At 46.0% G+C, this 57671-nt stretch carries 43 protein-coding genes (1 of these 43 running past the window's edge); 13 read left to right on the top strand and 30 right to left on the bottom strand.

The features are described from left to right. Window positions 1–28: 28 nt before the first annotated feature. The 7 genes from AC4QZR_RS07660 to AC4QZR_RS07630 form a co-directional block, all read right to left on the bottom strand. Window positions 29–1399, bottom strand: coding sequence for an amidohydrolase family protein (locus tag AC4QZR_RS07660; RefSeq protein WP_494480369.1), 1371 nt, complete (start codon window positions 1397–1399; stop codon window positions 29–31). Window positions 1400–1581: 182 nt separating this feature from the next. Then, window positions 1582–2277: an ABC transporter ATP-binding protein gene (locus AC4QZR_RS07655; RefSeq protein ID WP_494480388.1), complete on the bottom strand. Its 696-nt coding sequence runs from the start codon at window positions 2275–2277 to the stop codon at window positions 1582–1584. 58 nt (window positions 2278–2335) lie between these two features. Then, the gene (locus tag AC4QZR_RS07650; RefSeq protein ID WP_494480368.1) at window positions 2336–3811 is read right to left on the bottom strand and encodes a DUF5687 family protein; all 1476 of its coding nucleotides are present in this window, start codon (window positions 3809–3811) and stop codon (window positions 2336–2338) included. An 80-nt stretch (window positions 3812–3891) separates the two neighbouring features. Then, entirely contained in the window at window positions 3892–5394 is a 1503-nt protein-coding gene (locus tag AC4QZR_RS07645) for a protein kinase domain-containing protein (protein ID WP_494480367.1), read from the bottom strand. A gap of 197 nt (window positions 5395–5591) precedes the next feature. After that, entirely contained in the window at window positions 5592–8258 is a 2667-nt protein-coding gene (locus AC4QZR_RS07640; RefSeq protein WP_494480366.1) for an InlB B-repeat-containing protein, read from the bottom strand. Between the two features lie 1126 nt (window positions 8259–9384). After that, window positions 9385–10587 carry a T9SS type A sorting domain-containing protein gene (locus AC4QZR_RS07635; RefSeq protein ID WP_494480365.1) on the bottom strand — a complete coding sequence of 401 codons (1203 nt, stop codon included), beginning with the start codon at window positions 10585–10587 and terminating at the stop codon, window positions 9385–9387. 534 nt (window positions 10588–11121) lie between these two features. Beyond that, window positions 11122–12207, bottom strand: a complete 1086-nt coding sequence (locus AC4QZR_RS07630) for a glycosyltransferase (protein ID WP_494480364.1) — start codon at window positions 12205–12207, stop codon at window positions 11122–11124. A gap of 1074 nt (window positions 12208–13281) precedes the next feature. On the opposite strand from AC4QZR_RS07630, the gene AC4QZR_RS07625 reads away from it, so the two are divergent. From AC4QZR_RS07625 to AC4QZR_RS07615, 3 genes are all read left to right on the top strand, one after another. Then, window positions 13282–14565 (top strand): polysaccharide lyase family 20 protein, encoded by a 1284-nt coding sequence (locus AC4QZR_RS07625; RefSeq protein WP_494480363.1) that lies wholly within the window; start codon window positions 13282–13284, stop codon window positions 14563–14565. Between the two features lie 483 nt (window positions 14566–15048). Then, window positions 15049–15846, top strand: coding sequence for a polysaccharide lyase family 20 protein (locus tag AC4QZR_RS07620; RefSeq protein ID WP_494480362.1), 798 nt, complete (start codon window positions 15049–15051; stop codon window positions 15844–15846). A 650-nt stretch (window positions 15847–16496) separates the two neighbouring features. Further along, window positions 16497–17879, top strand: coding sequence for an undecaprenyl-phosphate glucose phosphotransferase (locus AC4QZR_RS07615; protein ID WP_494480361.1), 1383 nt, complete (start codon window positions 16497–16499; stop codon window positions 17877–17879). Window positions 17880–18097: 218 nt separating this feature from the next. Here AC4QZR_RS07615 and AC4QZR_RS07610 read toward each other — a convergent pair whose 3' ends face one another. The 15 genes from AC4QZR_RS07610 to AC4QZR_RS07540 all read right to left on the bottom strand — a co-directional run bounded on the left by AC4QZR_RS07610 (window position 18098) and on the right by AC4QZR_RS07540 (window position 37152). Next, window positions 18098–19405 (bottom strand): nucleotide sugar dehydrogenase, encoded by a 1308-nt coding sequence (locus AC4QZR_RS07610; protein WP_494480360.1) that lies wholly within the window; start codon window positions 19403–19405, stop codon window positions 18098–18100. 4 nt (window positions 19406–19409) lie between these two features. Then, on the bottom strand, window positions 19410–20429 hold the full coding sequence (locus AC4QZR_RS07605; RefSeq protein ID WP_494480359.1) for a DUF354 domain-containing protein: 1020 nt from the start codon (window positions 20427–20429) through the stop codon (window positions 19410–19412). Between the two features lie 124 nt (window positions 20430–20553). Further along, window positions 20554–21726 (bottom strand): glycosyltransferase, encoded by a 1173-nt coding sequence (locus AC4QZR_RS07600; protein ID WP_494480358.1) that lies wholly within the window; start codon window positions 21724–21726, stop codon window positions 20554–20556. A 41-nt stretch (window positions 21727–21767) separates the two neighbouring features. Next, window positions 21768–22517 (bottom strand): class I SAM-dependent methyltransferase, encoded by a 750-nt coding sequence (locus AC4QZR_RS07595; protein WP_494480357.1) that lies wholly within the window; start codon window positions 22515–22517, stop codon window positions 21768–21770. A gap of 124 nt (window positions 22518–22641) precedes the next feature. After that, window positions 22642–23811 carry a glycosyltransferase family 4 protein gene (locus AC4QZR_RS07590; RefSeq protein ID WP_494480356.1) on the bottom strand — a complete coding sequence of 390 codons (1170 nt, stop codon included), beginning with the start codon at window positions 23809–23811 and terminating at the stop codon, window positions 22642–22644. Window positions 23812–23878: 67 nt separating this feature from the next. After that, window positions 23879–25135: an O-antigen ligase family protein gene (locus tag AC4QZR_RS07585; protein WP_494480355.1), complete on the bottom strand. Its 1257-nt coding sequence runs from the start codon at window positions 25133–25135 to the stop codon at window positions 23879–23881. 54 nt (window positions 25136–25189) lie between these two features. Then, the gene (locus AC4QZR_RS07580; protein ID WP_494480354.1) at window positions 25190–26155 is read right to left on the bottom strand and encodes a glycosyltransferase family 2 protein; all 966 of its coding nucleotides are present in this window, start codon (window positions 26153–26155) and stop codon (window positions 25190–25192) included. Continuing rightward, window positions 26142–26924: a hypothetical protein gene (locus AC4QZR_RS07575; RefSeq protein ID WP_494480353.1), complete on the bottom strand. Its 783-nt coding sequence runs from the start codon at window positions 26922–26924 to the stop codon at window positions 26142–26144. The genes AC4QZR_RS07580 and AC4QZR_RS07575 overlap by 14 nt, the downstream gene beginning before the upstream one ends. Before the next feature lie 5 nt (window positions 26925–26929). After that, a complete protein-coding gene (locus AC4QZR_RS07570) occupies window positions 26930–28369 on the bottom strand; it encodes a lipopolysaccharide biosynthesis protein (protein WP_494480352.1) in 1440 nt (479 codons plus the stop codon). Between the two features lie 5 nt (window positions 28370–28374). Continuing rightward, window positions 28375–29616, bottom strand: coding sequence for a nucleoside/nucleotide kinase family protein (locus AC4QZR_RS07565; RefSeq protein ID WP_494480351.1), 1242 nt, complete (start codon window positions 29614–29616; stop codon window positions 28375–28377). A 108-nt stretch (window positions 29617–29724) separates the two neighbouring features. Further along, the gene (locus AC4QZR_RS07560; RefSeq protein ID WP_494480350.1) at window positions 29725–30795 is read right to left on the bottom strand and encodes an NAD-dependent epimerase; all 1071 of its coding nucleotides are present in this window, start codon (window positions 30793–30795) and stop codon (window positions 29725–29727) included. A 36-nt stretch (window positions 30796–30831) separates the two neighbouring features. Next, window positions 30832–31332, bottom strand: a complete 501-nt coding sequence (locus AC4QZR_RS07555; RefSeq protein WP_494480349.1) for a UpxY family transcription antiterminator — start codon at window positions 31330–31332, stop codon at window positions 30832–30834. A 196-nt stretch (window positions 31333–31528) separates the two neighbouring features. Continuing rightward, window positions 31529–33850 (bottom strand): GumC family protein, encoded by a 2322-nt coding sequence (locus AC4QZR_RS07550; protein WP_494480348.1) that lies wholly within the window; start codon window positions 33848–33850, stop codon window positions 31529–31531. A gap of 12 nt (window positions 33851–33862) precedes the next feature. Further along, complete coding sequence (locus AC4QZR_RS07545; protein ID WP_494480347.1) at window positions 33863–34651, bottom strand: polysaccharide biosynthesis/export family protein; 789 nt, start codon at window positions 34649–34651, stop codon at window positions 33863–33865. Between the two features lie 950 nt (window positions 34652–35601). After that, a complete protein-coding gene (locus tag AC4QZR_RS07540) occupies window positions 35602–37152 on the bottom strand; it encodes an N-acyl-D-amino-acid deacylase family protein (protein WP_494480346.1) in 1551 nt (516 codons plus the stop codon). 302 nt (window positions 37153–37454) lie between these two features. Between AC4QZR_RS07540 and AC4QZR_RS07535 the strand changes: the two genes are divergently transcribed. The 3 genes from AC4QZR_RS07535 (at window position 37455) to AC4QZR_RS07525 (ending at window position 41020) form a co-directional block, all read left to right on the top strand. Further along, the gene (locus tag AC4QZR_RS07535) at window positions 37455–38027 is read left to right on the top strand and encodes a YMGG-like glycine zipper-containing protein (protein WP_494480345.1); all 573 of its coding nucleotides are present in this window, start codon (window positions 37455–37457) and stop codon (window positions 38025–38027) included. A 109-nt stretch (window positions 38028–38136) separates the two neighbouring features. Continuing rightward, window positions 38137–38598 (top strand): YybH family protein, encoded by a 462-nt coding sequence (locus AC4QZR_RS07530; RefSeq protein WP_494480344.1) that lies wholly within the window; start codon window positions 38137–38139, stop codon window positions 38596–38598. Between the two features lie 337 nt (window positions 38599–38935). Next, on the top strand, window positions 38936–41020 hold the full coding sequence (locus AC4QZR_RS07525) for a T9SS type A sorting domain-containing protein (RefSeq protein WP_494480343.1): 2085 nt from the start codon (window positions 38936–38938) through the stop codon (window positions 41018–41020). A gap of 142 nt (window positions 41021–41162) precedes the next feature. Here AC4QZR_RS07525 and AC4QZR_RS07520 read toward each other — a convergent pair whose 3' ends face one another. The 5 genes from AC4QZR_RS07520 to AC4QZR_RS07500 form a co-directional block, all read right to left on the bottom strand. After that, window positions 41163–42395, bottom strand: a complete 1233-nt coding sequence (locus tag AC4QZR_RS07520; RefSeq protein ID WP_494480342.1) for a nucleoside recognition domain-containing protein — start codon at window positions 42393–42395, stop codon at window positions 41163–41165. 92 nt (window positions 42396–42487) lie between these two features. Then, on the bottom strand, window positions 42488–43936 hold the full coding sequence (locus tag AC4QZR_RS07515; protein WP_494480341.1) for a M14 family metallopeptidase: 1449 nt from the start codon (window positions 43934–43936) through the stop codon (window positions 42488–42490). Window positions 43937–44034: 98 nt separating this feature from the next. After that, window positions 44035–44469 carry a hypothetical protein gene (locus tag AC4QZR_RS07510; RefSeq protein ID WP_494480340.1) on the bottom strand — a complete coding sequence of 145 codons (435 nt, stop codon included), beginning with the start codon at window positions 44467–44469 and terminating at the stop codon, window positions 44035–44037. 151 nt (window positions 44470–44620) lie between these two features. Beyond that, a complete protein-coding gene (locus AC4QZR_RS07505; RefSeq protein WP_494480339.1) occupies window positions 44621–45187 on the bottom strand; it encodes an SAM-dependent methyltransferase in 567 nt (188 codons plus the stop codon). A gap of 171 nt (window positions 45188–45358) precedes the next feature. Beyond that, complete coding sequence (locus AC4QZR_RS07500; RefSeq protein ID WP_494480338.1) at window positions 45359–46771, bottom strand: APC family permease; 1413 nt, start codon at window positions 46769–46771, stop codon at window positions 45359–45361. An 87-nt stretch (window positions 46772–46858) separates the two neighbouring features. Between AC4QZR_RS07500 and AC4QZR_RS07495 the strand changes: the two genes are divergently transcribed. The 4 genes from AC4QZR_RS07495 to AC4QZR_RS07480 all read left to right on the top strand — a co-directional run bounded on the left by AC4QZR_RS07495 (window position 46859) and on the right by AC4QZR_RS07480 (window position 52343). Next, window positions 46859–48514 carry a trypsin-like peptidase domain-containing protein gene (locus AC4QZR_RS07495; protein WP_494480337.1) on the top strand — a complete coding sequence of 552 codons (1656 nt, stop codon included), beginning with the start codon at window positions 46859–46861 and terminating at the stop codon, window positions 48512–48514. 9 nt (window positions 48515–48523) lie between these two features. Further along, window positions 48524–49270, top strand: coding sequence for a DUF72 domain-containing protein (locus AC4QZR_RS07490; protein ID WP_494480336.1), 747 nt, complete (start codon window positions 48524–48526; stop codon window positions 49268–49270). Window positions 49271–49428: 158 nt separating this feature from the next. After that, window positions 49429–51858 (top strand): TonB-dependent receptor, encoded by a 2430-nt coding sequence (locus tag AC4QZR_RS07485; protein ID WP_494480335.1) that lies wholly within the window; start codon window positions 49429–49431, stop codon window positions 51856–51858. Between the two features lie 86 nt (window positions 51859–51944). Next, on the top strand, window positions 51945–52343 hold the full coding sequence (locus tag AC4QZR_RS07480) for a DUF983 domain-containing protein (RefSeq protein ID WP_253403460.1): 399 nt from the start codon (window positions 51945–51947) through the stop codon (window positions 52341–52343). A 108-nt stretch (window positions 52344–52451) separates the two neighbouring features. On the opposite strand, the gene AC4QZR_RS07475 is transcribed toward AC4QZR_RS07480, so the two are convergent. Both AC4QZR_RS07475 and AC4QZR_RS07470 read right to left on the bottom strand, forming a co-directional pair. Next, window positions 52452–53333 carry a DUF3078 domain-containing protein gene (locus tag AC4QZR_RS07475; RefSeq protein WP_494480334.1) on the bottom strand — a complete coding sequence of 294 codons (882 nt, stop codon included), beginning with the start codon at window positions 53331–53333 and terminating at the stop codon, window positions 52452–52454. 176 nt (window positions 53334–53509) lie between these two features. Beyond that, window positions 53510–54208, bottom strand: a complete 699-nt coding sequence (locus AC4QZR_RS07470) for a protein-L-isoaspartate(D-aspartate) O-methyltransferase (RefSeq protein ID WP_494480333.1) — start codon at window positions 54206–54208, stop codon at window positions 53510–53512. Between the two features lie 167 nt (window positions 54209–54375). Here AC4QZR_RS07470 and AC4QZR_RS07465 point away from each other — a divergent pair, with 167 nt between their 5' ends. The 3 genes from AC4QZR_RS07465 to AC4QZR_RS07455 all read left to right on the top strand — a co-directional run bounded on the left by AC4QZR_RS07465 (window position 54376) and on the right by AC4QZR_RS07455 (window position 57055). Then, window positions 54376–55581, top strand: coding sequence for a serine hydrolase domain-containing protein (locus tag AC4QZR_RS07465; protein ID WP_494480332.1), 1206 nt, complete (start codon window positions 54376–54378; stop codon window positions 55579–55581). 18 nt (window positions 55582–55599) lie between these two features. Then, window positions 55600–55989 (top strand): DUF2255 family protein, encoded by a 390-nt coding sequence (locus AC4QZR_RS07460; protein ID WP_494480331.1) that lies wholly within the window; start codon window positions 55600–55602, stop codon window positions 55987–55989. A 529-nt stretch (window positions 55990–56518) separates the two neighbouring features. After that, window positions 56519–57055, top strand: a complete 537-nt coding sequence (locus AC4QZR_RS07455) for a hypothetical protein (protein WP_494480330.1) — start codon at window positions 56519–56521, stop codon at window positions 57053–57055. 103 nt (window positions 57056–57158) lie between these two features. On the opposite strand, the gene AC4QZR_RS07450 is transcribed toward AC4QZR_RS07455, so the two are convergent. After that, a protein-coding gene (locus tag AC4QZR_RS07450; protein WP_494480329.1) for a sensor histidine kinase crosses the window boundary here: on the bottom strand, window positions 57159–57671 show its 3' end. 840 nt of this gene lie beyond the right edge of the window; the window shows 513 of its 1353 coding nt (coding positions 841–1353); its start codon lies beyond the right edge, outside the window; the stop codon is at window positions 57159–57161.

The raw sequence follows: 57671 nt of genomic DNA, 5'->3' as shown, positions 1-57671 counted from the left end.
ATGAGGCATTTGGTTATAAAGCCTTCGTTTATTTTGCTTTCTCCAGTTTCTTCAGCTCCAATTTGATGTAGGCTTCTGGCAGATAGGTATGGCCGATCACTATACCTGCTATACGCTGTGTTTGGGAAATATCGTTGAGCGGATTGCCGTGGAGCAGCAACAGATCCGCCGCGGCCCCCACTTTCAACACGCCAATATCATCACGTTTGAAGTATTTGCCCACATTGACAGTTCCTGTACGGAGGGCCTCGTACGGGCTCAGACCTGCTGCCACCAGGTATGCGAGTTCCTGATGTGTGGAGATGCCGGGCACGTTGAACACCTGCGGGGCGTCGCAGCCAAGCAACAGTCCCACTCTGTTGTCGTTGCAGGCTTTGATCAGTTTCCGGCGGAGGTCCACATACCTGTTCATGGCCTCGGCGTCATAGCGCGGATCGTCCATCAGTTTTTGCTTGGCGGCAATCCAGTTCTGGACCGTTTTAGGGTTCATGTACCTCATTTCGGGTTTGCTGCCTAAGGTTTCAGGTGACTCAGCCGGTGACATCCAGCGCTCGGCAAGCGCCTGCGTGGGCACTACCCAGATGTTCTTTTCGCGTAAAGCGGTCATCAGCTTAGGTATACGGGTGGTATCTGCCTGGTCTGCAATGTACATGGCAAAGAGTCCGACCTCCTGCTCAGGTATAGCCTCCAGTCCCGGCACCAGACTTTCGATGAAACCATCCATATGGTCGATGGATGCGTAGCCCGCCTCAATGGCGCGCCAGATGCCAACCTCGTAAGATACGTGGCCGGCAAAGGGCATCCCGATCTGGTTGGCAGTGCTGGCGATGGCGGCAAAGGTTTCAGTAGTGAGTCCCGGGTGCAGTTTCAGGAAATCGTAGCCCGCCTGCTTTTGCTGCCTGACCATTGTGGCACCTGCCTCTGGGGTTTTAACGCTGTTACCGTTTAACGATGGGCCGGAGGTATAGAACCGGGGACCAACCAACTCACCTGATTGCAGTTTGCTGCGCAACTCCAGGTGGCGCGGGTGTCCGAGCATGCCCCGAAACGTGGTGATACCGTGTAGCGTGAACAACTGCAGCACTTCTTTCATCGGTTCCAAGTCATCGACAGGAGGGACGTGCGCGTGCATTTCGGCCAGACCGGGCATCAGGTATTTCCCTTTGCCATCCACAATCAGCGCATTCTTGCTGTACTTAACCTTTCCAGCCCCGCCTATGGCCGTTATCTTGCCGTCTTTCACGACAACCGTCTGGTTCTCGATCACCTGCTCTTTGTCCATCGGGATGAGATTAACCGAGCGAAATACCACCTCCCGATCGCGGAAGTCAACAGGCTGCTGCGCCAGGGCAGGGTAAAGGCTCAGGTATAGAAAAAGAAGGATAAGGTATGCTTTCATGGGAGAGGATCGCTTAGGTATACCTGGTTAGTTAAACTAAAACTTAACTGCGTTATACTACTGTAAGCTTAAACGTAAAGTTTTCTATTAGGTCGTTCAGCTGCCAGATTAGCTTGTGTTAAAAAGTAAAAGCCACCAGAAACTAAACTGGTGGCTTTTATACCTGAGGTGATGGGGTATAGCTATACCGTGAAATAGGCCTCTAATGCCTGTAGTGTGTCTTCGGTCGTTTGCATATCCTGCACGATCTGGCCTTTCTCCAGAATAACAATGCGCTCGCATACCTCGGTGACGTGGTTGAGGTCGTGACTGGAGATAAGCATGGTCATGCCGTGGCGCTCGTGCAGGCTGCGCAGCAGGTTTTTGAGCCTGATCTGGGAGCTGGGGTCCAGGTTGGCAAAGGGCTCGTCCAGGATCAGGAGCTCGGGGTGGGAAAGTGCGGCAGCAGCTATACCTACCTTTTTCTGGTTGCCCTTCGAAAAGTCGCGGATGTACTTGCGCTGCTGTAGTATCTCGCCGTTAAAAAAATCGACAAAGGGCTGCAGACGCTCCTGTATGTCGCCATTGGACAGGCCGTGCAGGTCGCCGATAAATTTAAAGTACTCTTCTGGCGTCAGGTAGTCTATCAGAAAACCTTCGTCGAGGTGCGAACCGGTATAGTATTTCCAGGCATCGGTGTGTGCCACTGGTATACCCTTCGAGGTAACTACGCCGTCAGTAGGGCGCACCAGGTCCAGCAGCATCCGAAACAGGGTAGTCTTGCCTGCCCCGTTGTTTCCCACTAAACCAATGGTCTCGCCGGGCGCCACGTGCAACCCCTGTATGTTCACGACTGTGGTGTTGCTGTATGCTTTTACAAGATCTTTTACTTCAATCATCATATTCATTTCTTTTCAGGTATAGCTGATGTTTTTCGTCTTCAGGTAGTTGGGTTGATTAGTGCTGTCTGTAACCGGCAGCCAGGGTATACTTTCTGTCTTCGAATCGTTTGGCCATCATTCGAAGCAGCTGGCGATGGAAAACGATTCCCAACGCACCAGTAAAGGCAAGAGCGAAAATGCCCCACTGCGGTATGTCCATAAAAGAGAAAGGCAGGAAGATAGCAACCGGTCCCAGCACCATCGGCAGCATCATCACAAACTTAGAGGCTCCCACACCTTGCCAGTTAAAGGCAGAACCATTGCTCAGGTCGAGCCGCTCTTTGTTAAGCGCCGCAAAGTATAGCACGACAATTGAGTTCACGCCGATGTTGAACACGCAACTAGCCAGGTTGATGAGGAGTACTTTCGTGCCGAACAATGCATAAGGGAGTGTGAGAACGGTCACCAGCAGAATAGAAGGCACAAACATGAGGTACTTTGCTTTCACATATTGGTAAGTCGAAATTGGTCTGGTGAGCAGGGCGTCGTAATGAGCGCTTTGCCAGGCCGGCACAAACTGGCCGTAGTTGAACATTGGGGCGCCTGTCACGAAAATACCTACAAAGATGAGCATGCCCCAGCCTTCCAAATATACCTTGTTAGTATAGAAAATAAGACCGTAAAATAGAAGGAAGGCCGATATCATTACCATGGACTTCGGTCGTTTGTGGCGCCAGATCAGCTTCAATTCCAGGGCGATCAGCTTTCCGGTATCCCCAAATTTGTTCAGAAAAGCCATGTCGTTCCCTTCTACTGTGGTGACTCTCTTGACGTAGATCTCCTCCGGATAAAGGTGCTGCATCAGAAACCGGTAGTTAAGCAGGTATACCCCCACCAGTCCCAGCAAAGGCACAAGTACGAGCCATGGTTGCTGCAGCAAGGCACCAAATGCCACCGTCGAAACCTGCCGCAGTGAGAGCACCTGCAGGTAGTCGAGCAGCATGAGGCCACCGACTACCAGTGCAAGCAGTAGCGTTATTTTCGGGTTGGAGGTTAGCTGCCGCTTGAAGTAGATAAGAATGAAATTGTTGATGAACGTGAGCAGCAGGAGGGAGGCCAGCCAGACCAGCGCTATACCTACGCCGTGCGCTGGCACTACCGCACGCAGCATAAATGGCACAAATACCAGCAGCAAGAGCAGATTAAACACGCTGGGTATAGAGCGCAGCAGCACAAAGTGCACAAGCTTGTTCCGCTTTACAGGCAGGTGCAGGAAAGGCTGAATGGCCAGCACCGGTAAGTCTTGCAGCATAAAGCGCGACACGAGGTCTATTAAAAAATAAAAGAGCAGGAAGCTGTTAAAAGAGGCAACAGGATCTTGGTCCGGGTAAACATCGGCAAGTATTTTATCGCTAAAAAACCCGAGCCCAATAAAGATGAGCGCAAAATAGATGATGAAGAACCCGAGTATAAACTTCACTACCAGGCTTTTCTCATAAGCCGGCGACCGGCGGGCCTGCTTCCATTGCAGGTTGAGGAGAGTTCCAAACATAATCCACAGAATATATTGCTTTTTAAATATTGAAAATTATCTTTAAAAAGCCAAAAACTGTGGATTATTAAAACATTAAATTATTGAACAGCAATAATGCTCACGTTGATCTCATCTATTGCGCCCTTTTCCTCTGGGTCGTAGATGATCTTGTCAATGACAATACTATTGCCCTCTTCTGTGCTTAAGAGAATGTCAATAAACTCACTGACACCGAAGCTTCCCAATGGAGCGTCGTGCATGCGGGCATAAATGATGGCATCCGGAGAGAAGTATTTTTTGATGGAAGTTCGCCATCGGTCACGTACCTCCAGCGGTATTTCCTGGTTAAGCAAGCCGTTCAGGTAACCCTCCAGACTAGTTGGCTGAGGGTAAGCGGGCTGTACCGGGCGTGACGGAGCGGGTTTGGAAGCCGGAGAAACTTGTGCTTTCGGCGTACCAGCCTGAGCCGGATTAGTTTTTGGCGGCTGGCTGGGCTGCTTTTTGGTTGGCGTGTCCGGTTTCACCGCTTCCGTTGTGTTGTCGGTTGCTATTGGTGTACTATCAGCTACAGTCGAATCAGGAATGGAGGGTATAACTGGTAGATTGGTGCTTACATCGGTATCTGTAGCCAGTTCCTTACCGGGTTTATTCCATACTAGAAAATAATACGCGGCGCCAAGCGCAACTATCAGCAGCAGGAAAAGAATGGTAGGCCATAGCCAAGTCCTTCTTTTGTATACGATCGACTCTGCCGTTACATTTCCAAAAGTGCCGTAAGATTTCCATTTGCCGTATTCCAGATAATAGTTGGCCTCTTCAACGAGCACCTGTGCCGTGGGTCTTTTCTCAGGATCTGGATGCAGGCAGGCACGCACCAGGTTGCTTAGTATACGGGAATATGGATCAGGAACAATTGGAATCTCTGCCCCCTGGCTTAGGCTCAAACCACCGTTTCCCAGCCAAGGCGTTTCGCCGGTGCACAACTCGTACAGGCTCACGCCAAGTGCAAATATATCACTCGCAGCTGAGTGCTTCGGGTGGGACCCAAACAGTTCCGGTGCGGCATAGGCAGTGCTCTGAGCCAGCGGCGTGCCAGTAGCACGGTGCAGGAGTGTGCGCAGCTGGCTGCTAAAGGCCGGTACAGCCAAAAGGTAATTTCCCTGAGCATCTAGTATAATATTGGACAGGTTGATCTGTCGGTGTGGCAAAGGGGGCTGTCTGGTGTGCAGGTATTCCAAGGCACTGCCCACCTGGGAAATCAGTCGGGTAATTTCCCTCTCTGGTAGCGGTGCAACCTGCGACAAGGTATGCTGTGTCTGCAGCGGTGCGATATCAAAAGGAATACCTTGGTGTACGCCGAAATGCGAAGGTATAAGCAGATGGGGATGTTGTAATAAAGCCCGCTCTTCTTGTTCCCGTTGCAGCAGTTCCAGGCTATGGTGATCGAGCCGGATATGAGGTGCGTACAGCCTCAGTGTTACCGGAGCCCCTTCTGCCGTCCAGTCTTCAGCCTTCCAGACCTCTTCAACTCCCCCCGAACTTAGTTGTTCTTTCAGTAAGTAATGCGCCGCAAAAATGCCGTTTGTTTCCGGTATGCTCATAGAACCCATGTATTCACATGGGGTAATACGGGAATGAGGGGATTAGGTGGTAGAATGAAAGGGAGATGAGAATTTAAACAGACGAAATCAACTCAATAGCGATAGAAAAAAAGCGTGAATCATTTATTAAATACCTCTATAATAATAACGTGAGGGCAGTTGTACAGCTGCCCTCACGCCTTATGTGTTTACAATAATTACTTATCTAGTATAAGCTTGAGTGTTTTTGTAGTGCTGTTACTTTGCAATTTTATAAAATATAACCCTTTAGGAAGATGGGTGCCATCTACTTCAAGCCTGTTTAATTCACCTGCAACAGAGCTTACTTCTCGTAAGCGGCCCAACAGCATCCCCTTGGCGTCAAATAAATCGACGGAATAATCTCCTCCTTCTTGGAGTGTGAAGTTAAGCGTTGTTTTCTGAGTGAATGGATTTGGATATGCCCTCAACACATCAGTCTGAAGCTCGACCTTCGCTAGGCTAAGCGAAGAACTTTCTGCAAAGCTTGAAGATATAATTTGAAATGTTATTATGAGCGGCTCGCCCGGTGTTCCGGAGGCCTTGCTGCCGGTGTAAGGGGTTGCCTTCAAGGTGTAGGTGCCGGCGGGCGGCGGCCCCCAGGTGCCGTAGTAGTAGTTGCCCGATCCGTTGTCGCCCTGCAGGGCGTAGGGGGGGGCGTTGTCAGTATAGGTGCGGGACTGGGTACCGCTCAGCTCGAGCTTGACGCTGCCCACCGCCCCAGGCGAGGTGTTGGCCCGGATGTTGAGCTTGGTGCTTGAGAGCTCAGAGAGCACGATCACTGCCCCGTCCGCGAGTTGGAAGTGGTCCTGCTCGTTGCTGGCGTTGACGAGCGTGAAGCTGACCACCTGCTGCTGGCTGGTGGTGGCCGTGAAGGTGGCCGTCACCGATTTGCTGCGGTCCATGGTCAGGGTGAGCGGGTTCGCGGTGCCCGAGGCGTCGCCCGACCAGCCGGCGAACTGGAAGCCCGCCTGCGGGCTGGCCGTCAGCGTGACGGTGCTGCCGGGCGCGTAGCTCGCCTGGTCCGGGCTCCTCGTCACTGTGCCCCCGCCCACCGTGCCCGTGCTCAGGCTGTACTGAGTAGTCGGCGTGCCCCCGTCCTTGGTTACTGTAAAGGTGATTGTCATTGGGGTGCCCGGTGTTCCGGAGGCCTTGCTGCCGGTGTAAGGGGTTGCCTTCAAGGTGTAGGTGCCGGCGGGCGGCGGCCCCCAGGTGCCGTAGTAGTAGTTGCCCGATCCGTTGTCGCCCTGCAGGGCGTAGGGGGGGGCGTTGTCAGTATAGGTGCGGGACTGGGTACCGCTCAGCTCGAGCTTGACGCTGCCCACCGCCCCAGGCGAGGTGTTGGCCCGGATGTTGAGCTTGGTGCTTGAGAGCTCAGAGAGCACGATCACTGCCCCGTCCGCGAGTTGGAAGTGGTCCTGCTCGTTGCTGGCGTTGACGAGCGTGAAGCTGACCACCTGCTGCTGGCTGGTGGTGGCCGTGAAGGTGGCCGTCACCGATTTGCTGCGGTCCATGGTCAGGGTGAGCGGGTTCGCGGTGCCCGAGGCGTCGCCCGACCAGCCGGCGAACTGGAAGCCCGCCTGCGGGCTGGCCGTCAGCGTGACGGTGCTGCCGGGCGCGTAGCTCGCCTGGTCCGGGCTCCTCGTCACTGTGCCCCCGCTCGAAGACGAAACGGCTAAGGTATACTGACTTGGTGAGGTTGTGCCATCAGTTGCTAACACCCCAACCACATGTGTGCCACTGGAAGCCAGTACGACAACGTCGCTACTATAATTATCCTTACTGCTCGTTGGATTGTTGTAGCTCCCTTTAAGTAGAGTAAGCTGCGAACCAAAGCTGATGTTCAATGCTGCAGACTCCTTATAAAGTATATCACCACCACTATCACTGGCAATATAAATCACTTTTATTCGGTTAAGTTGCTCATTAAGAATGACGATAGGCCTTGTTCCGCTTTCTGATACACCATATAGATTATCCCAACTGCCGGAAGGCCGACGTACAAGCAGCGCGATCTGGGGGTAACCCCTGGTTCCATATTCAGTTTTAATGGCACAGTATAACGTGCCGTCACCAGCAACAGCCATGTTTATATGGTCATCAGCCATTCCATTGCCTACATTGAGAGAAGACTGGGAAGCAGGCACTTCATCCGATGCCCAATCAGCGGGATCTGCTCCGTCATCATGGGTTTTAAATCCGAAGCGTCTGGTATTTTGGTTTGACCAGAATACTCCAATTTTTCCAGGTAGCGTTATCACTGCACAGATGTCGTCATCGGTTACTCCTGTAGCTATTGTAACGGGAGCACTCCAATTTGAATAAGGCGGATCACTCCAGCGTACATTAATGTCGCTCACGCCGGCTGATGCCAGCCACATTCTGCCTCTGCTGTCTATATCTATTGTTGAGGTTTCCACACCCTTGTCGAGCGTAAGCCCTACTGTGGAGGTTCTCCTGGACCAAAGCTTGTAGGTGCCTAGAGAAGCATCGTACTCGACAGAGGCCATTTGAGAGGAGGCTCCCTGGTATAAAAGTATGTGCGTAATGTTGCCAGCAACTTTACAATCGGCTTTGGATGTTGTTCGCGATGAGAGCTTAAGTACATTTGTCCAATTAGCGCCATCAAGTCTCCAAAGAAAAGTGCCTCCGGAGTTTGGAAACACAGCCCACCACTTTCCGTCGTACTGCCACGGTTTTGATTGGGGCTTTTCGCCGGTTGTAGTAGAAGTAGGCTCTGAGTTAAGATTGGTTATAGAAGAGAATCCGGCGCCCACTTGCTGTGCGGACAAATTAGAAGCTACTACTAAGCAACTTATAATGAATAAGGTATATTTTTTAATCATAAGTTCGATTCGTTAGGTGGGATAGTTAGCGATCATAAATTCATTTTAGTCTACTTGAATGCAGATTATAGGGATTTGATTATTTGCACTTATTTATTTTTAGTTATAATTAATGTTATAACTTAGTATAAGATTATGCTTGTGATATGTTGGGTGGGAGGTGCCGAAATTTGGCTAATAGCATTTAATATAATGTAGACGGGTTTTAAAATAAAGGTGAGTAGCAGCCCGTGAGGCTAAGGTTTATAACTCTTTGCCAAGCGAATGTATAGAATACTTATAATTGTATCTTATTATAAAGCTTTACAGATAGGTTGGCGACATCTTGTCTTGAGTAGCAATAGCTTTAAATAGAATAACAGAACTTCATGTCTCGGGACTGCGACAAGCAATTCGAGAATACTTACTAGATGACCAACTGCCGCCCTCAGACCAGGCGGCTGGTGCTTCGGATGTTGATTAGCAACTCCGACACACCCGACAGTGAGCAGGTGACGGCCATGTACCGACAGACAATGCGTCGGTAGCTGGGTCAGAAGGCTGGCAGCCTGCAGGTCAATTTCTGGCAACAGTGCTGTAGGCAGGTTCAAATTGACAAAATGCCTCCATCAGGAAAAGAGTGAATATGGCGCACGCGGTGGTTCTTCAATGCTTATGCACCAGAAACAAATGAGGCGCTGGCCTGGAACTGAGGTTTACACCAGGAACATTGAATGGGCGAGCCTTTGTATGAGAACAAGAAACAGAAGAATCGTTAGGAAAATGACATGTTTCCCTAGAGAAGAGCAAGGGTATTACAATGCTATGAAGCTAGTATTCTATTTCATAAACCATCATATACTGTAAAACTTGTACAGGCTAAATCTGTATTTGTAAATATGTTGCCTATGAAATAATAATGTAGGAGTGAAATAATAATGTAGGAGGTTGGCTTCTTAGTTAAGGGCCATTTTCTTGTCCTATAGTAACACTATGTGCCTTGCAACCAAACATCGTTCATTCTGGTCTAGTCGAAACATACCTGTTTTATTTGGCGAGCCGTTACTAATTGCAAGCAAATTTTCGAAATCCAAGCAGATCTTTACAAATAAAGTTAAATCCTGATTAGCTGATGAGATTGATGCCATTACCTTTCAAGTACCAATTTTAATGACCTAGTGACTCCAGGTGCTTGCAATTTGATTAGGTAAAGTCCTCGGGGCAGCCAATTGCCACCAATTTGAATTGTATTAAGCTCATAGGCCACTGCTTTACCTTGATCGATTATAGCTATATGGGAGCCCTTCGTATCATACATTGTAATTTCATATTCTCCTCCCCTTGTAAGAGTGAAATGTAAAGTTGTTTTTTCTGAGAATGGGTTAGGGTAAGCACCAAAGGTTCTACCTATATCATCTGCACATGCAATATGTAATGAACCCCTATTATTTGAAAGGAGTACACCAGTTACATGCGTTTCGTTTGAAGCTAAAATTACGATATCTGTATTGTAATTCTCTTTACTACTCGAGACGTCATTATATGTACCGTCCAATAAAGTGATTTTTGGCCCGAATAAGATATTATCAATCCTAGACTCATTATACAGAATATTTCCACCACCCTCTATTGAGGTATAAAATACCTTAATATTACCGAGCTCTTCATTAAGGATAACCATAGGCCTGGTTCCTGTTTCAGAAATTCCGTGTAGGTCATCCCAAGCTCCAGATGGGCGTCGTACTAGCAATGCAATTTTTGGGTGATTTTTCTTGTCGTAGTTAGTTTTAACAGCACAGTACAAGGTGCCGTCTTTAGCAATTGCCACGTTAATGTGGTCATCCGCCATTCCAGCCCCTATGTTAAGGGCTGATTGGGAGGCAGGCACCTCATCTTCTGACCATTTAGTGGGTTCGTCCCCGTCAGCATGGGTCTTGAAGCCGAACTCCCTCGTGTTTTGATTTGACCAGAAAACACCTATTTTGCCAGGCATGGCGATTACACAGCCAATATCATCGGCGTCGATGCCCGTTGCAAGCGTAATTGGCGAGCTCCACTTAGAATAGGGATAATCACTCCACCAAACATTTATTTTATTTACATCATTGAGCTCAGTTGAAGCCAGCCACATCCTGCCCTTACTGTCAATATCGATCGTTGCAGTCCCTCGCAACCTTTGTATAGGTGATGAAGAGGTTCTTTTAGACCAAGGTGTATAAGTGTTTAAATCTGGGTCGTATTCCACTGATACCAGTTCGGAAGTTGTACCGCCCCTGAATAAAAATATATGCACAACATCATCAACTACTTTGCAATCAGCTTTGCCACTAGTTCTGGTTGATATTGTCAAAGCTTTAGTCCAACTAGTGCCATCCAAGCGCCATACATGAGTTCCAGTTGAGTCAGGTAGCACAGTCCAGTAGGTGCAAGCATATTTCCATACTTTGGATTGTGGTTTCTCTTCAGTATTACTCGATACCCTTACCGGAGTAAGATTGGCTATGGAAGTAAAACCTTGGGTGCCCTGGGCTACTGAATTTAGCGTTATAATACAGCAAAAAATAAGGGTAAATGTTCTTAGCATATTGTAGAGAACTAATGAGGGTCGGATAACAAAATGTGAAAGCATTAAACTATACCTCTTTTACTTGGGAGATCATGTATAAAATACACCAACCCATTTGAAGGTAAACGAAGAATTACTGCATGCTAACCCTATTGAGAAGTTGTGGATACAGTTAAATTTAAACTTGTAAACATTATATATTGTTATATATGTAAAATCCATAAAATTGTTACATAATTTATGTAAATTTTATAAAAACGTACTTTCAGAGTTAAAATGAGTGATAAGCTTTAAAGTAAAACTATGAGGATATAGGAATTATAGAATTGAGCTTACAGAAGCGCTATCTGGCCTGCTATTTTTAATTGGCCTTTTATTTATTTCTTTATGGGAGGTAATCTGTATGTGTTTTTCAAACTCCAAAATTTTTATAAAATTCTTTTTCATCGCTCCATACTTTTTAAAGCTGAGGATTTTAGCTTTTAAGGCAATTAGCTTTATAGTAACCAATTTTGCCTGATCTGACTCGGCAGGAGTATTGATTTTTTGTAGAAGTAACGGGAATAGCCTTTGAACATGCACTATAAAGATTTTAAAAATCTGAAAATTAAAAGACGCCATATTCCTACTTCCCTTATTTACACGCACCCGGTAGGGAATTAATGCGTCGAAGCTCTGCGCCCCTTCCGTAAAGAAGCGTTCACAGTAATCCCAGGTAATCCGGTTTTTAGGAATATAGTGTTTGAATTTTAGACCCTCATCATACCAAATGTCATAACCGGCTAGAGCTATTGCATAGCAGAGTTCAATATCCCCTCCTGCGCTGAGATGATTACCCAATCGGTCGGTAAGCATTGGTTCAAAACCAGCTTTGTGTATCTTTTGGTAAGCTGTTTTTCGTAATACGAAACCAGCTCCATAGACTACATTGTGCTTCACTTGGCCTGATGTTTCAGCTTGTGGGCCATTTGCAAACGAACCATGCCCTATTGCCCATAATGGCGTATCAGGTCCATATTCAAGTATGCCGTTGCCACCCAGTACCCCAATAAATGGATTTTGGACCATCAAATCGTAGGCCAAATTAATGTATTCAGGGCATAACCAATTGTCATCATCGCAAAAGAGAACAAAGTCATATAAGGACTCTTCCATTGCCATTTGGCGAGCATAAGTTAGCCCAAGTCTTGGTTGATGGAAAAGAGAAAAGCGAGTACGGCTTCGGTGCTTTCCCCACTCATTGATTGCTACATTAGCCGTATTGTCAGACGAAGCATTATCTATGACAATAAATTCCCAATTTATATTAGGACGCACGTGCTGGCAAGCTATATGGCGTATTGTCTCAGGGAGGAGTGCAGCTCCATTATAAGTACATACCACAACTGATATACCTTGTCTCATCTTCTTATTAAAATCCTTTTTTATATAATTGAAATTTCTGGATGTGAAACCTTGGACTTTTATTCATGCTAAGAAACTGTTTAAACTGTACATTGGCCATTTGCCAGCTCTTTAGTTTCAACCCTAGCTTCCTTAAGAATTTTACAGATATGCTAGCGGGGATAAATTATAGTAAGCAGAAAGGAGTTATCATCCTTAAGTAGCTCCCAAGTTTCCTCTGTTAAGAGTTATACGTAATATGAAGAATTTCAATAAAAAATTTTATGATTTTGTGATATATTTTGGGAAGTCACTTGAGGGACTTCCCAAAATATATAAAAAGTATCTGATATTAAAATAATCTAGCCAACTTATAAGCATAACAGGTTCAGCCATTTAGCTAGATCTTCTTGTAAATTATGCTTTTAGGAATCTATTATTTCTTTGGGGATTATCTTTGTACCCAGAGTACTGATTTTCAAAAGAAATATAAGCTTGGATATTAGAATGCTGCTTCTAAAGTAGGGACCATGCCGTTTATAGCATGCTTCCAATTTAAGTTTATATTGCTGGATCAGTAATTATGGTTTATATAGTTCTAAATATATATAATAAAAAAGTGAACTGGGGCAGGGGTTGTATGTGCTTTTGAGATAGTAAAAATACAAATGATTCGCTTAGCTGACCTTAGCCATTCTAGGGAGTTAACCCTTGAAAAACAACTACAAATTAAGCGGTTACTATTTTAAATATGAAATAATAAAGAAATATGTAGTAAGAGGTAGCTCTAGCTTTTATTTCTGATCAGAAGTCTCTTACATTTGTGGAGGTCATGCAGCTAAAATGTGCAATTGTATCACAATGTTAATGTATGCTGATTAGCTACCGTAGAATGTTAAACTTTAAACAAAATAGACTCATATGAAAATACTTTTAGGCTGTTTATTAATTAGATAAAGTCCTATTGCAATGAGTTGTTTTCTAAGATAATATAAAGATAAAAGAAATTGCAGTAGGGAGAGTTTAATAAGTTAGTACAATTTAATCTAGAATCAACTTTAGTAAAATTAAAATTTCAACTTTAGCCAAAACAAAATGAATTTTAAATTTCGTAACCTACTCTTGCCTGTAATGGCAGGAGCAATAGCCTTTTCATGCGATAAAAATGAATTAGAAGAAATCTCGCCAGATGCGACAATGAGCGCTGAGATAACGCAGAATGCTACTTCTAATAACTTGCTTTTCAATGAGACATTCGAAGGTGGATCTATTTGGTCCGGTGTGCACCAGCAGTTCGGGCCGAGCCACGCTTTCACCGTTGCCGGCAGCCCTGTCGCCGCCGGCTCCAAGTCGGGCCGCTTCGAGCTGCGCGACTCTGACCCGATCCAGAGCGGGGGTACGCGCTCCGAGGTGCTCTTCCCCGTGCAGTCGAACCTGAACAGGTGGTACGGCTTCTCGGTTTTCTTCCCTTCAGCCGACTACGTCAAGGATTCCTACACCGAAGCAATAAACCAGTGGCACCAAGGCGGGGGCATGAGCCCCTCAATCGCTCTGGAGATCAGAGATGATCGCTACCTGCTGGTGCTCCAGTCCAAGGCCACGGGCACGGGCAAGAGCGAGAAGATCGACCTGGGCCCGGTGGGTAAGAACGCCTGGAACCAGTTCGCCTTTCACATCAAGCATTCCTCTAGTTCAGATGGCCTAATCGAGGTGTGGCTCAACGGCAAGAAGATCCTCAACCGGGTTGGGGCCAACATGTACCCACTCTCCTCGGCCCGCTCGCCGCAGTGGAAGCTGGGCATCTACAAGTGGAAGTGGAACGACAACCTGACCACCGACACCAAGAAGCGCGTGCTCTACTTTGACAACGTCAAGATGGGTAATGAAAAAGCTACCTTGGCAGATATCACCTCCGGATCTACCTCTACTGTACCAACTCCGGTTGAAACAGTAACTGAACCAACTGAGCCAGTTGCAACAGCACCCGCACCAGAACCAACTACAACGGTTCCATCGACCGGTACTTCTGACAGTGCTATCAGCTATACTTTAGTTGATGCTTCTTCTGAAAAAGATGTGATGACTGTTACCAATGGTGCTACACTTGACCTGACTTCGCGTGGTGTGCGTAAGTTTAACATCCGTGCCAATACGGCTTCAGGTGTAAGCAGTGTGTTGTTCGAGTTAACTGGTGCACAGACGCGTACTAAAGTAGATAACCAATTCCCATTCGCAGTACAAGGTGACGACGGCAGTGGCAACTACTACTTCGGTAAGTGGGAACTTCCAGCTGCAGCAGGCAGCTATAACCTGAAAGTAACTCCAAGCTCAGGTGGAGTAGCTAGTGCGGCATCAACGCTAAGCTTTACCATCAAGTAAGAATAATTAATGCATAATCACTAAGGTGATGGGTGTAAATTAAACCCCCACACTATTATATACACGCATAAAAAAAGCAGCTAATATTAGCTGCTTTTTTTATGCCCTCATATTTGGTCTGTTGGTCACCACCTTATATGAGTTAACATCAAGGATTCGCATTTCTAGGTTCATGGACAGCTATATCCAGTATAATTAATGCTGTGAAAGCTATGAATTTAGTTTTTCTAATATTCTATAATAAAATCCTAAATCCGTATTAAAGATATCTCGTATGTATATAAGTAATATAATTTATAACATAATCTATATTAATAAGTAGGTATTAAATCCAACTTTGGATCTGCAAGGTTGTATATTACATAATATTGCACTAGCTATCACTCATTAAAGTTGAGGTTATCAATAATCATATACTTAATATTAAGTGCTCTTTTAGACCAAAGAGAACAATTAGAAGTGACTTGTCCTATTGAGTCAGAGATGGAGCACTATGAAGAATATTTAGTGTGTTCTAATAACTTGCTTTTCAATGAGACATTCGAAGGTGGATCTATTTGGTCCGGTGTGCACCAGCAGTTCGGGCCGAGCCACGCTTTCACCGTTGCCGGCAGCCCTGTCGCCGCCGGCTCCAAGTCGGGCCGCTTCGAGCTGCGCGACTCTGACCCGATCCAGAGCGGGGGTACGCGCTCCGAGGTGCTCTTCCCCGTGCAGTCGAACCTGAACAGGTGGTACGGCTTCTCGGTTTTCTTCCCTTCAGCCGACTACGTCAAGGATTCCTACACCGAAGCAATAAACCAGTGGCACCAAGGCGGGGGCATGAGCCCCTCAATCGCTCTGGAGATCAGAGATGATCGCTACCTGCTGGTGCTCCAGTCCAAGGCCACGGGCACGGGCAAGAGCGAGAAGATCGACCTGGGCCCGGTGGGTAAGAACGCCTGGAACCAGTTCGCCTTTCACATCAAGCATTCCTCTAGTTCAGATGGCCTAATCGAGGTGTGGCTCAACGGCAAGAAGATCCTCAACCGGGTTGGGGCCAACATGTACCCACTCTCCTCGGCCCGCTCGCCGCAGTGGAAGCTGGGCATCTACAAGTGGAAGTGGAACGACAACCTGACCACCGACACCAAGAAGCGCGTGCTCTACTTTGACAACGTCAAGATGGGTAATGAAAAAGCTACCTTGGCAGATATGATGTTCTTGGAGCATAGTGGTAATGTTTCCGGTGTAGATAGATCTATTAATGAAGGGGGTAAAAAGGAAGTGCTTTTTTATCAGTAGATATAAATTTTTATTGAATTGACAAGACCAAAAGCTAATTGTCGGAGTCTATCTCTCTAATTGTAAATGCGTTAGCCTAAATAGAATAATTGCAAAATCTCATTTGACCCCGGTTTGTACTTAGACGCTTAAAAAGCAGTAACCTATTCACCCTTATTTTATAGCTATTCCCTAATAAAACTGTGAAAATAGCACCTTTATTTCTTAAATAAAGTATAATTAATATGGATTGAGTATAATATAGTCAATCATGAATAATACTGTTTTTTATGCTTATAAGCTGAACTTTATACTTGTTGAAAGTATGCATAATTTTAAAATTAGTTTAATTATAAAAAGAAGAAGGTTATGACATAGATTTACACACCTCACTCAGATCAAAGTTGAAGAGCACTGTACACCAGTACCCTAATCCATGATTAAAAATAAGTTACTCTTCCTTTAAGTGTTGTTGAACATTACTCTTGATATGAGTAAATGTTGATTCGACTAAACAAGTGACTCTCAATTTAATATTCGACATATGACTTTGTACTGCTCACATGCTAGACTAAGGTTGCTTCGATGCCCTGCTAAAATTGGCATTAGTTCCCTGGGGCTGTGAGTGTTGAGATAATGGAATCCGTGAACCAGTTATTTTAAAGAATACCATGATTAAGCCAAATCAGAATTTTCCTATAATATATCTTGGAGGGGATATAGCGACATTCATTCTTATCTCTTTTGGTGCCATTTACTTTTTCTCAGACAGAGAGCCCTCAGAGCTAACATGGGGAGCATTAATGGTATTAATGTTGTTTTGGACAATAGTTAGCTATTGGATGAGGTTGTATGATGCTAACATTAATCATGAGTTAAATTTACGTATTATAAATTACATTAAGGTATACATAACCTTACTGGGCTTAGTATTCTTATTTTACTGGTCTTTTCCCTTCTCTTTACAAACCAAGAATTTAGTTGCTGCCGTAATGTTAGGGTTCCCTGTACTAGGTATTCCGATTAATTTTTTTATTTCTGGTATGGTTAATAAAGTTAGAAACGGGGCTGACAGAACTAAATATACGCTGGTAGCTGGTATTGGGCATCAAGCTGGGGACGTTGAGAAGAACCTAAAGGATTTTTATAAATCAGAGCATGAAATCAAAGGATTTATAAAGTGCAAGAAGGAAGAATGCGCAGTTGGACAGGAAAGAGTGGTAGGCGATCTGGCACATATCAACGAATACCTCAGCCAGCATACAGTGGATGAAATTGTAATAGCTCTTCCGGTTAAGGTCTCTAAGAAGGTGAAAAATATAATAGATGCTGCAGACTATCATGGTATACGAGTGAAGTATATACCAGACTATAGAGGCCTGTTAGGGGAAAATTATAAAATGACCCGCTATGGAGAAATAGATGTAGTAAACGTAAGACAACTACCCTTAGACGAAACATCTTCATTTATACTAAAAAATTGTTTTGACAAGGTTTTCGCCAGCATGGCGCTTATTGCGCTTTCACCAATCTTCCTACTGTTAGCTATTCTAATAAAGTTGGACTCTCCAGGCCCTGTATTTTATAGTCCTGTACGAATCGGAAAAGGAGGAAGACCTTTCAAAGTCTTCAAGTTTAGAAGTATGCGGGAGAATGACCCTATTTCTGGCGGCACCATGTCAACTCAGAAAAACGACCCGAGGGTAACTGGTATAGGCCGGATATTAAGAAAGTATAGCTTAGATGAGCTGCCCCAATTTATGAATGTATTACTTGGTGATATGAGTGTGGTGGGCCCAAGACCACACAGAAGTTACCTCAATCAGCAACTGCAGGCGAGCGTGGCTAAGTATATGATCAGGCATTATTTTAAGCCTGGCATAACAGGTTGGGCACAGGTGAACGGCTGGAGGGGCCCCACAGAAACTGAGGAGCAGAAAATACAGCGAACGCTTCATGATCTTTGGTATATGGAGAACTGGTCACTTATGTTGGATTTGAAGATAATTTATAGGACGGTACTAAGTAGGAAGGCACATAAGGCTGCTTTCTAAAGTTTACCATTATTCTTCACCAACCAAAACAAACCGGCCTCCCAATCAGGAGGCCGGTTTGCTTTGGTCAAAATAAAAGAGGAGTACAAATTGCATCAATATTGCTGCTTGTACTCCTCTTTTATTTGGTTGATCTTATTAAAGCAAAGTGCCAGCCAATAGATGTGAAAGTGAGGGAATATATAAGATACTTTTGATACTGATTATGTAGTATTGATTTACCAGCAGAGACCATTGTAATTCGGAAGTAGCTCAAGTTCCTTGACTCTGACCAAATCTATCACAGCGTGTTTGTCCATGAGTAACTCATGGTACGGTGCAGCGTCAAAGTTTCTATGGTTAACCACAATTACATCATTTTGTTTTATAGCTGTTTCAAGGTCATTTACAATCAGTTCAGACAAATGGGGCAGACGCTCATTTATGAATGCTTTATTAGCACCGATTAACTTAGATAAACGTACATTTTCGTCATAAATGGTGATGTTGTATCCCTTGCCTATCAAGGTTTCGGCGAGATCCACTGAGGGGCTATACCTCAGATCATCTGTGCCTTCCTTAAAGCTAAGGCCAATAAAGCAAATCTTTCGCTTGGCTGTCTTCGCAATCATTTCGAAGGCCACTCTCTTTTGATGCTCATTGGAGGAGTCAATAACTCCTAATATTGGGGTGCTGATGTAATTGTCATGACCTAAGGTAACAAATCCTCTTAAATCCTTTGGTAGACAGGAGCCTCCGTAGGCAAAGCCAGGCTTGAAATACGCAGATGAGATATTGAGGTGCGTGTCCTGACAAAATAGACCCATTACTTTGTGAGAATCAATGGAGAGCGCTTTACATACGTTGCCCACTTCATTTGCAAAAGCAATTTTTAAGGCGTGAAAAGAGTTATTGACATATTTGATGACTTCAGCAATTTTTATTTCTGTGATCTCGATAGGTGCCTGTATGCAACTATAAAGTGAAGCCACTTTTTCGATCGCTTGTTTGTGGTCACCTCCAATTACAGTTACAGATGGATGATAGTAGTCTTTAACAGCTGAGCCTTCGCGCAGGAACTCAGGATTAGAAACTACGGAGAAGTGAACACCTCTCTGCTTGCCTGATACTTCTTCCATGATTTCTCCAAATTTCTGGTTGGTGCCAGGCAAGACTGTACTCCTTATTACCACAGTATGAAACTCCTCTTTTGCTTTTAAAGCTTCTCCGATTTGCTCTGCAGTCTTATAAATGTAAGAAAGATTTAAATGCCCATGGGGGGATGAGGGGGTGCCGACACAGATTATGCTTACTTCTGAGTTTTGTACAGCTTCATCAGCGCACAAAGTGGCTGATATTTTACCTCTGTTATACCCATCCTTGATAATTGTATCGATGTCTTTTTCAAGAATAGTAGGGATACCCCTATTAATGAGATCCACTTTAAAAGAACTGACATCCACACCAATTACCTGGTGTCCGTTTTTTGCCAAACAGCCTAAACTAACACAGCCTACGTAGCCAAGGCCAAAAATTGAAATAACCATAAAATTAGTATTTATAGATATGTATCTGTTCTTTCATAAATGCTACCATATCATCCCAATTTGCAGCAAGCCTTGCACGTGTATCCTTCTGCTCAGTCTCGTCAAACTTTCTTTGGATATGACTATTAATAAACGGTACAGCTTCAGTAGCTGGCAGATGGGCTAGAAGACCGAGGTCCATCAGCATATTGTTGGCCTTCATGTGCCGTATACCGCAATACACACTCGGCACCCCTAGCATGGCTCCTTCTCTGGCCATGCTGTCACCGGATGATACTACTAACTTGGAATAGTAAATAAGGGAGTGGATATCACCAACGGGTTCCTCCAGTATTGTCCAGTGCGATGGAAATTTATGGGCTATACTTTTATCCTCTAATGATAGAATTACTTTAGCATTTGGGTCTATTTCTCGGCTAAGGCTGCAAACAATTGCATCCTCTTGATTATAGTAGTTAAAAGACTTGTTACTTACCTCTCTGATAAAGATATACTGGTGAGGTTCAAGATTGAACTTGTTAAGTATGTCTATGCTCGGTTTGAATCTGGTTGGGCTAAGGTAGCTCCATTCTTTAAGGCAGTTAAAAGTGGAAGTCTTTTTGTTTTTCTCAACAATAGGAGGAAAGAACAACTGATTAGAGAACATGGCATTCAGGCTTCCTATTTTGCCTCTCTCAGGATCGTCATAAAATTGGATAACTGGTACGTTTAATAGCTTGCACGCCATTGCCAGAGGTATGCTACTGGCAGCTACGCAAATATTATATTTGTTTTTTCTAATTAAATCTAAAAACACCAGTGTTCGCTTGATATTTCCATCCCACAAAATAGACCATTTTGTGCCTTTACTGCTTCCCACTGCAATTGTATTTAATCCAGCATACTCTGATTTAATTATTTTCGGGAGCTTCCCTCTCTGAAGGTAGCATACTGTGACATCCCATCCTTCCGCCGCAAGTTCTTGTGAAAGTCCTTTAAATAAATTCAATTGAGCAGGATGTTTTATGTCAAAAAGTATTTTCATGATAGACTGATTTATAGCAAGTAGTGCACGTAACATTAAGGCAATTAACTCAATAGTATATGGGCTAGTAAAGCCAAGGGGAATATTTCAAATGGAAATTGATAAAGTAGTTGGAGCACTGTCCTTATGTTATCCAGTTCAATTTTTTCAGCTTTAAGTAGCTATTATCTTCAATGCGGTAATCATTGAATAATTGGAGAGAATTAACTGAAAACCTTTCTCTCGCATTTCTGTCATTGTACAATGAAGAGATGGCTTCTACAAGTGCGATAACATTCTTTTCAGGAATCAGAAAACCGTTGAAATTGTTGATGCAAATTTCTGGAATCCCCGAAATGTTTGTAGAAATGATCGGTAAGCCGTACGATAGCGCCTCCATAAGGACCACGGGTATACCATCCTGATCATTAGGAAGAGTAATGGCGGGCAGTACGAGAGCATCGATAGAAGAGAAAAAAATGCTTTTTTCTTCGAGATTCAGGCTGCCAATGTAGGTGATTGCATCATGGAGATTATTTGCTGCAATAAACTTTTCTATTTCTTTTCTCAGCGGTCCGTCTCCTGCAAGAACCAGTTTAATGTTTTTGTTCCTACTGTAGATGATCTTCATTGCTTCTAGCAAGAACCTAATTCCCTTCTTTTCTACGAACCAGCTTATGAAACCCAGGTGGTATATTTTGGAAGGAGGCTTTTTGGTTTTATTAGAATAATTTGAGAAAGCACCGAGCCTGGCGATCTCTAACTTGGCCGCGTCTATTTTCTTATACCTGGTCAGCACATAATCAATATTGTAACGGGAGATGGTAAAACATTTCTCTGAGTTGTTAACCAATTTTACAAACCACCGGTTATTAAAAAATATATCGTATGCATGAAAGGTAAAGAAGTATCTTACCTGGCCTCGGGAATAATACTGGCTTAGAAGCAGCCCTATAAGTGCTGGTTGCGTTGCAAATTGGGCATGTATACTAACTGGTTTTTGAAAATACTTATCGTCTATTTTCAAAAACCACCAGATACTTTTAAGGCCTACAATAAAGCTATACCTTGATAAGAACCCTGGCATATTATTTATAATAAACACTAAGCTAAACAGTAACTTTTTTAGACTTACCCATCTGTTAAATGGCTCATATATGACCTCTATGCCATTATCTTTTAGTTGCTTTATCCTCTTGTCATAATAGGCACTGGGTTTTCTGAGCAATATCACAGAAAAGTGAATATGCCGTGAGAAGACAACAAGTTCATCTATCATCCAAATACTTGGATTCTTTATCAGGTAGATGCGATCCACATCGAGAGCAGTTTAATTTTTTGAAAGGACAGGTGAGCCCGTTACTTGCTGAAAAATAATACCCGGGTGCGAAGTGTGCTGTAAAGCATTGGGAGGAAAGGCGCTATCTTTGATAGTTTATACAACATGGGCGCTCGCTGGATATATTTGATGAAAATGTCTTCGCAGAATCTGATGGTGCCAAAGTATTTTGCGCAATGACTTGTAATTTCAGATTTTGACAAATAGATCGTCTGATTGTTCAGGTATTCATAGTTCCGATCTGCTGTTTCCTTTGCCGATAAGCCCCGCTGTTCTTTGGTTCTCATACCTAGTAGAGCCCATAATTTTAGCCAGTAGTAGTTTTGTATCACTGAGGCGAAAGGGATATGAACGTGTGGCTCAATCAAAACATACCTGGAAGGGAAAAAATGGAGGCTGACGCCTCCCGGCTTTAGAACCCGATGCACCTCCTGGAGGGTAGTAGGGTAGTCCCTTACGTGCTCAAATACCTGATCACTTATCACAAAGTCAACACTACTATCATCAAAAGGAAGGGTGTAGCTACTGCTATCAATTTGCCTAATGATACCTAGTTTCTGCATCTCAGATACGTAGGGCCCGTCTTTAAAACTGAAATCACATCCATAAGCCTGATAACCTTGGCTTCTATATTCCTTGACAATATTTCCGTTTCCGCAACCCAGGTCAAGGACTACAGATTGTTGATCCAGTGTATACCCCAGATCTCTGATTATACCTAATTGAGTTTGCATCCTCCTGGTATAATAGTTTTGGTCTTTTACTTTCATAAAATTTGGATGAATAATGTTATGTTGGAATAATACAGCAACAGAAGTAGACGCGATCTATCGTTTTAACTGTATCGCGCTTAAGTTATATGAGATAAGTGTTTATCAGAGAAATACTAATTCTTCAGCTTATTTGAGGTAGTATGGGGTAAGCGGCATCGACCATAGGCTCTACTATGGCCTTCTGGTATAGTTGTTCAAAGTTTTCCCCCATACTGTTAAGGGAAAAAGCATCATTAATGATTTTAAGGCTTGCTTCCCCAAAACTCCGACGCGTTGGCTCTTCATCGATTAACGCAACAACCAAGTCAGCAATCATTTCCGCAGTCTCATCTTGAATGAGGTAGCCATTTATATTATGTTGTAGTATTTCGCATGTACCTCCGGCATCATTAGCGATAACAGGTTTAGCAAGTGCCATGTATTCCATAATAGAATTCGAAATGCCCTCTCCATGGACTGACTTGTTGGAGAATAGCAGGCCGATGTCGCACGCATTCACTAAAGCCTCCACGTCATCTATTCTTCCAGGGAATAAGATTCTGGGATTGTTGTTGTTTAATTCTAAAAGCTCTTTGAATTTAAGCTCATTATGACATGCACCCACACCAATAAACGTGATGTCATTCCTTAGGTAAGTCACTCTTTTCGCAACCTGGAAAAACATGTCATAATCTTTATTCGGAGAAAATGAGGCAGACATTATTATAGTATATGGAGTGGTAATACCATATTTGGACTTTACATCTTTTACACTGGGTAAATTCATAAATCGCTCCATATTGATGCCATTATAAATGACGCGGCACTTTTGAGAGGGTGGAGCATAAGATTCAATCCCCGCCTTGGAATTTGAGAGAATGAATTTGGAAAAACAAAAGTTGATTTGATCAATCACCCGAAGCAAACCTTTGTGTTCTGACTTTGGAGGAGCAGCTGTTATCTGGCTGTTAACTAAAGGTATACCAAGTCCAATTATGGCAGGGAGAGAATAAAAGGTTTGTATACGGCCCCAGGTATGGACCAGGTGCGGGTTAAAACTTTGACAAATTTTATAAAACTGGTAGAACACTGAGATGTCATTTTTTTTCCACCTTTTCTTTATGACTATGTAGGGAATACCTAATTCATAAAAACTGGGATAATGCACTATGTCCCTTGTAACAGCAACCATTAACTCATAATTACCTCTGTCCTTCAGATAGCTAAGCAACTCGATTAGCCTCCTTTCTTTACCTCCTGAGCGCAAACTTCCAATCAATACGAGTACACGGATTTTGTGCTTTTCAGACATAATAAAGTAATATGGTAATGTATAAACTGCGATGAACTCTTGGACTTATCTGCCTTAGATTACTTTGTTAGGCGAGTACTGAAGTAGCTCTTTCTGCAACATTTGCTTCTACCTGAGTCTGTTCTTCTTTGGCCAGACAAAGGTTAGAAACAAGGAACAAAAGTAGCATAGCCTCTACCTGGGTATACCGCCCGGTTATCGTAAAGAGGACAAATACAATAAAACAATACAAGACTCTAAGATAGTCCGCTTTGGTTCTGCTGGCTTTCAAGGCTTTGGAGAATGAAGTAAACAACATCAGTATGTAGAGAGCGACACCTACTAGGCCGCTGGAGTGGGCAATGCTAGTTAAGTCTGCATGAAGCGTTCTATCATCATATATCCCCCTTCCATAGTTGCCAGCACTATTGAACAACTGGTATCCAAACCAGGGACTATAGTCCTTCAAGACAAACATATCCTGGTACAGAATATCGTATTCGAAAAAACGCTTCTCTTCTTCCAGAGCTCTATCTTCAAGGTTCCTTAACTCATACCTTTCCTGAAAAACAGAGGCAAATTCAGTATTTAAATAAACAGCAGCACCTAAAAATGAGAAGAGCACCACAGAAAGAGCAACCTTCCTTATTGTATGCTGATTCAGTGTAGCAAGTATAGCGAAGGGAATACCCAATATGCTGACGAGCATGGCTGACCGTCGTAGTGTCAGCATCATAAGAGCCATTGTGATTACATATATGACTACTAGATAAAGATTATATTTTTTTAGAATACTAAAAAGGACAACAAATAGTGCAATCCCCATGACATTGAAGTCTGTAGCAGTTAGATTACCATATAGAACACCCTTGCTTATTCCATACATGGATTCTGAATACTTTGTAAGCGAAGCAAATATCACATTGGCTATGAATATGACCAGAATAAGAATAGCTGCATTTGTCAATTCGTTTACAATGGTGCTACGAGTATGTTCTTTGTAGATGCAGTTGATGAGAGGGAGGGATATAAAAAAAAGAAGTACGGCATATACCAGCCCTAGCTTGATGGTTGAGCTAGCCTGAAAAAGCAGAATGATAAAGTAAAGGAAAATGATCACCGAAAAAATATTTTCATTTAAGAGGGAATACTTTTTCTTAAGAATGTATAAAATAAGCATCGTAACAAATCCATAAAAAACGTTTACAGGCAACACTGGTGTAACAGCTGAGAAGGCAAAGAAAATGACTGGCAAGTATAAAAACGCCAATTCCTTTTTCTTTCTGAAGATGTAGAGACCATAAACGTAAATGAAGATCTCTAGTAGCAGAAAAAAATAATTCATACTTCTAGAAATTTATAGTATTTGACCATTAATGGAGATCTTTATTGTTTGGACTTACCAAAGCTGCAGGAGATTGGCTCGCGTATCTGAGCTGAGTTTATAAACCATATGTTTAAACTTTCTGTACTTTGGTATGATTAGTCTCAGTAAAGAGATACTGACATAGGGGAGCCGGTTTAAAAGGTAAAGGTCCCACCACAGCCTTTTTGATAGAACTGTAAAACGAGTTAGTTTTTCAATTTCTATACTTTGCTGCTGATTAGGGTGATAGGCGTATCTTATACCAGCATATAAAGCTTTTCTAGCGATGTATTCGTTCCTATAAAAGGAGCCATTTGCTTCATCATAAAGATCAAACCATGACTCTTTGCAAGTGTCCATTTTCCCCAATCTAGATATATAGGAAGAGTATAACTCGTTATACAGTACGAGTACTTTAGGTGTATACGCTATATTGTATTTTAATGCAATACTTGACCAAGTGTAATCGTCTTCGCCTCCTACCATTCCTATGGGGAACCCCCCCACTTCATCAAATACCTCTTTAGGAACTACAACTGCTGAGGAGCACGGTATTAAGTATTTAAACTTTATCTCAAAGAAATTTTCTATAATACCCTCAGGAATCATGTACCCATTAAGAATGACTTTATGTTTTTTAAGTTTTTTGAAGGCAGAAGCATAGAGTCCACAGCTAGGGTACTTTTCTATGATATAGCTCATCTCTTGCAAAAAACCTGGCTCCCATTTATCATCTGCATCAAGCAAGGCAATAAATTTGCCTTGTGATTTTGATATGCCATAGTTCCGCGCTTCAGAGACGCCCCCATTCTTTTTCGTGTAAATAGAGAGCCTGGGGTCGCTAAATGAGTTTACTACACTCAAGCTTTCATCAGTAGAACCATCATCAACTACAATTATTTCGAAGTTGTGCATATTTTGGTTCAAGACGGAAGAGAGTGTCTCAGATATGTACTTCTCCTTATTATACAAGGGTATTATAACGCTAAATAATGGCATTTGTAGTCAGGGTTTTAAAAATATGGTTTAAAACAAAGTTATATTTGGTGATCTCCAGGTCAGGGACCTGCTTTAAGTGCTTCCACTGAGCAGTCGCTCCAGAGATTCTGCTTAACGCATATGCCAGTCGTAGATAGTTTGGGTGTAGTGTAAGCCGAAGCCCCAGGTCACGCAAGTAATCATGCTCCTCTACGATTGTCTGCGTCCAGCTTGTCTTTGCTTTTTCTGCATATTGGTAGTTGTAGAAATGTATATAATCAGTCACAAAGCTTCCTTTACTGGAAAACATACTCCAATCGATAATTTTTATTTCACGGCCAACACGTATTATATTACCGAGGTGCAAATCACCGTGTGCACTGGTAACTGGAAGAGAGAAGGTGCTAAGTATAGTCTCTGCCTGATCTAAGAGCCCCCGGTTTAAGCCATAATTTTCTAGCTTTTTGAGGTACTTGAAATCATATGCCTCGTTAGCCTGAGTATTAGGATAAGTTAGGGTATGTTCTAGTTTTGCTTCTAACAAACTTGCTACCACTCCATTATCACATGGAGTTATAGAAGTGCCCCTCACCATTTCTAAACAAAAAGGCTTTGGTGTTACTTCAATAACATGGCCCAGCCAAAATTCATTTTGGAGGGCACTTCGGTTGCCTCTAAGTTCGACTTTTCTAAAAGAGCTGCCTGCATGCATAAAAATCTTATAGGTCCTTTGCCCAAAATGAAAGACGAAAGAATGTAAGTGGGGCAAGCTGTACTTTAGTTTTAACATAGAATTTATACCTTCTGTATCAGCTTGAGCCCATGCTTCAGATGATTGATAAAAAACAACAAGTAAGCAATGCAGCCTGCTCCTCCTCCAACAATCAAAGTGAATAATAAAGAGAGGTCTAGCCATGTGATAGCATATATAACGCCAAGCATGGAGAGAGCAGCTAAAACTGGCCTCCTTAAAGCTATTAGAACCTCTCTATCAGTTATGTAAATGTATTTCTTCATGTAATAATGGAAAGTTAGACGGGATGTAGTGTAATGAACACAGACGGCATAGGCCACGCCTTCTAAACCAAAATGCTTCAATCCCAAGTACATAAGCGGTAGCGCTACAAAAAAGGTGTTTAAGACGTTTAAATAAAAACTAATAGAAGGCTTGCCTATGCCCTTGAGGACCTCTGCCGGCGTACCAGATATTGCAAAAATCATGGAAGCTACAGAAAGGATGCGCAGTGGGGCTGCAGCCTCTACCCACTTATTGCCAAACAGAAGCAGAATAATTTCCTCAGCTAAACCAATAAGTAGAATGGAAACAGGAAAAGTTACTGTTGCTGTAAGTGTCATTACTTTGAGGTAATAGTGTTTTATCTGCTCTCTATTGTCTTGTATTTTACTGTATACTGGGAAAAAAACCTTATTGAATACAGAATACAACTGACCTCTAAGTGTTTCCGATAGCGTGAAGGCCAAAGTGTACACCCCTAACATGTGGGCACTTAATAACTTACCTACAATCAAAAAGTCTACGTGATTTCTAAAGAAGTATAAAATGGCATTGATCTGTGTATAAGTGCTATAGCCAGCCAGATCGGTCAGCGTACTTCCATTAAATATGAACTTGGGCCTCCAACCAACACTCATCCAGTAAGATATGAAAATTATACTGGAACCCAGAAGTGATTTAGCTACTAAACTCCATACACCAAAACCTATAGAAGCCAGAATAATGGAAATAACTGAGCTGACAGCCGTGCCTGTGATGGTTATTCTTACCAAGTTTTTAAAATCCAACCTCTTCGTCAGGATAACTCTTGGAATGATTGATAGAATGTTGAAGAATAAATGGAAACTTAAAGCATTTAATATAGGTATCAACTGAGGCTCGTTGTAAAAAGAAGCCCCTAGTGGAGAGAGGAATAGAAAGAAGCAAACAACAAAGGTGGCAGCTAAGAAAAGCAAAAACCAGAAAGCGCTGGAATAGCGAACAATGGTTAACTCGTCTTCTTTTTTCTGTACGAGCGCGTTAAACAGGCCCATGTCTGAGACGACCTGCAGGAAACCAATGATCACCATCGCCATCCCCACTATGCCATAGGCATCAGGTAAAAGTAGTCGAGCTAAAATGAGCTTTACCAGGAAGTCAGTGCTGCGTGTCGCAAATACGCTAAGAGTATTCCATTTTAGACCAGAGTATATACTTGCCTTGATTTTTGTAGCAGACATAATCCTTAGTTGGCACTACAAGGGGCTGTAGTAAGCAGAGTTTTATATAATTTAGGATGCTTGAAGATTTCGGAGATAACTAAATCTCGGGCTTCATTCACGGATATTTTTGATGTATCTATACTCTTATAGTTTCCACCGGAAATAACTTCAGCCACTTCCCTAAACTTGCTTATATCCTGCCTACTACGTTCAAGAGTTGTTTCATTTGGTTTTCTTTCCACCAGTACTTCAGGATCTGCATAAAGGAAAAAAACGATATCAGGTGTAGGCAGAATTGATTTGTACAAAAGGGCGCGTCCAGGTTTCTTGTCCAGAAAAACAAAGCCTGGGAACCGGTCAATGAGAGTGACATTGTATTTTGATTTCCTCACGATAGGCGCAATCCTCAGAGAAAACTCTAGTGGGAGCACCGCAAATGTTTTGATGAGATTATAAATTCTATTCAGAGGCATAGCGTTAAATTTATAATCGTATATCTTTTTCATGGTAGGTGAAGTCCAGTTACTATCACCTGCGCCAAGGTATAGTCTATTGTTCTTCAGGTTAAGGCTGCTTCCTACAGCTTCTACCAAAGTCGTTTTCCCTGACCCATCAGTGCCTAGAAATAATACATTCAAGCCATACCCGTATTTGATACCCTTATGTCTGGTCATAGGCTTCTTATCCAGCCTGAAGAATGGGCTTAGTATCTGCTGAAGCTTATTTGTATTTTCCGGAAAGGAATACAGGAGCCAATCCCGGATTTGCGCCACGACCTCTAGTGAGGAAGCACCAATCTCTTTTAGATATAAGTCGATGTACTGGGAGAGGTAATGTTTATGCTTTTCTTCTAATTTTCCTCTTTCCTTAAAGGCTAGGTGAGCGGCATATAAGGCTATTGCATTGAAACCTACTGGTCTGCAAACTCCCTTGCTGTTTATGTGGACTTCTATATCATGGGTGTCAAATCCTAGAAATAGAAGGCATGTATCCTTGCCATTAGCAAACGTAGGAGCATACTTGACATCCAGGTATGTAGCTGATCTCGGGGAAATGTAAAAATGATGGTTCACATGATGGGCCAGCTCTTTTCTTCGGTACCACCCCATATCAAAAAGTGCTTTCTCAAACTGATGGCGGCTGGCTGGATGAACAAACAGATCGATGTCTTTTGAACTACAATCACTTTCAAAATCAGTGAGTAAAGCATACTTAATGCAGCTATCGTTCAGGAAGCTAAAAAGTTGAGATAAAACTGCATCCATAGATTATAAATTAATAGGTAATATCTTGATAATATGCAGCTGCTTAGTTAAGACGCCTATCACAGGAAAGCACTCTAAGCGAGCTGAATCAGTATAACCATAGCTTAATTATGCTGTGACAGGTATCTTAGCGAAGGTATATTGCTTATACCAATCTGTAAACTTTTTCAGTCCAATCTGAATAGGGGTGTCTGGTCTATAATTGAAATTCTCAATCAGATCGTCTACGTTTGCCCAGGTAGCAGTCACATCACCTGCTTGCATTCCTTTAAATTCTAAATGGGCCTTTTTACCCATACACTTTTCAATAACTCGGATAAAAGTCATAAGTTTGACGGGTTTATTGTTTCCTATATTATAGATGCAATAAGGGGCGGTCGACCTGGACGGGTCCGGTCTTTCAGGGTCCCATCCTGCACATGGCTGCGCAGGTTTATCGATCACATTCACTATACCTGTAACGATATCATCAATATAGGTGAAGTCTCTCTTCATCTTGCCGTGGTTGAAAACCTCAATGGGTTTATCTTGCAGGATATACTCCGCAAACTGGAAGTATGCCATATCTGGTCTGCCCCAGGGACCGTAAACCGTAAAAAACCGAAGACCTGATGTGGGGATTCTGTATAAGTGACTATAAGTATGGGCCATTAGCTCATTGGCCTTTTTGCTGGCTGCATAAAGAGAAACAGGATGGTCTGCAGCATGCTTAACAGAAAAGGGCATAACTTCATTCAAGCCATATACGCTCGATGAGCTAGCATAGACAAGGTGTTTTATGTTAAAATACCTGCTAGCCTCAAGGACATTTAAGAAGCTGATGAGATTAGAATGAGCATAGGCATCTGGGTTAGTGATTGAGTATCGAACACCTGCCTGCGCAGCTAAGTGCACGATCACATCGAAGCTTTCCTTTGCGCACAGATCAAGCAGTTCTTGCTTATTTTCAAGATCCATCCTCATGAATCTATACTTAGGGAAAGTCGTGCTTTTTACCTCTTGGCACCAGTCGATATCATCCTCATCTATTCCACTCTCAGCAAGTCTTGCGTATTTTAATTTGGGGTCGTAGTAGTCATTGATATTATCTACTCCGAATACCTCATCACCTCTCATAAGCAATTGCTTTGCTAAGAAGTAGCCAATAAAGCCTGCAGTCCCTGTTACTAATGCTTTCATACAAAATATTGTCAAAGAGGTGATAACTAAATTGGCTCACTTTTGTGACACCCTTGCCACACTAGACTTTCCTATCTCAGCGTACAGGATATACCCGAGAGACGGGAGTGCGACCTTAATCAGATTGTTTTTGATTGCGACAATGGTACCTTCTTTGTCTATAAGGGAACCTCTGGTAATCCTGACCGTGTCATGCAAGGAGATTCTGGCTTTTTCAAGTTGCACGTTGGTGTACTCATTCAAGAATTGTTTGATAGTGGTAATCTCCTCGTCTTTTATAACTGCGGGTTTATCCAACCAGTGAACAATGCTAAGAACACCGTCTATTTTCCTTAACTCACTGAGCTGTTTTTCTATGACGCGTACAAAAACATAAGATGAGAATAATGGAACATACACAGTCTTTTTTCGATCGCTCCATTGCTGTATCACTCTATTTAATGGACAGTAATTCTCAATACCTCGCTGAGTTAACACGGCTTTTACCTTTTTTTCCCACCGCGGTTTTGTGTATATGGCATACCATTTCTCATTCATTACGCTCAGCTTTTGTTTAAAATACTAGTTTTGATTTATGGCTTCGCCATCCTCAGTCACATGGTGTAACCGGGCAAAATATATAATGGAGGTCATTGACAGTCAATATGAGAGTTGACTGTTAATATTGTAGGTAGCCTGAGGCTAATGAAATCGATTTACTTGAGTATCAGAGAGATTGAGGCAGGACCTACTCTTATGCTTGGTTTGCTTTGACTCTTGTTCTATAGGTCTTATCACTGTACCTATTTTCATAGCCATAACCGTAACCATAGCCATATTGCCCTTTTACAAACCCTCTTGGCTTTACACCATTAAATACTATTGCTACATTCTGCAAAGTTTTGAGCTTTCTGTTTTGAGATAGGCGCTGTATCAGGTTTTTAGGCGTATAGGCATGCCTGATGACAAGCAATGTTATATCGCAGTACTCAGAAAGCAAGAATGCGTCAGAAACCAGATCAACAGGCGGAGTATCTACTATGAGGTAGTCAAAGGCCTCTTCCAGGTAAGCGAATAGAACCTCAATCTTCCCGTTAAGCAGTAATTCTGTATGATCGCCTAGATCGATTCCTGCGGGCACGACACTTAAATTTTTGAAAGGAGTATCCTTAATGATTCTATCCGGCTGCAGGTCCCCGGATAAATATTCAATTATTCCTTCTGTTTTATAGTTGCTGAATAAAGCGGAAGTGTTTGGGTTTCTTAGGTCGAAGTCTAGCAATGCAACATTTTTTCCTGATGAGGATAAGCTATACGCGAGGTTAGTGCTTACATAGCTTTTGCCTTCACCTGGAATACTGGATGTTATCAGGATCTTTTTCTTTGTGAAAATTCTTCCATATAAACCCATAGTCACCCTAAGTTGCCTGAATTGCTCTATTTCTGAAACGTCTGAGGGCTCTGTGAAAACACCATGCTGCTGATTGTGTACACTCGATAACTCCGCTACGATCGGGGCATTCGTATAACTCTCAATTTCAGACCTGAAAAGTACCTTGCTATTAAGTACTTCTTTGATTACTACCAAAGCTCCGCCCGCTCCAATAGCAAGTAAGATTGCCGATATGTAGGCATATAGGGGTTTAGGGCTTATGGGCGCTCGTGACGACTCGGCCAAATCAACAATCCGCATGTCTTCTGCTGTAGGGGCATTAGAAAGAACCGTCTCTTCTCGCTTCTGAAGCAGGAACCGATAGGCTTCATTTTTAATAGCTTGCTGTCGGCTGATCTCTAGCAATTCTCTCTCCTTATGAGGAATAGCTTGCAGCATTGAATTGTATGAGCTGTTGGTAGAAACTAAATTTGCGCGACTTGCTTGCAGATTTACCCGCTGGTTGCGAATATTTTCCAGTATACTGGGTCTGATGCTCTCTATTTCCTGTTTGAGAGATATAAGCATCGGGTTGTTTTCAGCTGTGGTCTGTCTGAGCTGACCATACTGTATTTCTGCATTATACAATTTCTGGAGCAACTGGGAGAGTACCGGGTCATTGATGCCTAATGTAGATGGCACAATGCCTGCTGTTTTCTCTTTAGCCACTACATAATTCTCAACTTTGCTAAGCACAGCGAGCTGTAGGTTGAGCTCAGAAATCTTCCTGTCATTATCACCCACGTTTTGCAAAAAGAGCCGACCCTGTTCACTTAAATTGATAGCTCCCTGCGTAGATCTGTAGTTCACTATTTTGTTTTCAAGTTCCTGCAGTTCCTTTTCTATTAATTGGATGCGCTTCTCCACAAACTCGAGTGTCTGAGCTGCAAGTTTATTTTTATCAACTATCGCGGTTTGTTGGTAGGCTTGTACTAATGCATTCAATATTTCTTCGCCGCGTAGGGGCACCTGATCCTCGATATATAAATTGATTACGCTGGATAATTTGCCGGGAGTCTCAATACTGACAGTATTTACAAGCTGGCTGGCGGCTCTACGAGTATTTGTAATAGAAAAGAAAAGAGGTGAATCTGTACTTCCAGCTCTCTTTTGATTCTCTGTAAATAACATCACTCCATAAGGAGTCTGTACCCATTCATCCAGCGGATAGTCATTGGCATCTATTGTTACCTTTCTGTTAGTATCGTCGAATGTAAAATAAATGGCTTCATACTCAGCCGCATTCTCGGGCGACTCGAGTTTGATACTAATCGGGGATAATGTGTAAGCAGGAATTGATTTGAATTTGTCCTCTGCGTATACGTTTATATAGAGACCGAGTTGATTTACTACTTGCTTCATCAGAGTATGAGATCGAAGTACATTCATCTCGTTTTCAACAATTTTATTGGAGGTAAATGCATCTATAGACTCTGCCATCTTAGAATCGTTAACTCCTTTTTTCTCATCCTTTACTATTACAGAGGCTGATATTGCATATGATGGTATAGTAAAATAACGGAGGTAGCTCCAGGCACCGAGCAAGCCGACAGCGAGGAGTATCACAAATAGAGGCCAGAAAGGTAAAAACTTGAAAACAAGTGCTGCGACCATGTTGTCCTCAATGTTCGATTTATTTTCCATACGCATACTGTGTTATCTTGAAAGACGGTCTATACTCACTACAACCAAGGTCAAAGAGCTAAGGACGAGTGGCAGCCATTGCCTTGTTGCCCCTGCAGAGGCAATTTTTGTTTTGTTTGGCTCAACATAGATTATATCATTAGATTTTAAGTAATAGTAAGGAGAGGTGAATAATTCATCTGTGGTCAGGTCGATCCGGACAAGCTTTTTGACCCCACCTTCCTCCCTGATTAAAAGGATATTATGCCGGCTGGCATAGATAGTGAGGTCCCCAGCCAGACCCAAGGCCTCCAGCAGCGTTAGTTTCTCGTTCGGAACGGTTAAAACAGAGGGACGGGCCACCTCGCCAAGAACTGATACTTTGTAGTTAAGGTATCGTACATCAACAATGGGATCCAGAAGAAGCTTTCTCTTTTCAATCTCATCTTTTATTCCCTGCTGGAACGCTCTTTTTGTCATCCCTGCAGCTTTTACTCGTCCCAAAAAGGGGAATTGAACGTATCCATCGGGATCAACTAAATAACCAGGAGATTGTGAGAAAGTATTAGACGCGTTGGTAGCTCTGTAGTCTTTGGGGTTTGAGACATTAAAAACTTCAGAGGCAACTGGATTCAAGCTACTAACTGTAATATTTAAAAGATCGTTAGGCTGTATGATCGGTTCTAGCTGTTCAATTCTGTTACGAAACTCTGTATTTTTTATGTTGTTAAAATAAATAGCTTGATTAGTATTTACACAAGCTGTGAGAAAAGTACACACTAGAATGATAAAAACGAAAGTTTTTACTTTTAAGGGCATCATACAATCGGGTGTAAAGGTTCAGTATTATATAAACTAATCAAAGTAATTTAAGACTTTATTTATCTAAAATTAAAATAACAAAATTAAATAGCAGACAATTGCAATATTAATACAATACGATTGAGTTTATTCCTATGTTACTATTCTTATCTTATTGCAGATGATTAATAAAACAAATTGGGTGAATGTATCATTTTTAAGGGTGAATGTTAATTTTTGAATGCTTTGGCGAAACTGTCCTCTTGCTACCATTCTTAGAGGCAATGCCTATTCTGTATATATTTGTTGTATACGGATTGTGCAAATTATAACTAATAAAATTTTATTTTTATTAGTTATAACAGGGTGGATAGAATAGCTTATAATTCTGAGTCATATTCCAGGGAAAACACTAATCTGTCTTGTAAATGTAAATAAATTAGGAAGAGTAATGATATGAGGGTCAAGTTTAGTCTGAGGGGCGGGCTTAGAAAGAGGATTAGGTTAGTTCAGTAACTTTATCTTGTAAACTAAAGTCACCATGTAAAAGCCAAAAAATATTAATGTGTATCCCCGCAATCATAATATTTCGTTTACTCAATTTATTGTTCCGAATTGAATAATGTATTATGTGACCTGCTTATTAGTCTAGGGATTTATGATCCGCGACTGTGAGCAGTTGTATGGGAATATATAGGGAGGTAGGTATTATATGTCTTTTCGAATAAACTTTGCTTGAAAGTATTGGAAAGTGGTGCAGAATGCATGGGCTGACAGAAATTTCCTATACCGTAGATGTGACAATCAGTTCATGTACTCTTTTCAAAGCCAGCCCGCCAATTCGGAACCATGTAGTTAATACTGCTAAACTATGACATCCCCAATTTCGAAGCTGAAACGGGTGAGGCAAGTAGATAGCGCTCAGTCGACCAGGCTGGTGTTGGCCGACATCTAGTATACTTCCGCCTCTTCTATTTTACATGCGGTCTTAGTGCCTGCCCAGCCTGCTTCGATCGTATCTGCTCTCCCTCCTCTACCACAACCCCATTCACCAACACATACTTAAACCCTGTGGCTTCCTGATGAGGATTCTCATAGGTGGCATTCTCCCGTACTTCCTCTGGTTTAAACAGTAGCAGGTCGGCTTTATACCCTTGCTTCACCAGGCCGCGGTCATGCAAACCAATCGTTTCGGCGGATAACCCCGTCATTTTATGGATAGCTTCTTCCAAGGAGAGGAGTTTCTTATGTACCACATAAGTCTCCAGTACTCGGGCAAAGGTTCCGAAGCTTCTAGGGTGGCGCATCGAAGGACTTCCATCACTGCAAATCATAATATGATGATTTTTCAGAAATGTCTCCTGCAAGGCTTCATCCATGATAAAGTATGCACCGTCGGCTCCGTAGGGACCAATATTCTCCATCAAAGCTAACTCGAATGGTTTGTTTAACTCCTCCGCTATCTGCTTGAAAGTTTTGCCCTTGTAAGGCCCGGAACCGATCAGTGTCGCTTCCGGGCCGTTGCGCAGTATGATCTTGTTACGCAGGAAGGTGGCCAGTTCCTGGCGTCGGGTCTTCAGCACCTCCTGGTAATCATGAGGCTTCTTGGCCCAGTCCGGGAAGAGGATAGCGATGCCGGTATAGCTGGCGGTATACGGGTAAAAATCTGCTGTGACTTGTATACCTTGCTGGCGGGCAGAATCCAGCAGTTGCAGGATACGATTGGCGCGAGCTTCCCCTTTGCCATACACTACTTTAATATGCGATACGTGCACCGGGCAATACTGACCCTGCTCCAGAAGCTCTCTGATCGATGCTTCAACGTCGGCATCGTCCTCGTTGCGCATGTGGCTCATGATGATGCCTCCTTTTTTTCCTACAATCTCAGCAAGTCTGTTTAACTCTTCACGACGGGCGTAGTAGCCTGGGTTATACTCCAAACCGGTAGTCAATCCGAAACAACCTGCATCGAGCGCATCTGTAAGGAGCTGTTCCATTTTCGCCATACCTTGCGCTGATGGGATGGAATCGTATGCTATACCTGAGAGCATACGGAGTGTGTTGTGGCCTGCAAACATGGCGATGTTTACCCCCAGCTTTTTACTGTTTACCTCCTGCATCCACTCTCTCAGGTCTTCATGTTCGGGGCTAAAGCCATCCTGACCCAGGCATATCGTGGTTACACCCATCGAGAGGAAGTTGGAGAAATCAGGTGTCTCGAGCGGATCGCCGTGGGCGTGTGTGTCTATAAATCCGGGTGTCAGGTATAGGCCGGAGGCGTTTATGGTGCGGTTAGCGGTATAGGTATTCGTTGTATCTGTGTCGATCATTGAAATGGAGTCACCGTTTATCAGGACATGCGCCGCAAAAGCAGCCTTGCCTGTGCCGTCTACTACCATAGCATTGCGTATCAGCAGCTCGTATCGTGTTTGATCGGTAGCTACCTGTTGGCAGGAGGCAAATGCAAGCAAAGCAATTACAAACCTGACAAACAAAGCGGCGGGGCGATACAGTTTTTCCATTCTTAAAGATAATTTATTAGCTGTAAAAAGCAATACGTTTTTAACTGCATTTGCACTATATATTCAACTGAAGAGTATAAATCATAATTTTTTTTGGTTCTGATCATAAATTTTTAAAACAATGGTTTTTGGTTGCATATGTTGCTATAATTCAAATTGTTGTAATGTGATTTAGTAGTGTTATACCTCCGGGATTAGAACTGTTTTACTGCGAAAGGAAAAGTGATTTTTATTGAACTGGCACGCAACTTGTAAATACCCTGTCAACAGAGTTTAATGTTTTTAATAAAACTTAAAGAGTTATGAAAAAGATAAGCTATATCATGAGCCTGGCACTGATGGCATCAGTAGCTTTTGGCGGATCGGCTGAGGCGCAGGAAAAAAGAACTGGTTGGAGCCCTCAGGCAAAAGGTGCAGTGATCGGTGCCGGTACAGGCGCCGCAGCAGGTGCCATTATACATAAGCGTAACCGTGTAGTAGGTGGTGTTGTAGGTGGTGTAGCCGGTGGCGCCGTAGGTTACGGTGTAGGAAAGGTTATTGACAACAAGCAGAAGCGCGAGGCGGAAGAGGCCCGTATAGCTGCCGCCGAGAGAGCGGCCGCAGCCCAGCGTGCAGCAGCGGCAGAACGGGCAGCGGCTAACAGAGCAACTGTTGCCAAGAGCACTCCGGCTCCGGCTAAAAGAACCCCTGCTCCGCAGTCAAGTTTGGTAGCGACTCCAGCTGAGACAGCAGCAGCCAACTCATTGGCGATGATGTATGCTTCCGAAGAGGGGCCAACTCCTCAGGTAGTTTACGCCAACTTCCTGCCTAACCTGGACTATGGTGACCGCAGCAAGCCTTACTTTACTTCTGAGGTTCGCAGAAAGAGTTGGTAACACGTTTACCCTATACCTTCTCCCGGCACAAAGCCGGGAGAAGGTATAAATCCAGCGGCGCATTTTTTACGTATGGCGTCGAGGTTTATTAACCTAAATTTTAGAAATCATGAAAAATATACTTTACACTTTTTTTGTCTTGTTCTTTCTGGCTTCCTGTGCGAAGTCGGAGGGAGGCGAGTCGGTGGATGTCCGGGAGTTGAACCAGGAGTTTATCAGTGCCTGGAATGCTAGGGACTCTGACAAAGTAATTTCGATGATGGCCGAAGATGTGCAGTTTCTACAAGGCGAGGTCATCTTCCGGGGCAAATCTGAAGTGTCGGATAAGTGGGTGCGCGAAACAATGGGCACCATTGCCGACCTGAAAACCTACCCGGTAAGTTCGGGTACTGATACGCATATTGCCTACGAAGCCGGAACATTTTCGGTAGACGTACTACCAGCTAGTCCCGGCGAACCCCGCGGACTTGGCGAGGGCAACTTTATGCTGCTCTGGAAAAAAGTAGAAGACGGCAACTGGAAGTTAAGCTACGCACAGCTGGAAGGACACCCGGTTGTGGCCCGAAATTAACTGCGTTAAATAGATTACAAGCGGCTGTTCTGAAAAGGGCAGCCGCTTTTTGTTTTTACCCCTACAAAAGTAATGCTGGCGGGTGTAGGCATGCCATCTACTTGTAATACAGCCTCAGTCGGGAAATAAACATCTAGAGCTCAAACTTATTATATTTTTTAATGGTATAGTAATATATAAAGACAAGTTAGAATACCTGCCTGCTGACCGCATAATCCACTTCTCAGCGATACTACACCCTTTCTTTTTACTCCTATGTAACTGTATCTGCAGTTGTGTTTTGGAATTTATCGCTTTCCGACCCCTTTCGAATATTTGAAATCTTAATTAATAATCTATGAAAACGAAAAATTTTTACAAAAAACTCCAAGGGGGACACGGTCACCTTCTTATGCTTTGCTGCACACTTCTGCTTTCGATCCTTTTTGGGTCTCCAGCGCAAGCAGAGGAAATTGAATGGGACAGGACACTGGGAGGGGACAACTGGGATAGGCTCAGGCACATTGAACAAACCTCCGATGGGGGGTACATACTGGGGGGCACTTCCCTTTCCGGACAAAGCGGTCATAAGGGTGAGCCTTCGCGTGGCGACAGCGACTACTGGGTCGTAAAACTGGATGCGGAAGGCAATGTGGAGTGGGACAGGACCCTCGGAGGAAGCGGTCTGGATGAACTTGGAGCCCTGCAGCCGACCAGAGACGGGGGCTATATACTGGGAGGTACCTCTGATTCAGGTATAAGCGGAGACAAGACCGAAGTTTCTGAAGGCGGACGTGACTATTGGGTAGTGAAACTGGATGCGGACGGCAATAAGGTATGGGACAAGACCTTTGGGGGAGACGGTTCCGATGGGCTCTCTGATATACAGCAGACCAACGATGGGGGCTACATCCTGGGGGGCACCTCTACCTCGGGTATAAGCGGCGATAAAAGTGAAGCCTCCCGGGGCGAGGGCGACTACTGGGTGGTGAAGATAGACGCGAACGGCAACAAAGAATGGGACAGAACGTTCGGCGGCGACAGGTTGGATAGCTTCTCCTCACTGGACCAGACGGCCGACGGAGGCTATATCCTGGGCGGCACTTCCGATTCTAACGCTTCGGGTGACAAGAGCGAAGGCTTTAAGGGGGGGATGGATATCCTACTGGAAGCCTTTGACTACTGGGTGGTGAAGCTGGATGCAGAAGGAAACAAAGTGTGGGACCGGACCATCGGCGGTCATAACTGGGATAGCCTCCGTGAAGTCAGACAGACTGTCGACGGAAGCTATATTTTGGGTGGCTCGTCTGTCTCCGGCATCTCGGGGGATAAGAGCGAGGCACATCTTGGAGGCGAAAGCGACTACTGGGTAGTAAAGCTGAACGCGCAGGGCACCAAGGAGTGGGACAGGGCCTTTGGAGCAGAGAAAGACGAACAGCTGGCCACATTGCTTGAGACCCCTGATGGAGGCTATCTGCTCGGAGGCACCTCTTATGCTGGCGACTTTGGGGGCACGACTGAGCCCGGGGAGGACGATTTCTGGATCGTTAAGATCAACGCAGCCGGAGGCAGGCAGTGGGATAAGTATATCGGTGGAGATGGAACGGATGTGCTTACCTCTATGGACCATACCGATGAAGGTGGCTACATTCTGGGCGGAAGCTCCACTTCGGGTGTAAGCGGAGACAAATCGGAACCTAATCAAGGCCTTTTCGACTATTGGGTAGTTAAACTAAGCCCCGAGCCATCATGCACACCTCCTTCGCCTGTTGTTTCCATAGTGCCGACCTCAAATGTGTACACCGGCGGCGACCCCGCTTCCATCTACCTGGGCTACGGCCCGCAGAGTGTGGAACTGGTGGCATCTGGCACAGAAAGGTACGAGTGGAGCCCAACCACCGGCCTGAGCGACCCTTCAGTCGCAGACCCTATCTTTACGCCTTCAGCTGCTGGCACCTATACCTTTACACTGATGGCTTACAATGGCACCTGTTCGGCCACGACTACGGTTACCATTACGGTGGTGGATGTGCGCTGCGGCAAGGGTAAAGTGCTGCTCTGCCACAAGGGCAAGCAGATCTGCATCTCCACCTCAGCTGTAGCAGCGCATTTGCGCAATCATAGGGAAGACAGGCTAGGCAGTTGCTCATCCGAGCCAGTGGAGGAGGAGATAGGCACTATAACGCTTTCGCTGAAAGTGTTCCCGAACCCTTTCCGTGATTGGACTAAAGTGGAGTTCTTCCTTCCAGTGAAAGGTACTTTCAGGATAGAGCTCTACAGCGCCAACGGCAGAATGTTGGGAGTGGTGGCTGAAGGGCAAGGGCAGAAAGGTCATCTGGTAAGCAGGGAGATACGAGCAGAAAAGCTGCGGGAGGGGGTTTACTACCTCAAACTGATTACTTCGCAGCAGATTCGCACGGTACGGCTGGTGCTGAAGAAGTAAAAATGTAATAAGTAATCTCCTCTACAAGTGTACATAAGCTGAAAACAGCTCTTGTAGCCCTATAAAACAGAACGCCCCTCTAAAATGTCGTAGAGGGGCGTTCTGTTATGTTGCGCAGGTATAGTCCTGACAGCTGAAAAGCTTAATGGAAGAAAAGGTAAGCGATAAAGATGGCCGCAAGTATGCCAGCTAAGTCAGCAATAAGGCCACAGGTGAGGGCGTAGCGGGAGCGTTTGATGCCAACAGAGCCAAAGTATACCGCCAGGATGTAGAAGGTCGTTTCGGTTGACCCCTGGAAGACAGAAGCCATGCGCCCCACAAAGGAGTCGGCTCCGTAAGTAGTCATCGCTTCCACCATCAGTCCACGGGCACCGCTTCCGCTCAGCGGTTTCATGAAAGCAACAGGCAGGGCAGGTACAAAATCAGTATTCACTCCCGTCAGGGCAATCAGATAACCTATACTGTCCACGATCATGTCCAGGGCGCCCGATGTACGGAACACGCCAATCGCCACCAGGATCGCTACCAGATAAGGTATAATAGTGATCGCAACTGAAAAGCCCTCCTTAGCCCCTTCAATAAAAGCTTCGTACACGTTCACCTTCCGGAAAAGCGCCAGCCCCACAAACGAAATGATGATAGAGAAAAGAATCACGTTACTCGCCACTTGGGATATGACGCTCACTTGCTCCTGAGAGATCGTGCTGAAGTAATAAATTAGCCCCACAATTAGCAGCAACAGCGTACCGATGTAGGCCAGGATAACAGGATTGAATAGGTTGATGCGCTGGTATATGGCCACCGCAATCAGGCCTACCGTGGTGGAGAAAAAGGTGGCCAGTAGGATAGGTATAAAGATATCGGAAGGATCGGCGGCGCCCAGTTGCGCCCGGAACACCATGATGCTGATCGGTATAATCGTGAGTCCGGAGGTGTTGAGTACCAGGAACATGATTTGTGGGTTGGAAGCCCGGTCTTTGATCGGGTTGAGCTCCTGCATCTCTTTCATGGCCTTCAAACCTAGCGGTGTAGCAGCATTGTCAAGCCCGAGCATGTTGGCCGAGAAGTTCATCAGAATAGAACCGAACACAGGGTGATTTTTCGGGATCTCGGGGAAGAGTCGGTTAAAAAAAGGTCCTACCAGTCTGGCAAAAATGGCGATGATGCCGCCTCGTTCACCTACTTTCATCAACCCCAGCCAAAGCGTCATCACACCGGTCAGGCCGAGCGAAATCTCGAAGCCGAGCTTGGCGTTGTCGAAGGTACTGGTGACAAGTCTCTGGAAAATCTCCACATCGCGGAACACGATGAGCTGGAACAAAGCAATGGCGAAGGCGATCAGGAAGAAGCCCGCCCAAAGATAATTTAATACCATGAAGTGAAGGTTGGTCTGGAATCAGTCTGTAAGATACAAACTGATTCGAAAACCGGGCAGAGTTTAATTGACAAATTTATTCGAAAGCAGACTTAGTGCAGTAAACCATGATACAGCACTGGCCGCTCGCCCTGCAGATTGTAGAAAAAACCATTCAGGATGGCATACCTTGCCTCCCCTTGCTCATCTTTCAGAATAAAGTTGGCCGGCTCGTCAAGCGCCAGTTGGTGGTTCACGAAGCTGTCCATACCTGTCACGTTGAGCGGGAGCGAAGTAGGGTCGGGGAGCACGCCGGGCAGGTGGCGCACCCGGATGGTGGTATAGCCCTGCCGGAGCAGATTAGCCGCAAACTCTATGGTCAGCTCGTCCAGGCTTTCGATGGGCTGTTCGCATACCTGGCCGGGCACCAGCGTGAGGCCCGTGGCGTCCAGTTCTTCGTAGCCATGGAATACACTCATGTCGCCAATTTCATCTACCGCACTGCTGTGGTAAAAGCCGAGGTGGTTGGGGGAGTCAATTTCCAGGCGGTTGATGCCGATATCGAGTAAAGTATCGCGGCCATTTTCGGTATAGCGGACGTACCGCAGCACCAGATCGTAAAGATGTCGTTGATTTTCAGGTATACGGTTGTAGCCTTCCAGTTCAAAGGCTTTGTATTTTCCCTCCGCAATCAGGTATAGCCCCGATAAGATGGCCGTAAAATTGAGCTGTCGAATTTGCTGCTTTTCCGGGTCACCGTGCTGGCCACCCGATTCCACCAGAATCACGCTGGTACCCCATTTTTGGATATTGTCGCCAAAGGCCCGGGGCTCATGCTCGTCATTGAACTTGGCCACCTGCCCGGGTATAAACTGCTGCAGCACATGGTCCATGCCGGCAATGGTGCGCATGGCCCGCTCACGCACCGTGTTGATGCTGCGGGCGTGGTCATAAGCTGGGGCCAGAAAAGAAATCGTGGCCGGACGAGCCGTATAACCAGCAGTATAGTAGCGGCTCTGGTCGTGCAGGTTGAAACCGAAGGCAGGCTCCAGCTCGTCGCGCAGTTTTTTCAAAAGCACCGACTCCGGACTCTGCAGGCGCAAGGCATCGCGGTTCATATCTATACCTAAGGCGTTGCGACGGTTATACAGCTCGGCCCCATCCGGGTTGAGCATCGGCACGATGTAAAGGGTCAGGTGCTCGAGTAGGTGCTTGCGTACCGGGTCCAGTTCGTCCGTCTGGCTGAAAAAGTGCAGCAGATCGAACAAGGCCATGGTGGCGGTAGGTTCGTCGCCGTGCATCTGCGACCAAAGCAGGACCCGGGTTTTGCCAGTGCCCGCCTTGATGAGGTAGATCGATCGGTTTTGCACCGAATGGCCGGCCACCTGCACATCGAACAGAGACTTTTCCTGCAACTGTTCGATCAAAGGTATAATATCGCGGTGCCGGAAGCGCCTGTGCTTCAGGGCGGGTTCCTTATACCTGTTGTGACTGTTATAAAGCTGTTGGCCCAGCAGCTGTAGAGCGGCTGGCAGGTTCTTGTTTGAAGGTATCGTATTCATAAAGAAAATTTGAATGCTCTCTAAAAAAAGCGCCTCCCGCTCCAGGGTTATACCTGAAAGGGGAGGCGCTGCCCTATGGGGCTATACCTGTTGATAACTTAGTTAGTTGGCCATGCATTCCAAGGAATACGCGCCAGGATCAGGATTAGGGCAATCGTATAGAAAATCGCGATGCTGCTGAAACGCTTTTTGTCATTCTGCAGGCGCTTGGAGCGGGCATAACCCACCGTGATCAGCACCACGGCGATGATCATGGTCAAGGGGTGCTCCAGGATGTACAGTCTGGAAGTAGAGTCCTTCATGAAGCCTTCTGTCGCATTACTAATTCCCAGGGGCGATACAAAGTATAGGATCACGCCGATCACCCACTGCAGGTGTGCCGGTATAAGACCCAACAGGCCTCTTTTTCTATCCTTGTCTGTGAACGTCTTGTTGCCAGACATACCCATAAAGGCGAAGATAATGCTGATGATCAGACCTAGCAGTACCAGATAGGTCATAAAAGAGTGCAAATGCTGTATTCCTGTATACATTTCGGAGAAAGTGTTTAGTGTCGGCTGTAAATATAGGAATTTAATTATAAACTCAGATAGGCAATCCCTATTTCAGAGCACCCATCAACAGGCAAAAGAAAACCCCGCACACACGAAATGCACGGGGTTTCCGGGTAAGGTATAGTCGCGATTACTTGCCTTTGCCCATCTTTTTATTTGCGGGCACAGTCCACAGGTAGATGGTAGAACCGTCGATCACCTGCGTCTCCTCAGGCTCCCAGTCGCCCATGTCAAAGGCGTGGGACACAATGCGCGTACCTGGCTTCAGCTGCTCGAGAAGCACCGGACGCAGCTTCATGTTCACGTTTGGTAGTAGGTATAGCGTCACCACCGAGGCCGGTCTGTAATCCACCTTAAACAGGTCCTGCTCTACAAACTTTACCTTGTTGGTCACACCGGCCTCACGCGCATTTTCATTGGCTTCCTGAATGCGCTCCGGGTTTATGTCGAAACCCATACCTGTGGCCCCATGCTCCTTTGCAGCCGTGATCACGATACGGCCGTCACCACAGCCCAGGTCATATACCACATCATCCTTCGACACCTTCGCCAGTTTCAGCATGGCGTCCACCACCTTCTGAGGAGTAGGCACGTAAGGCACATCCAGTTTAGGGGCCGTGGTCGTGGTCTGGGCGAATGCCGCTGCGGCGAAAAGTGTCAGCACGAGCGTGCATAGCGAATGTCTGATTGCTCTCATCTTGTTTTCATTAAGTTAGTGACTCATTTCAGAAAAATACCAGGTATCAGGTGAGCGGTTTTGATTGGCTTGACGCGCGCACAGGCTGTATTTACGTGCAGCGGCAGCAGGAGTTCTTTATTCTGGCATTTTATCTAGATTTTAGTAGGATCCATTTAAGCGAAGGGGTGTTTAGGTTGCCGGTTCTTTTGGTTTCTGGATACGAGGTATAGCCAGGAGCACCAGCACACCCACCACCAGCACACCTATACCTACCAGAGCTCCCATACCAGTGTACATCAAACTAGAATAGAACAGATAAGCACTCGTGAGGCAGAATATGAGCGGGGTGATGGGGTATAACGGCACCTTAAAGGGTCGCAGGCGCTCTGGCTCCTTGCGGCGCAGCACAAACAAAGCTATACCTACCAGCAGCAAAAAGAACCAGAAAACCGGTGCCGTGAACTCGACCATCGTCTCAAAACCGTTGCGGGTGAAAAGGGCCAGCCCGACCAACGCCAGCGACACAAGCCCCTGTAGGACATAGGCATTCACCGGTGAGGATGCTTTGGTGTTCCATTGGCCCAGGTAACTGAAAACCGGAAAGTCGCGACCCAGCGCGTAATTGGTGCGTGCCCCGGTCAGGATGGTAGCGTTAACCGAAGTGAGTGCGGCAAGCACCACAATGCTGCCGATCAGCACCATCCCATAGTCGCCGATGGTCACCTGCGCGAGGTCGGCAGCTACCGCATCAGAGGAGGCCATCCCTTCCAAGCCCAGCACATGCAGGTAGGCCAGGTTAATCAGTAGGTAGATCAGGGTGATGATGGCGATGCTGGCAATCAGGGCGGTGGCCATGCCCCGGCGGCCGGTTTTGAGCTCAGCCGATATGTACGCCGCCTCGTTCCAACCACCAAAGGTGAGCAGCACGAAAACCATGGCCAGCCCCATGGAAGTGCCGTTGCCTGTGGCCGCGTTACCCGCTGCTACCGCTTCATCGGGTGTGAACAGGAAGGCTGCCCCCAACACAATCAGGATGCCCAGTACCTCCAGTATGATCAGAAAACGTTGCACACCCGCTCCGAATGTGACGCCTGCAATGTTGATGGCCGTGAGTAAAACTATGACCAGCGCGGCATAGAACACCGATGAAAATTCCCCGATGCTGTAGATCTGAGCCATGTAATCGCCGATGATAAAGGAAAGCAGCGCAATAGAACCGGTCTGGATGACGCTCATACGTGCCCAGGCAAACAAAAAAGCCAACCGCTTCCCGAACGCTCTCGTCAGGAAATGGTAATCGCCGCCGGCATGCGGAAAGGTAGTCGTCAGTTCGGCGTAGCAGAGTGCCCCGATCAGTGAAACAAGTCCACCCAGCAACCAGGTGGTCAGGAACATGGTGCCGCTCTCGACATTGGCTGCGACCAGCGAAGGTGTCCTGAAAATACCGGCCCCGACCACAATGCCCACAATCACGGCGATGGCGTCGAACATGCTGAGGGCGGGGCGAGGCTCCGCTTTGGGCTTTTCTTCGGTCAGGGCTGGGGCCTCGGTACTGGCCAAGGCCGCTTCTGCTGCGGGGAAGTCTTCGTTCAGGTTAGGCATAGTTTTACAGCTAGGTATAGGTAGGTATAAGCTTAATAGCCTCCGACCCACTGTTTACGGACAGCAACAGGATTTAAGTTGTAAACCATGCGCTTTTTTAAAGAGTACATAGTAAAGAGTGCGGGTGCCGGATTCGTTTCAGGTATAGCCCGTGCCATCCATCATGTAGCTATTAAACAAAACATTATGAACTCTAATCTGCCTTTCAGCCAACCCGGTCGTATGATAATCGGTAAAGCAAGTGGTAAAACGTCAATATTTATGGGAAAAGCTGTCGGCACCTTTCTAATTGCCATCCTGTCTGCCGTGCTCGCCATCGTGGGGTATAAATTCTTCGAGGGCGAGGCTGTGCAAAACGGGAACTTCAACAATAATTCTAATTCTACTGCCCTACCAGCGGCGTCCTCGGCTGGCAACCCGGACTTTGTCCCGGCTGCGTCCAGCGTGACGCCTGCCGTGGTGCACATCAAAACCGAATACGAAGCCGGGCAAACCAGCCGTAACCCGATATATGAGAAGTTCGGGATGCCCCAACAGAATACGCCGGTACGGGGCTCGGGCTCGGGGGTGCTGATTTCCAAAGACGGCTACATCGCCACCAACAACCACGTGATAGAAGGGGCATCCGGTATTATAGCGGTGTTGCCCGACCGCCGTTCTTTCCAGGCGAAGCTGATCGGTACAGACCCCAGCACAGACCTGGCCCTGCTGAAAGTGGAGGGAGAGGACCTGCCGGTGGTGCCGCTTGGTGACTCTGACAAGGTGCAGGTAGGAGAGTGGGTGCTGGCGGTGGGCTATCCGCTTACGCTCAACTCAACGGTAACTGCCGGTATTGTCAGCGCCAAGGGCAGGAGCATCGGCATCCTGAACCGACCAAGCCAGGGTGGCTATGTCGATCCGGCGCAGGCGGCCAACACCGCCATTGAGTCTTTTATCCAGACGGATGCAGCCATCAACCCGGGCAACTCGGGTGGCGCGCTGGTGAACACTTCCGGCCAACTGGTGGGCATTAACACGGCCATTGCCTCTCAAACGGGCAGCTATGCCGGCTATGGTTTTGCCATACCTGTTAACCTAATGCAGAAAGTTGTGGGCGATATCCGCAAATTCGGACGGGTGCGTCGCGGTTTTCTGGGTGTGAGCTTCCCGGTGCCGGCTGTGGAAGACGAGCTGTTGCGTTCGCGCGGCATCGACCCGGGTAAGGTGAGCGGCGTGTACATCATGGGCGTGCAGCCGGGCAGTGGCGCCGAGAAGGCCGGTCTGAAGGAAGGTGACATCATTCAGGGTATAGACGGCAATGACGTGCTTACCTCAGCAGAACTATCTGAGCGTATTGCCCGCTACTACCCCGGCGACAAAGTGGAACTGAACCTGCTGCGGGATGGCAAGCAGCGCAAAGCCACCGTTACCTTACAGGGCGAGGAAGAAGAAACAGTAACCGAAAACGGCGCCAAAGGATTGGAAGCCAGGCTGGGAGCCAGTTTCGCCCCGCTCACGGACCGCATGAAGCAGCAGTACCGCCTGAGCGAAGGCGTATACGTCACAAAAGTGGAGCCCGGCGGCTTCTTCGATTCGGCAGGTATACCGGAGGGTACTGTGATCGCGCGCGTGAATGGCCGCCCTGTCAGTAGCCTGGCTGACATCAGCAAATCGCTGGCAGCCTCCCGAAGCGGTATGGTGCGGCTGGACGGCATTACGCCAGACGGAACGGCCTTTGTGTTCAACTTCCCGCTGGGTGCATAAGGTGGCTGCATGACGGATTTAAGTAAGCTATACATCGGCACTTCCGGCTGGAGCTACCGCTGGCGGGAAGTGCTCTACCCACCCGAATTGAAGTCGGCGGACTTCCTGAGCCATTACGCCACCCGCTTTAACTGCACCGAGATCAACAGCAGCTTTTACCACTTCACCATGGCCAAAACCATTGAAAAGTGGCTGGCACAGACACCGTCGCATTTTAAGTTTGCTCCCAAACTCAACCAGGAGATCACGCACAGGCGCAAGTTCCAGGATATAGAGGAGCCGCTGCAAAAGTTCATGTCGCGCTACTTGCTGATGGGCGAACGGCTGGGGCCGGTACTGGTGCAGATCGCGGGCAGTTTCCGTTTCGACAAAGGTATAGCAGGCGATTTTTACCGTACCTTGCGCGAGCTATACCCGAATCAGACCTTTGCGCTGGAGGCCCGGCATGTGTCGTGGTTTACAGATGAGTCTTTTGAGCTGATGCGCGAGTTCAACATCACCACCGTCATCGCCAATGCCGGGAAGCGATTTCCGGGCACCGAAGTGACGACCACCGACCTGGTATACCTGCGCCTGCATGGCGACGAGAAAATGTATGCCTCGTCCTACTCCGACGAGAAGCTGGAACGCTACGCCTACATGGTGAAAGACTGGCTGGAAGACGGTAGGGAGGTATGGGTTTTCTTTAACAACACTATCCTGGGCAATGCCGTGCTCAATGCCGACAGGCTACGACAATTTGTGACCGAACTGTGATTTTTCAAGGGAAAGAATAAACGCTAAGTGTTTAGACATTAATGGCTTGTATTGGGGTGTGAAGCCTTGAGAATCTAGCGACTAAAAATATATAGTGTTTTCAAAACATTTCAGGTGCAAGTGTGTAATACCTGCGATATCATGTAGTTTATTCAGCCATGCGTTTATTTTTATTCTTCTTACTTTTTATACCTACACTCAGCTTTGCACAATCGGGAGTGATAACAGGTATTGTGCGCGATGCCAATACCAATGAGGCCCTGATCGGGGTTTCGGTGCAGGTAGTGGGTGCACAATTGGGCACTGTTACCAATGAGAATGGCGCCTACCGGATCGATAACATTCCGTTGGGAAGCTATACCTTGCAGAGCTCTTATATTGGCTACCAGCAGCTGAGTAAATTCAATGTGAACGTAACGTCGGGCAATGCCCAGATCATCAACTTTGAGCTGGTGCCGGCATCGAGTCAGTTGGGCGAGGTGCAAGTGGTAGCGCGGCGCCGGCAGAGCGCAGCCATCGCCGATATCGTGACGCCGCTGTCGGTGCAGAGCCTGAGCACAGAGGAGATCCGCAGCAACCCGGGCGGTAATTTCGACATCTCGAAAGTGGTGCAGGTGCTGCCGGGTGTGGCCACCAGCGGCACAGGCGGGGGCAGTCGCAACGACCTGATCATACGGGGCGGCGCACCAAGCGAAAACGTGTATTACCTCGATGGCATCGAGATCCCGCTCATCAACCACTTCACTACGCAGGGCAGTGCCGGCGGCGCGACAGGTATACTGAACGTGTCATTTATCGAGGATCTGAAAGTGAGTTCTTCCGCTTTCGACGCCCGTTACGATAATGCCCTGGCCTCGGTGTTTGAGTTCAGACAACGCTACGGTAACCCGGAGCGTTTTTCGGGCAATGTACGCCTGAGCGGTTCAGAGTTCGCGGCCACGCTGGAAGGACCGATTTCCCCTAAAACTACCTACCTGGTGTCCGCTCGCCGCAGCTATCTGCAGTTTCTTTTTAAGTTACTCGACTTACCCATCAGGCCTAATTACTGGGATTTCCAATACAAAGTAGACCATAAGATCGACAACAAAACTTCGCTTTCCTTTATCGGGGTGGGTGCAATTGACGAGTTTGCCTTTGGGGTGCCACGCAAAAGCACGCCAGAAAGCGAGTACATTCTGCGCTCTATACCTTCCAACAACCAATGGAACTACACAACCGGCGTCGCGATGAAGCGACTCGTTAATGATGGCTACGTGAACCTGGCGCTGAGCAGAAACGCTTTTAACATTGACTTGGAGAAGACGGAGGCGGCACAGGAGGGAGGCACTCCGCAACCTACCCTCCAATCAAATTCACGTGAAACCGAGAACAAACTGCGGCTGGATGTGAACAAGTACCAGAACGGTTTCAAGTATGCCTACGGGGTATCTGGTCAGTATGTGCAGTTCACCAACGACATCTTCAGTTTGATCCGCAACGAGGTACGTGATGAGAATGGCAATTTGGTGGAGCCTGCTGTTACGGTTAACTATGATGCTAATCTCGACTTCTTCAGGTATGGCGCCTTTGGGCAGGTATCGCGCTCGGTACTGAACAACCGGCTTGGTCTGTCGTTTGGTCTTCGCACCGACATGAACTCTTTTACCGACGAGGGGCGCAACCCCTTGAAAACACTTTCGCCGCGCCTGTCGGCCTCATACCTGCTCACCGACAAATGGACGATCAACGGCTCGTGGGGTACCTACTACAAACTGCCTACCTATACCGTGCTTGGTTATCAGGAAAATAATGATTTTCTCAATCGTTCTGCCGAATACATTCAATCGATCCACTACGTGCTGGGTACCGAATTTCTGCCACGCGAAGATCTGCGCTTTACCGTAGAGGGCTTTTATAAAGACTACAACAATTACCCGGTTTCCTTGCGCGACGGCATTTCGCTGGCTAACCAGGGAGGTGATTTCGGGTCGATTGGCAACGAAGCGGTGAGCACTTCCGGAAAGGGCAGGGCCTACGGAGCTGAGTTTTATGTGCAGAAAAAGCTGACAGGAACGGTATTCGGTGTGCTGTCCTATACCTATGTGGTGAGTGAGTTTGCGGGCACCGATGGCCGCTATGTGTCCAGCGCCTGGGACTACCGCCACCTGGCTTCTGGTTTGCTGGGCAAGAAGCTGCCGCGCAACTGGGAGTTTGGAGCCAAGTACCGCTATGCGGGCGGTGCACCTGCCACGCCTTTCGATCTGAAGGCCTCACAGCGCAACTACGCTTCGCTGGGTGTGGGAATCCTTGACTATACCCGCCTTAACTCAGAGCGCCTGCGGCCGTTCAGTCAGCTGGATGTGCGCATCGACAAAAAGTGGAATTTCAACCGCATCACCCTCGACCTGTTTCTGGACATAGCCAATATGCTGGGCAGCAACACGCCGGGCTTCGACCGCTATACCTTCCAACGCAACGAGGAAAACACCGGCTTTGCCACCACAGACGGCAATCCGCTGCGCCTGGACGGAGGCAATGCTATACCTGTCATCCTCAAAAACGACGATGGTAACCTAGTGCCAACACTTGGGTTTATAGTGGAGTTCTAAAGTCGGAAATCCAGCTCGCTGGTGCGCTTTCCTTCTAAATTTCGTACCTTTGGGCAGAAGGTTGTTACATCAGACAAGGAACCAGCATGAGCCAGAAAAAATCCGCTTTATACAGCATATTCTTTAACCGATGCCCACGCTGCCGTGAGGGCAAAATGTTCAAGGGGGGCCTCTATACCACCAAATTCGCCGACATGCACGAGAACTGCCCCTGCTGCGGACAGGAGTTTGAACCAGAGCCCGGTTTTTATTATGGCGCCATGTATGTTAGCTTCGGTTTTAATGTAGCCATCTTCGTTGTATCGCTCCTTATCCTGTCCCTGTTTGTAAAAGAAATCACGATGGCCATGATGATCGGGGTGGTAGCTGCTGTGGTGGTCGGCCTGTTGCCTGTCATTTTCAGATGGTCGCGATCGCTCTACATTCACATCTTCGTGCGCTACGAAGGCCCCTGCAGTGAAATACCTAAAAAGGTGCATTCATAATCTGGTCTACCGAGAGACAAACAGCAAATTCGATTATCTATACCTTTTAAATAAGTGAGAGCACCCCGGAAATACTAGGGTGCTCTCGCTATTTACCGGACTGGTAGATTAGTTTACCGTAAAGCCCTGCATGGTATAGAGGATGCCCAAACCCAGTGACTGGTTATACTGCACAGCGCTATCCTGGTCGTAGTCGTAGATGAAGTTCGCCATAATGTTGACGTTGATGTAGCGGTTTACCTTGGCTGTCAGCACGGAGTTGAACATGTGATCGATGCGCTTACCAGACAGCTCCTTGTAATTGATATAGGACATGTAGTTCAGCCTCAGGTTGACGTTCGTGAAGATGTCGCGGTTGTAGCTTGCCTGCACCATTGCGGCGAGCCATTCCGTACGCACGCTCTTGCCTTCCGGTACGCCGTAGCGCTCATTCGCTGCCACATTATCATCTGCCAGAAACGTGAAGCGGGGCGCAAAAGGGCTTAGGCGGAGCGAGAAGTAAGGGTTTGGTTTATACTCAGCTCCCAATGCAAAGGTCAGAAAACCAGGCGACAGAAAGTTAGAGATCAGGCGGTCGGTACCGTCGGCATCCACATCGTACTCATAGCCTTTGGTAAACTGCGACAGAAAGTTCGCCGACACAAAAGTATTCCAGTCAGAGGAGATCGCGTAGCCATACTTGGAATCGAGAAAGATACGGTCGATGCTCTTGCGCTGTTCTTCCCCCTTGTTTTTGAGCATGCCATACTGTAGCTGCACGGCATTGTCCCAGGAAGTTTTGCCCAGTTTGTAATCCGCGTGAGCATCCACGTTGGCGTTAAAGGCGATAGAGCTGATGCCGCCCGCTTTCCAGTTGTCGCTAAAAGCAGCCTGGTTGAGGTTTATACCACCTGCAAAGCTGCGACGCCAGGTGGTGTCGGGCTCGACCTGTGCCTCTGCTGAAGACACAGTGAGTAAAATGATCAGGAAGGAAAGTAGAATTTTCTGCATGTGTAAGCTTTGATGTATGAAATGATTTTGAATAGAATACGAAATTGACATAGGTATAGAGCTATGATTTTTGAGTTGCTATATAGCGCTTACGCAATTTTGCAGGTATAGGTATGATTTTTTAAGATTTGGCAGCTCCCAATGGGCGGGCCGTTTACTTTCCGGATAGGTATACGCTATCTCTGTTTTTCCCTGGTGAACGGCACAAACACCACGGGCATTAAGTTTCGGATGACGGCTTTGCCGCGTTTCTTTTGAATCAGTTTGAGTGTTTGGGTCATGTATACCGGCCCGACAGGGATCACCATACGGCCACCCTCCTTGAGCTGCTCAAACAGCGGAGGGGGGACAGACTCGGCGCCAGCCGTTACCACGATCGCATCGAAAGGTGCATGCTCCTTCCACCCCGCGTAGCCGTCGCCGATTTTTACTTCTACGTTTTCATAGCCCAGTTGCTTGAGTCGCGCTGCGGCCATTTTTCCATGTTCCGGAATGATCTCGATGGTGTATACCTGCTTCACGATCTCAGCTAGCACGGCAGCCTGGTAGCCCGATCCGGTCCCGATCTCCAGCACTTTCATACCGGGTGTGGGCTCAATCACCTGGGTCATGAAGGCCACTATGTAAGGCTGTGAGATGGTTTGCTTATGCCCAATAGGCAAAGCGCCGTCCGTGTAGGCTTCGGCTGCGATGGAGGGAGGGACAAAGAGATGCCGCTGGACGGAGCGCATAGCGTTTAATACTGCTTTGTCGCTAACGCCCCGTCGCTTGATCTGTTGCTCCACCATTTGTTCACGCTGCGCTTTGTAAGCGTCTTTCTGGGCTGGAGTTGTGGTCAGGAGCACTAATAGCAGTATGTAAAAGGGCACCGACATAGCCTTCTTAGTTTTAGCAACAGGTATAGTTATTTATACTTCTGCCTATAGATTATGTTATGGGGCTGCTGCCGGGTAAATACAAATTTCTTTAGGTGAGGGTGCTGGGAAAACCGATCTCTTCTTTTATATTTAAAGCTCATTTCCCTTGTTGGTATATTTCAGGTATGGCATTTAGTAACATTCAGTCGCTTTTAATCCGGGGCGCAGTGGCGTGCGCTTTGTTTCTGTCTTTCAGTGCTTGCTCTCAAAATGAAGAGCTTATCGTTGAGGAGGACTGTGAACTGCACGTAGAGGCGCCCGAAACCTTTACGCCTACAGTCGCCACCACACTTGGCAAGCAGGTAGATTCCCTTTTTACGCAGTTGCACAAAAGAAAGGGCTTCAACGGTACCGTTCTCGTGACCAAATATGACCAGATCATCTACCGCGGCGCTTTTGGCTATGCTGATTTCAAGACCAAGGACACGCTAAGTACCCAGACCGTATTTCAACTCGCCTCTGTTTCAAAACAATTCACGGCCGTAGCCATCATGATGCTGAAGGAGCGGGGCAAACTGAGCTACGACGACAGTCTGCAGCTATACATCCCCGACTTCCCTTACCGTGGCATTACCATCAGGCAACTGCTCACACACCGCTCCGGTCTGCCTAACTATACCTATTTTAGTGATGAATTATGGCCCGACCGCAAGGTGGATTTGAGCAATGACGATGTGCTGAGCATGATGGCTGTGCACAAACCCAAGATCTACTACCGGCCTGACCGCACCTTCAGTTACAGTAACACAGGGTACGCGCTGCTGGCCTCCGTCGTGGAGAAAGCCTCGGGGCAGCCTTTTGCTGAATTTATGCGCGAGCATATTTTCGAACCGCTCAAAATGAACAGCACCTATACCTTTAACCATGAACTGGTTGCCCAAACTGGTAAGGTGGCTTCTGGTCACATCGGCGGGCGGCGCAAACGTCAGCCCGACTACCAGGACACCGTGCTGGGCGATAAGGGCATGTACTCGACTGTAGAGGATCTGTATAAGTGGGACCAGGCACTCTATACTCAAAAGCTGGTGAAGCGCGAAACACTGGAGGAGGCCTTTTCACCAACTGGAAAGTTCAATAAGCGGGATGAATCCTATGGCTACGGCTGGCGGATCAAGCAGCTGGAAAGCGGCGACACGGTCGTGTACCACGGTGGTCTGTGGCATGGCTTCAACACCTACTTCCTGCGTAACCCCAACGACCACAGTTCCATCATTGTGCTCAGCAACCTGACCAACGGTAGCCTGAACTACATGAAAGACGTGCGAAACTTCATGTATCCGGCCCGCCCTAAAAACGAGAAAAGGCAAGGGCAGGTGGCAAGCGCCCGGTAGTTAGTATGTAAACCTCTAATGAAGCAAAAGCAATTTCCAACTGATTTTATCGATTATCTGGGCCTTTCTACCCTCGTAGGTATAAAGGGTGGGGTAACGCGCGAAACTTTTCTCAATATCTGGATGGTCGAAGTGGCGGGAAGAGTTTTCGCTCGTAGCTGGTCCAAGAGTAATAAAAGCTGGTTCTCAGCTTTCATAGAAGAGGGTGTGGGGCAGATCCAGTATGGCCAAAGCGTGCTGAACGTACGAGGAGAGCAGACGAAAGACACTGATCTGAACCTGCTAATCGACGATGCCTACAAAGCCAAGTATACCCAGGAGCATAACCTGCTTTATGTAGCCGGTATAACCCAGCCCGAATACCACCTCTATACGATGGAGTTTATTTTTGAGGATTTGTCAGCTTAGCTGGTTATCAGTAGGTTTACAAATTATGAGTCTAACTGCGCAGGCAGGTAGCAACAAAGACCATATCGTGTTTAGGAATTTAAAAAATCTCCATTTCTTTCCTGAACTGCTTGGGCGAAACCCCACTTTTCCTTTGAATTCAGTCACTTCTACCCCTTCTGTACCAGAAGGGGTGTTATAAATTAGGGGAAGCTCGGAAGTAGATGGTGTTGAACAGCTATTTAGGCTTCCAAAAGACCGCTCATCGAGGTTGACGGTGGAAAAATCGCCAGGACAATAGTGAAACAGTTAATTTTTCCGATCCGTCATGCGCTTCCAGCTATTTCCGAATGATGCGCTAAGTAACTGTAGTGACCACACTTCGTTAGAAATGTAGTGCTGCACTTTACTTTATTTGCTGATGAGAAGGAGGGAGGTTTTCAGTTACTTGTTCTGTCTGTCACTTCTGCTTTACATGGTACCTATATCTGAATGCGGTGCTCAAGTATTTTCAGGTGAAGTGTTTGCCGGCACAGCCTGGAGTTTACCGATGCACTTGAATATAAAGCAGCCCGGCGAAAACGACATTTCTTTTAAGGCCCGCTACCGTACAAAGCCATGGAAAGGTTCTCCATATTATGCATACCGGCTAGGTTTTCAACAATGGTCACTGGAGTTAATTCACCATAAACTATACCTTCAAAATCCTCCACCCGAAATAGAGCACTTCGAGGTTTCGCACGGGTATAACATGGCCATGGTAAGCAGAGACCTGCCATATAGGTATAACCCATCTCTTTTTAAGCTTGGCTTAGGTATAGTGGTGGGCCACCCGGAAGGGAACGTAAGAGGGAAGCCGATCACTCCGGTGAACAGCTTATTAGGGGGTGGTTATCATATTTCAGGTGTATGTTTTCAAGCCGCCGTTAGCCCTAAACTGAAAATTACGGAGCATTGGTTTATCCGGCCGGAAGCAAAACTAACAGCAGCCTGGGCGCAGTTCTCTTTATTGGGAGGAGGTTCTGCACAGGTACCGAATATTGCCTTTCATACCCTGGTGGGGTTAGTTTACCAAGGAGAGCTTTAATCTGCTCTTTATGTTGTTACAGATCAGCTCCAACTCGTTTAACCCCCACTGCGTGCCGTATACCTGGCTGCCCACTACTCCGGGAATGTCTTGAGAGCTAACCTTATCCAAAACGAAGTATAAATACGGTGCCTTCTCCTTCTTCAGACTGTACCTGAATGGTGCCGTTATGTAGCATGACGATCTGCTTGCACAAACTAAGGCCGATGCCGCTACCTTGTTTTCGGGTACTGAAGAAAGGAATGAAAATTTTCTCCTGAACTTCCTCTGACATGCCTTTTCCATTATCGGATACCCTTATCACAACCTTTCCATTCGAAGCCTTCAAAGCTGATAGAGTTATTACAGGATCCATACTGTCTTTCACGGCATCGATAGGGTTTACAACCAGATTTATCAGCGCCTGGTCCAGCAGGTTAGGATCTGCCAGAAGGGCTAAATCCTGATCTTTTAAATTGACTTCCAGGCTGATGTTTTTTTGAGCGAGCGTTGGTTGCATTAACCGGGAGAGGTTCGAAAACAGCTCCCGAATGTATACCTTATCTAAATTCAGCGTGGTTATCCTATTCAGGTTTCTGTACGTTTCAGCGAATCTCAGCAGGCCTTCACTTCTGCG

It is taken from the genome of Pontibacter sp. YIM B11418 (genome assembly GCF_059278805.1).
This window is presented reverse-complemented; position numbering and strand designations above follow the sequence as displayed.

Coding starts and splice junctions, on each gene's coding strand:
- AC4QZR_RS07660 (WP_494480369.1), bottom strand. CDS start 1,399: ATGAAAGCATACCTTATCCTTCTTTTTCTATACCTGAGCCTTTACCCT.
- AC4QZR_RS07655 (WP_494480388.1), bottom strand. CDS start 2,277: ATGATTGAAGTAAAAGATCTTGTAAAAGCATACAGCAACACCACAGTC.
- AC4QZR_RS07650 (WP_494480368.1), bottom strand. CDS start 3,811: ATGTTTGGAACTCTCCTCAACCTGCAATGGAAGCAGGCCCGCCGGTCG.
- AC4QZR_RS07645 (WP_494480367.1), bottom strand. CDS start 5,394: ATGAGCATACCGGAAACAAACGGCATTTTTGCGGCGCATTACTTACTG.
- AC4QZR_RS07640 (WP_494480366.1), bottom strand. CDS start 8,258: ATGATTAAAAAATATACCTTATTCATTATAAGTTGCTTAGTAGTAGCT.
- AC4QZR_RS07630 (WP_494480364.1), bottom strand. CDS start 12,207: ATGAGACAAGGTATATCAGTTGTGGTATGTACTTATAATGGAGCTGCA.
- AC4QZR_RS07625 (WP_494480363.1), top strand. CDS start 13,282: ATGAATTTTAAATTTCGTAACCTACTCTTGCCTGTAATGGCAGGAGCA.
- AC4QZR_RS07620 (WP_494480362.1), top strand. CDS start 15,049: ATGGAGCACTATGAAGAATATTTAGTGTGTTCTAATAACTTGCTTTTC.
- AC4QZR_RS07615 (WP_494480361.1), top strand. CDS start 16,497: ATGATTAAGCCAAATCAGAATTTTCCTATAATATATCTTGGAGGGGAT.
- AC4QZR_RS07610 (WP_494480360.1), bottom strand. CDS start 19,405: ATGGTTATTTCAATTTTTGGCCTTGGCTACGTAGGCTGTGTTAGTTTA.
- AC4QZR_RS07605 (WP_494480359.1), bottom strand. CDS start 20,429: ATGAAAATACTTTTTGACATAAAACATCCTGCTCAATTGAATTTATTT.
- AC4QZR_RS07595 (WP_494480357.1), bottom strand. CDS start 22,517: ATGAAAGTAAAAGACCAAAACTATTATACCAGGAGGATGCAAACTCAA.
- AC4QZR_RS07590 (WP_494480356.1), bottom strand. CDS start 23,811: ATGTCTGAAAAGCACAAAATCCGTGTACTCGTATTGATTGGAAGTTTG.
- AC4QZR_RS07585 (WP_494480355.1), bottom strand. CDS start 25,135: ATGAATTATTTTTTTCTGCTACTAGAGATCTTCATTTACGTTTATGGT.
- AC4QZR_RS07580 (WP_494480354.1), bottom strand. CDS start 26,155: ATGCCATTATTTAGCGTTATAATACCCTTGTATAATAAGGAGAAGTAC.
- AC4QZR_RS07575 (WP_494480353.1), bottom strand. CDS start 26,924: ATGTTAAAACTAAAGTACAGCTTGCCCCACTTACATTCTTTCGTCTTT.
- AC4QZR_RS07570 (WP_494480352.1), bottom strand. CDS start 28,369: ATGTCTGCTACAAAAATCAAGGCAAGTATATACTCTGGTCTAAAATGG.
- AC4QZR_RS07565 (WP_494480351.1), bottom strand. CDS start 29,616: ATGGATGCAGTTTTATCTCAACTTTTTAGCTTCCTGAACGATAGCTGC.
- AC4QZR_RS07560 (WP_494480350.1), bottom strand. CDS start 30,795: ATGAAAGCATTAGTAACAGGGACTGCAGGCTTTATTGGCTACTTCTTA.
- AC4QZR_RS07555 (WP_494480349.1), bottom strand. CDS start 31,332: ATGAATGAGAAATGGTATGCCATATACACAAAACCGCGGTGGGAAAAA.
- AC4QZR_RS07550 (WP_494480348.1), bottom strand. CDS start 33,850: ATGGAAAATAAATCGAACATTGAGGACAACATGGTCGCAGCACTTGTT.
- AC4QZR_RS07545 (WP_494480347.1), bottom strand. CDS start 34,651: ATGATGCCCTTAAAAGTAAAAACTTTCGTTTTTATCATTCTAGTGTGT.
- AC4QZR_RS07540 (WP_494480346.1), bottom strand. CDS start 37,152: ATGGAAAAACTGTATCGCCCCGCCGCTTTGTTTGTCAGGTTTGTAATT.
- AC4QZR_RS07535 (WP_494480345.1), top strand. CDS start 37,455: ATGAAAAAGATAAGCTATATCATGAGCCTGGCACTGATGGCATCAGTA.
- AC4QZR_RS07530 (WP_494480344.1), top strand. CDS start 38,137: ATGAAAAATATACTTTACACTTTTTTTGTCTTGTTCTTTCTGGCTTCC.
- AC4QZR_RS07525 (WP_494480343.1), top strand. CDS start 38,936: ATGAAAACGAAAAATTTTTACAAAAAACTCCAAGGGGGACACGGTCAC.
- AC4QZR_RS07520 (WP_494480342.1), bottom strand. CDS start 42,395: ATGGTATTAAATTATCTTTGGGCGGGCTTCTTCCTGATCGCCTTCGCC.
- AC4QZR_RS07515 (WP_494480341.1), bottom strand. CDS start 43,936: ATGAATACGATACCTTCAAACAAGAACCTGCCAGCCGCTCTACAGCTG.
- AC4QZR_RS07510 (WP_494480340.1), bottom strand. CDS start 44,469: ATGTATACAGGAATACAGCATTTGCACTCTTTTATGACCTATCTGGTA.
- AC4QZR_RS07505 (WP_494480339.1), bottom strand. CDS start 45,187: ATGAGAGCAATCAGACATTCGCTATGCACGCTCGTGCTGACACTTTTC.
- AC4QZR_RS07500 (WP_494480338.1), bottom strand. CDS start 46,771: ATGCCTAACCTGAACGAAGACTTCCCCGCAGCAGAAGCGGCCTTGGCC.
- AC4QZR_RS07495 (WP_494480337.1), top strand. CDS start 46,859: ATGCGCTTTTTTAAAGAGTACATAGTAAAGAGTGCGGGTGCCGGATTC.
- AC4QZR_RS07490 (WP_494480336.1), top strand. CDS start 48,524: ATGACGGATTTAAGTAAGCTATACATCGGCACTTCCGGCTGGAGCTAC.
- AC4QZR_RS07485 (WP_494480335.1), top strand. CDS start 49,429: ATGCGTTTATTTTTATTCTTCTTACTTTTTATACCTACACTCAGCTTT.
- AC4QZR_RS07480 (WP_253403460.1), top strand. CDS start 51,945: ATGAGCCAGAAAAAATCCGCTTTATACAGCATATTCTTTAACCGATGC.
- AC4QZR_RS07475 (WP_494480334.1), bottom strand. CDS start 53,333: ATGCAGAAAATTCTACTTTCCTTCCTGATCATTTTACTCACTGTGTCT.
- AC4QZR_RS07470 (WP_494480333.1), bottom strand. CDS start 54,208: ATGTCGGTGCCCTTTTACATACTGCTATTAGTGCTCCTGACCACAACT.
- AC4QZR_RS07465 (WP_494480332.1), top strand. CDS start 54,376: ATGGCATTTAGTAACATTCAGTCGCTTTTAATCCGGGGCGCAGTGGCG.
- AC4QZR_RS07460 (WP_494480331.1), top strand. CDS start 55,600: ATGAAGCAAAAGCAATTTCCAACTGATTTTATCGATTATCTGGGCCTT.
- AC4QZR_RS07455 (WP_494480330.1), top strand. CDS start 56,519: ATGCACTTGAATATAAAGCAGCCCGGCGAAAACGACATTTCTTTTAAG.